At 73.2% G+C, this 55,673-nt stretch carries 53 protein-coding genes, 1 other RNA gene, 3 pseudogenes and 1 riboswitch (2 of these 58 running past the window's edge); of the genes and pseudogenes, 34 read left to right on the top strand and 23 right to left on the bottom strand.

Annotated elements, in window-relative coordinates; translation table 11 throughout:
- Window positions 1–49: the 3' portion of a hypothetical protein gene (locus AB0924_RS08440; protein ID WP_366910983.1), read on the top strand. The gene continues 545 nt to the left of window position 1, outside the view; the window shows 49 of its 594 coding nt (coding positions 546–594); its start codon lies off the left edge, out of view; it ends in the stop codon at window positions 47–49.
- 61 nt (window positions 50–110) lie between these two features.
- Window positions 111–1,388 (top strand): MFS transporter, encoded by a 1,278-nt coding sequence (locus tag AB0924_RS08435; RefSeq protein WP_366910982.1) that lies wholly within the window; start codon window positions 111–113, stop codon window positions 1,386–1,388.
- A 1-nt stretch (window position 1,389) separates the two neighbouring features.
- On the opposite strand, the gene AB0924_RS08430 is transcribed toward AB0924_RS08435, so the two are convergent.
- The gene (locus tag AB0924_RS08430; RefSeq protein WP_358927115.1) at window positions 1,390–1,626 is read right to left on the bottom strand and encodes a hypothetical protein; all 237 of its coding nucleotides are present in this window, start codon (window positions 1,624–1,626) and stop codon (window positions 1,390–1,392) included.
- Between the two features lie 58 nt (window positions 1,627–1,684).
- On the opposite strand from AB0924_RS08430, the gene map reads away from it, so the two are divergent.
- Window positions 1,685–2,542 (top strand): type I methionyl aminopeptidase, encoded by an 858-nt coding sequence (map, locus tag AB0924_RS08425; RefSeq protein WP_366910981.1) that lies wholly within the window; start codon window positions 1,685–1,687, stop codon window positions 2,540–2,542.
- Window positions 2,543–2,712: 170 nt separating this feature from the next.
- Window positions 2,713–3,360, top strand: a complete 648-nt coding sequence (locus AB0924_RS08420) for a biliverdin-producing heme oxygenase (protein ID WP_366910980.1) — start codon at window positions 2,713–2,715, stop codon at window positions 3,358–3,360.
- A 37-nt stretch (window positions 3,361–3,397) separates the two neighbouring features.
- Here AB0924_RS08420 and AB0924_RS08415 read toward each other — a convergent pair whose 3' ends face one another.
- Complete coding sequence (locus AB0924_RS08415; protein WP_358927118.1) at window positions 3,398–4,087, bottom strand: PhzF family phenazine biosynthesis protein; 690 nt, start codon at window positions 4,085–4,087, stop codon at window positions 3,398–3,400.
- A gap of 186 nt (window positions 4,088–4,273) precedes the next feature.
- Here AB0924_RS08415 and efeO point away from each other — a divergent pair, with 186 nt between their 5' ends.
- The 4 genes from efeO (at window position 4,274) to AB0924_RS08395 (ending at window position 8,676) form a co-directional block, all read left to right on the top strand.
- The gene (gene efeO, locus AB0924_RS08410; protein ID WP_366910979.1) at window positions 4,274–5,410 is read left to right on the top strand and encodes an iron uptake system protein EfeO; all 1,137 of its coding nucleotides are present in this window, start codon (window positions 4,274–4,276) and stop codon (window positions 5,408–5,410) included.
- A gap of 17 nt (window positions 5,411–5,427) precedes the next feature.
- Window positions 5,428–6,705 carry an iron uptake transporter deferrochelatase/peroxidase subunit gene (gene efeB / locus AB0924_RS08405; RefSeq protein WP_358927120.1) on the top strand — a complete coding sequence of 426 codons (1,278 nt, stop codon included), beginning with the start codon at window positions 5,428–5,430 and terminating at the stop codon, window positions 6,703–6,705.
- A 3-nt stretch (window positions 6,706–6,708) separates the two neighbouring features.
- Window positions 6,709–7,581 (top strand): iron uptake transporter permease EfeU, encoded by an 873-nt coding sequence (gene efeU, locus AB0924_RS08400; RefSeq protein ID WP_358927121.1) that lies wholly within the window; start codon window positions 6,709–6,711, stop codon window positions 7,579–7,581.
- Window positions 7,582–7,683: 102 nt separating this feature from the next.
- Entirely contained in the window at window positions 7,684–8,676 is a 993-nt protein-coding gene (locus AB0924_RS08395; protein ID WP_366910978.1) for a hypothetical protein, read from the top strand.
- Between the two features lie 34 nt (window positions 8,677–8,710).
- Here AB0924_RS08395 and AB0924_RS08390 read toward each other — a convergent pair whose 3' ends face one another.
- The 5 genes from AB0924_RS08390 to AB0924_RS08370 all read right to left on the bottom strand — a co-directional run bounded on the left by AB0924_RS08390 (window position 8,711) and on the right by AB0924_RS08370 (window position 13,739).
- Window positions 8,711–9,442, bottom strand: a complete 732-nt coding sequence (locus AB0924_RS08390; RefSeq protein ID WP_358927123.1) for a bifunctional DNA primase/polymerase — start codon at window positions 9,440–9,442, stop codon at window positions 8,711–8,713.
- A gap of 115 nt (window positions 9,443–9,557) precedes the next feature.
- Entirely contained in the window at window positions 9,558–10,172 is a 615-nt protein-coding gene (locus AB0924_RS08385) for a TetR/AcrR family transcriptional regulator (protein WP_358927124.1), read from the bottom strand.
- A 26-nt stretch (window positions 10,173–10,198) separates the two neighbouring features.
- Window positions 10,199–11,194, bottom strand: coding sequence for a small ribosomal subunit Rsm22 family protein (locus AB0924_RS08380; RefSeq protein WP_366910977.1), 996 nt, complete (start codon window positions 11,192–11,194; stop codon window positions 10,199–10,201).
- Window positions 11,195–11,319: 125 nt separating this feature from the next.
- Window positions 11,320–12,495 carry a serine hydrolase domain-containing protein gene (locus AB0924_RS08375; RefSeq protein WP_366910976.1) on the bottom strand — a complete coding sequence of 392 codons (1,176 nt, stop codon included), beginning with the start codon at window positions 12,493–12,495 and terminating at the stop codon, window positions 11,320–11,322.
- Window positions 12,447–13,739 carry a multidrug effflux MFS transporter gene (locus tag AB0924_RS08370; RefSeq protein ID WP_358927127.1) on the bottom strand — a complete coding sequence of 431 codons (1,293 nt, stop codon included), beginning with the start codon at window positions 13,737–13,739 and terminating at the stop codon, window positions 12,447–12,449. Before AB0924_RS08370 ends, AB0924_RS08375 begins: the two co-directional genes overlap by 49 nt.
- A gap of 86 nt (window positions 13,740–13,825) precedes the next feature.
- Here AB0924_RS08370 and AB0924_RS08365 point away from each other — a divergent pair, with 86 nt between their 5' ends.
- Together AB0924_RS08365 and AB0924_RS08360 are read left to right on the top strand one after the other, a co-directional pair.
- The gene (locus tag AB0924_RS08365; RefSeq protein WP_366910975.1) at window positions 13,826–14,848 is read left to right on the top strand and encodes a Gfo/Idh/MocA family oxidoreductase; all 1,023 of its coding nucleotides are present in this window, start codon (window positions 13,826–13,828) and stop codon (window positions 14,846–14,848) included.
- A gap of 104 nt (window positions 14,849–14,952) precedes the next feature.
- Window positions 14,953–15,711 (top strand): SDR family oxidoreductase, encoded by a 759-nt coding sequence (locus AB0924_RS08360; RefSeq protein WP_358927129.1) that lies wholly within the window; start codon window positions 14,953–14,955, stop codon window positions 15,709–15,711.
- Window positions 15,712–15,961: 250 nt separating this feature from the next.
- Here the strand turns inward: AB0924_RS08360 and AB0924_RS08355 are convergent, their stop codons facing one another.
- Complete coding sequence (locus AB0924_RS08355; RefSeq protein ID WP_358927130.1) at window positions 15,962–17,161, bottom strand: serine hydrolase; 1,200 nt, start codon at window positions 17,159–17,161, stop codon at window positions 15,962–15,964.
- Window positions 17,162–17,359: 198 nt separating this feature from the next.
- Here AB0924_RS08355 and AB0924_RS08350 point away from each other — a divergent pair.
- Both AB0924_RS08350 and AB0924_RS08345 read left to right on the top strand, forming a co-directional pair.
- A pseudogene (locus AB0924_RS08350) lies at window positions 17,360–17,563 on the top strand (ABC transporter permease); the annotation flags it as partial.
- Window positions 17,564–17,574: 11 nt separating this feature from the next.
- Window positions 17,575–17,721, top strand: a pseudogene (locus AB0924_RS08345) (ABC transporter ATP-binding protein); the annotation flags it as partial.
- 162 nt (window positions 17,722–17,883) lie between these two features.
- Here the strand turns inward: AB0924_RS08345 and AB0924_RS08340 are convergent.
- Entirely contained in the window at window positions 17,884–18,210 is a 327-nt protein-coding gene (locus AB0924_RS08340; protein WP_366910974.1) for a nuclear transport factor 2 family protein, read from the bottom strand.
- Between the two features lie 127 nt (window positions 18,211–18,337).
- Here AB0924_RS08340 and AB0924_RS08335 point away from each other — a divergent pair, with 127 nt between their 5' ends.
- A complete protein-coding gene (locus AB0924_RS08335; RefSeq protein ID WP_358927132.1) occupies window positions 18,338–18,883 on the top strand; it encodes a DoxX family membrane protein in 546 nt (181 codons plus the stop codon).
- A gap of 58 nt (window positions 18,884–18,941) precedes the next feature.
- Window positions 18,942–19,334 (top strand): MazG-like family protein, encoded by a 393-nt coding sequence (locus AB0924_RS08330; protein WP_366910973.1) that lies wholly within the window; start codon window positions 18,942–18,944, stop codon window positions 19,332–19,334.
- Between the two features lie 584 nt (window positions 19,335–19,918).
- Here AB0924_RS08330 and AB0924_RS08325 read toward each other — a convergent pair.
- The 4 genes from AB0924_RS08325 to AB0924_RS08310 form a co-directional block, all read right to left on the bottom strand.
- Window positions 19,919–20,650 (bottom strand): hypothetical protein, encoded by a 732-nt coding sequence (locus AB0924_RS08325; protein ID WP_358927134.1) that lies wholly within the window; start codon window positions 20,648–20,650, stop codon window positions 19,919–19,921.
- A gap of 145 nt (window positions 20,651–20,795) precedes the next feature.
- Window positions 20,796–21,200, bottom strand: an RNA gene (gene rnpB / locus AB0924_RS08320) — RNase P RNA component class A.
- 54 nt (window positions 21,201–21,254) lie between these two features.
- Window positions 21,255–21,833, bottom strand: a complete 579-nt coding sequence (locus AB0924_RS08315) for a Uma2 family endonuclease (protein ID WP_366910972.1) — start codon at window positions 21,831–21,833, stop codon at window positions 21,255–21,257.
- 149 nt (window positions 21,834–21,982) lie between these two features.
- Window positions 21,983–23,416 carry an RNB domain-containing ribonuclease gene (locus AB0924_RS08310; RefSeq protein ID WP_366910971.1) on the bottom strand — a complete coding sequence of 478 codons (1,434 nt, stop codon included), beginning with the start codon at window positions 23,414–23,416 and terminating at the stop codon, window positions 21,983–21,985.
- A gap of 73 nt (window positions 23,417–23,489) precedes the next feature.
- On the opposite strand from AB0924_RS08310, the gene yaaA reads away from it, so the two are divergent.
- A complete protein-coding gene (gene yaaA, locus AB0924_RS08305; protein WP_358927137.1) occupies window positions 23,490–24,272 on the top strand; it encodes a peroxide stress protein YaaA in 783 nt (260 codons plus the stop codon).
- Between the two features lie 120 nt (window positions 24,273–24,392).
- Window positions 24,393–25,109: a bifunctional 4-hydroxy-2-oxoglutarate aldolase/2-dehydro-3-deoxy-phosphogluconate aldolase gene (eda, locus tag AB0924_RS08300; RefSeq protein ID WP_366910970.1), complete on the top strand. Its 717-nt coding sequence runs from the start codon at window positions 24,393–24,395 to the stop codon at window positions 25,107–25,109.
- On the opposite strand, the gene AB0924_RS08295 is transcribed toward eda, so the two are convergent.
- From AB0924_RS08295 to AB0924_RS08285, 3 genes are read right to left on the bottom strand one after another with little or no spacing between them, the layout of a single operon-like run.
- Window positions 25,081–26,391: a bifunctional RNase H/acid phosphatase gene (locus tag AB0924_RS08295; protein ID WP_366910969.1), complete on the bottom strand. Its 1,311-nt coding sequence runs from the start codon at window positions 26,389–26,391 to the stop codon at window positions 25,081–25,083. The two genes, eda and AB0924_RS08295, sit on opposite strands and share 29 nt — an antisense overlap.
- Before the next feature lie 12 nt (window positions 26,392–26,403).
- The gene (locus AB0924_RS08290; protein ID WP_366910999.1) at window positions 26,404–27,147 is read right to left on the bottom strand and encodes a C4-type zinc ribbon domain-containing protein; all 744 of its coding nucleotides are present in this window, start codon (window positions 27,145–27,147) and stop codon (window positions 26,404–26,406) included.
- Window positions 27,144–28,001 carry a Nif3-like dinuclear metal center hexameric protein gene (locus AB0924_RS08285; protein ID WP_358927140.1) on the bottom strand — a complete coding sequence of 286 codons (858 nt, stop codon included), beginning with the start codon at window positions 27,999–28,001 and terminating at the stop codon, window positions 27,144–27,146. The genes AB0924_RS08290 and AB0924_RS08285 overlap by 4 nt, the downstream gene beginning before the upstream one ends.
- Before the next feature lie 186 nt (window positions 28,002–28,187).
- On the opposite strand from AB0924_RS08285, the gene AB0924_RS08280 reads away from it, so the two are divergent.
- A complete protein-coding gene (locus tag AB0924_RS08280) occupies window positions 28,188–29,387 on the top strand; it encodes a hypothetical protein (protein WP_366910968.1) in 1,200 nt (399 codons plus the stop codon).
- A gap of 390 nt (window positions 29,388–29,777) precedes the next feature.
- On the opposite strand, the gene AB0924_RS08275 is transcribed toward AB0924_RS08280, so the two are convergent.
- Window positions 29,778–30,635, bottom strand: a complete 858-nt coding sequence (locus AB0924_RS08275; RefSeq protein WP_366910967.1) for a MaoC/PaaZ C-terminal domain-containing protein — start codon at window positions 30,633–30,635, stop codon at window positions 29,778–29,780.
- 239 nt (window positions 30,636–30,874) lie between these two features.
- On the opposite strand from AB0924_RS08275, the gene AB0924_RS08270 reads away from it, so the two are divergent.
- A complete protein-coding gene (locus tag AB0924_RS08270; RefSeq protein WP_366910966.1) occupies window positions 30,875–32,152 on the top strand; it encodes a sensor histidine kinase in 1,278 nt (425 codons plus the stop codon).
- Here AB0924_RS08270 and AB0924_RS08265 read toward each other — a convergent pair.
- A complete protein-coding gene (locus AB0924_RS08265) occupies window positions 32,130–33,698 on the bottom strand; it encodes an alpha-L-arabinofuranosidase B (protein ID WP_366910965.1) in 1,569 nt (522 codons plus the stop codon). The two genes, AB0924_RS08270 and AB0924_RS08265, sit on opposite strands and share 23 nt — an antisense overlap.
- Window positions 33,699–33,942: 244 nt before the next feature.
- Here AB0924_RS08265 and AB0924_RS08260 point away from each other — a divergent pair, with 244 nt between their 5' ends.
- Window positions 33,943–34,554, top strand: a complete 612-nt coding sequence (locus AB0924_RS08260) for a response regulator transcription factor (RefSeq protein WP_366910964.1) — start codon at window positions 33,943–33,945, stop codon at window positions 34,552–34,554.
- 46 nt (window positions 34,555–34,600) lie between these two features.
- Here the strand turns inward: AB0924_RS08260 and AB0924_RS08255 are convergent.
- Window positions 34,601–34,701 (bottom strand): annotated as a pseudogene (locus tag AB0924_RS08255) (SigE family RNA polymerase sigma factor); the annotation flags it as partial.
- 275 nt (window positions 34,702–34,976) lie between these two features.
- On the opposite strand from AB0924_RS08255, the gene AB0924_RS08250 reads away from it, so the two are divergent.
- From AB0924_RS08250 to AB0924_RS08235, 4 genes are all read left to right on the top strand, one after another.
- Window positions 34,977–36,722 carry an MFS transporter gene (locus AB0924_RS08250; RefSeq protein ID WP_358927147.1) on the top strand — a complete coding sequence of 582 codons (1,746 nt, stop codon included), beginning with the start codon at window positions 34,977–34,979 and terminating at the stop codon, window positions 36,720–36,722.
- Window positions 36,723–36,931: 209 nt separating this feature from the next.
- Complete coding sequence (locus AB0924_RS08245) at window positions 36,932–37,582, top strand: class I SAM-dependent methyltransferase (protein ID WP_366910963.1); 651 nt, start codon at window positions 36,932–36,934, stop codon at window positions 37,580–37,582.
- A gap of 92 nt (window positions 37,583–37,674) precedes the next feature.
- A complete protein-coding gene (locus AB0924_RS08240) occupies window positions 37,675–38,637 on the top strand; it encodes an N-acetylmuramoyl-L-alanine amidase (protein ID WP_358927149.1) in 963 nt (320 codons plus the stop codon).
- Window positions 38,638–38,798: 161 nt separating this feature from the next.
- Window positions 38,799–39,608 carry a hypothetical protein gene (locus AB0924_RS08235; RefSeq protein ID WP_358927150.1) on the top strand — a complete coding sequence of 270 codons (810 nt, stop codon included), beginning with the start codon at window positions 38,799–38,801 and terminating at the stop codon, window positions 39,606–39,608.
- Between the two features lie 145 nt (window positions 39,609–39,753).
- Here AB0924_RS08235 and AB0924_RS08230 read toward each other — a convergent pair whose 3' ends face one another.
- The 4 genes from AB0924_RS08230 to AB0924_RS08215 all read right to left on the bottom strand — a co-directional run bounded on the left by AB0924_RS08230 (window position 39,754) and on the right by AB0924_RS08215 (window position 43,706).
- Entirely contained in the window at window positions 39,754–40,317 is a 564-nt protein-coding gene (locus AB0924_RS08230) for a hypothetical protein (RefSeq protein WP_366910962.1), read from the bottom strand.
- Window positions 40,318–40,480: 163 nt separating this feature from the next.
- On the bottom strand, window positions 40,481–41,551 hold the full coding sequence (locus tag AB0924_RS08225; RefSeq protein WP_366910961.1) for a prenyltransferase: 1,071 nt from the start codon (window positions 41,549–41,551) through the stop codon (window positions 40,481–40,483).
- Window positions 41,548–42,300, bottom strand: coding sequence for a class I SAM-dependent methyltransferase (locus AB0924_RS08220; RefSeq protein WP_358927153.1), 753 nt, complete (start codon window positions 42,298–42,300; stop codon window positions 41,548–41,550). The genes AB0924_RS08225 and AB0924_RS08220 overlap by 4 nt, the downstream gene beginning before the upstream one ends.
- Window positions 42,294–43,706, bottom strand: coding sequence for a glycosyltransferase family 4 protein (locus AB0924_RS08215; protein WP_366910960.1), 1,413 nt, complete (start codon window positions 43,704–43,706; stop codon window positions 42,294–42,296). Before AB0924_RS08215 ends, AB0924_RS08220 begins: the two co-directional genes overlap by 7 nt.
- 221 nt (window positions 43,707–43,927) lie before the next feature.
- On the opposite strand from AB0924_RS08215, the gene AB0924_RS08210 reads away from it, so the two are divergent.
- The 11 genes from AB0924_RS08210 to AB0924_RS08160 form a co-directional block, all read left to right on the top strand.
- Entirely contained in the window at window positions 43,928–44,569 is a 642-nt protein-coding gene (locus AB0924_RS08210; protein ID WP_358927155.1) for a TetR family transcriptional regulator, read from the top strand.
- 153 nt (window positions 44,570–44,722) lie between these two features.
- A riboswitch (cobalamin riboswitch) is annotated at window positions 44,723–44,796 on the top strand.
- A 134-nt stretch (window positions 44,797–44,930) separates the two neighbouring features.
- A complete protein-coding gene (locus tag AB0924_RS08205) occupies window positions 44,931–46,163 on the top strand; it encodes a prenyltransferase/squalene oxidase repeat-containing protein (protein WP_366910959.1) in 1,233 nt (410 codons plus the stop codon).
- Window positions 46,160–46,804 (top strand): SCO2322 family protein, encoded by a 645-nt coding sequence (locus AB0924_RS08200; protein ID WP_366910958.1) that lies wholly within the window; start codon window positions 46,160–46,162, stop codon window positions 46,802–46,804. The genes AB0924_RS08205 and AB0924_RS08200 overlap by 4 nt, the downstream gene beginning before the upstream one ends.
- Complete coding sequence (locus AB0924_RS08195) at window positions 46,797–48,074, top strand: energy-coupling factor transporter transmembrane component T (protein ID WP_358927158.1); 1,278 nt, start codon at window positions 46,797–46,799, stop codon at window positions 48,072–48,074. Before AB0924_RS08200 ends, AB0924_RS08195 begins: the two co-directional genes overlap by 8 nt.
- Window positions 48,071–49,804, top strand: coding sequence for an ATP-binding cassette domain-containing protein (locus tag AB0924_RS08190; RefSeq protein ID WP_366910957.1), 1,734 nt, complete (start codon window positions 48,071–48,073; stop codon window positions 49,802–49,804). Before AB0924_RS08195 ends, AB0924_RS08190 begins: the two co-directional genes overlap by 4 nt.
- A complete protein-coding gene (locus AB0924_RS08185) occupies window positions 49,801–50,652 on the top strand; it encodes an ECF transporter S component (RefSeq protein WP_358927160.1) in 852 nt (283 codons plus the stop codon). The genes AB0924_RS08190 and AB0924_RS08185 overlap by 4 nt, the downstream gene beginning before the upstream one ends.
- Before the next feature lie 333 nt (window positions 50,653–50,985).
- The gene (locus AB0924_RS08180) at window positions 50,986–51,399 is read left to right on the top strand and encodes a lytic transglycosylase domain-containing protein (protein ID WP_358927161.1); all 414 of its coding nucleotides are present in this window, start codon (window positions 50,986–50,988) and stop codon (window positions 51,397–51,399) included.
- A 195-nt stretch (window positions 51,400–51,594) separates the two neighbouring features.
- Window positions 51,595–52,281, top strand: a complete 687-nt coding sequence (locus AB0924_RS08175) for a YoaK family protein (RefSeq protein ID WP_366910956.1) — start codon at window positions 51,595–51,597, stop codon at window positions 52,279–52,281.
- A 316-nt stretch (window positions 52,282–52,597) separates the two neighbouring features.
- A complete protein-coding gene (gene proP / locus AB0924_RS08170) occupies window positions 52,598–53,971 on the top strand; it encodes a glycine betaine/L-proline transporter ProP (RefSeq protein ID WP_358927163.1) in 1,374 nt (457 codons plus the stop codon).
- A gap of 204 nt (window positions 53,972–54,175) precedes the next feature.
- Entirely contained in the window at window positions 54,176–55,297 is a 1,122-nt protein-coding gene (locus AB0924_RS08165) for a DUF2330 domain-containing protein (RefSeq protein WP_366910955.1), read from the top strand.
- 72 nt (window positions 55,298–55,369) lie between these two features.
- Window positions 55,370–55,673, top strand: partial view of an O-methyltransferase gene (locus AB0924_RS08160; RefSeq protein ID WP_358927165.1) — the 5' portion only. The gene runs 365 nt beyond the window's last position; only the first 304 of its 669 coding nucleotides appear in the window; its start codon is at window positions 55,370–55,372; the stop codon falls past the right edge of the window.

Raw genomic sequence — 55,673 nt, 5'->3', positions numbered from 1 at the left:
GTCCCGGCTGGCGGACATCCTGACGGCGCCGCCCGCCGCCCCCTGGTGAGGCGGACCGGGCCCGCGGAAAACCGGTTGCCCGCCGGTCCGGCCCGGCGCAACATGCCCGGGTGTCCAAAGCACTCCTCCCCGATCTCGCCCCCTGGAAGGCCTCCGCCGACTTCCGCAGGCTCTGGGCCTCCGGCCTGATCAGCAACTTCGGCAGCTTCCTGACGTTCGTGGCGCTCCCGGTCCAGCTCAAGGAGCTCACCGGCTCGGCGGCGGCCGTCGGCGCGATCGGCGCCGTGGAACTGGTGCCGCTGATCGTCTTCGGCCTGTACGGCGGCGCGCTCGCCGACGCCCTGGACAAGCGCCGGCTGATCGTGTGGACGGAGGCCGGCCAGGGCCTGCTCAGCGCGGCCCTGCTGGCCGACGCGCTCCTGCCGCACCCCGCCGTGTGGCCGCTCTACCTGATCGCCGCCCTCTCCTCCGCGCTCGTCTCCGTCCAGCGCCCGGCCCTGGACTCGCTGCTCCCCCGGATCGTCGCCCACGAGCACCTGCCGGCCGCCGCCTCCCTGAACTCGCTGCGCTGGACGGTCGGCGGAGTGGCCGGACCGGCGGTCGCGGGCGTGGTCGTCGCCTACGCGGGCCTGGGCTGGGCGTACGCCGCCGACCTGCTGACGTTCGCCGTGTCGCTGCTGTTCGTCGCCCGTCTCACCCCCTCCCCCGCCTCGCACGAGGCGGCGAGGCCGGACCTGCGGGCCATCGCGGAGGGTGCCCGCTACGCGTGGAGCCGCAAGGAACTCCTCGGCACCTACGCGGTCGACCTCGCGGCGATGTTCCTCGCCATGCCGCTCGCCGTACTGCCGTTCCTCGCCGACGAACTGCACGCCGAGTGGGCGCTCGGTCTGATGTACGCGGCCTTCCCGCTGGGCGCGCTGCTGGTCAGCCTGACCAGCGGCTGGACCTCACGGGTGCACCGGCACGGCCGGATGGTGGTGCTGTCGGCGGCCCTTTGGGGCCTGGCGGTCGCGGCCGCCGGAGTGGTCCACGAGGTCTGGCTTGTGCTGCTGCTCCTGACCGTCGCGGGCGGCTGCGACATGGTCAGCGGCGTCTTCCGGGGCGCGATGTGGAACCAGACGATCCCCGACGGGCTGCGCGGCCGGCTCGCCGGCATCGAGCTGCTGTCGTACTCGGTGGGCCCGCAGCTCGGGCAGGTCCGCTCCGGCGGCGTCGCGGCATGGGCGGGCGTCCGGGCGTCCGTGTGGTCGGGCGGGGTGCTGTGCGTGGGCGCGATGGGGCTGCTGGCCCTGTGCCTGCCGGGGCTGATGACCTACGACGCCCGGACCAGCGAGCACGCGGTGCGGCTGCGCGAGCAGCGGGCCGCAACCGCGTCCGCGCCGGTGTGAGTCAGTCCTCGTCGGTGTCCCGGCCGCCCGCCGAGGCGTCGTGCCAGCGGGGGTCGGTCTCCCATTCGAGGTTGCGCTCCTGCGCGATCTCCATCGCGCGCTGCGCCTCCTGCGGGCTGGCGTACGGCCCGAAGCGGTCCTTGCCCGGGCAGTCCGGGCCCTCCTCGACCTTCTTGTGCTCCAGGCAGTAGTACCACTCACCCGGCTTGCCGGCGGTGCGCTTCTTGAACAAGGCCATGGACAGCTCCTCTCGCCACGCTCATATTCCCCCATGGCCGCTGGATAGACTCGCTTGCATGTCTGGCCAGTCGCTGCTCGTACCAGGGGAGATCTCCCCCACCCGTTCGGTACCCGGAAACATCCGCCGCCCCGAGTACGTCGGCAAGCCCGCGCCGGCGCCGTACACCGGTCCGGAGGTGCAGACACCCGAGACCGTCGAGGCGATGCGCCTCGCCGGCCGCATCGCCGCGCAGGCGATGGAGGAGGCCGCGAAGCTCATCGCGCCCGGCGTCACCACCGACCGGCTGGACAAGGTCGCCCACGAGTACATGTGCGACCACGGCGCCTACCCCTCGACCCTCGGCTACCGCGGCTTCCCCAAGTCGCTGTGCACCAGCGTCAACGAGGTCATCTGCCACGGCATCCCGGACACGACGGTCCTGAACGACGGCGACATCGTCAACCTGGACGTGACCGCGTACATCGGTGGGGTGCACGGCGACAACAACGCCACCTATCTCGTCGGGGACGTGGACGAGGAGTCGCGGCTGCTGGTGGAGCGGACCCGGGAGTCCCTGAACCGCGCGATCAAGGCGGTCAGGCCGGGCCGGCAGATCAACGTCATCGGGCGGGTCATCGAGTCCTACGCCAAGCGCTTCGGCTACGGAGTGGTGCGGGACTTCACCGGGCACGGCATCAGCTCGTCGTTCCACTCCGGCCTGATCATCCCGCACTACGACAGCCCGCACGCGACGACGGTCATGCGTCCCGGCATGACCTTCACCATCGAGCCGATGCTGACGCTGGGGACGTACGAGTACGAGATGTGGGACGACGGCTGGACCGTCGTGACCAAGGACCGCAGGCGGACGGCGCAGTTCGAGCACACGCTGGTGGTGACCGAGACGGGCGCGGACATCCTGACCCTGCCCTGATCCCGGCCGCCCGGATCGCCTGGAGGCCCGCCCCCACCCGGTGAGGGCGGGCTTTCTGCCGCCCGCCCCTGCCTGCCCGCTCGCCCGCCGGTGTTTTTCCGACACCCTGTCGGTAAACTTGCCGACAGCAGGTCGGCAAACCGCCGCGTGCCCGAGTCCGGGGAGAGTCCATGGAGTCGTTCTCGACCGTCATCCGCACCGCGTCGCACCAGCAGCACGTGGCGGCGGAGACCTCGTCGTTCATGAGCGACCTGCTCGGCGGGCGGCTGGGAGTGGCCGCGTACGCGCGCTACACCGAGCAACTGTGGTTCGTCTACGAGGCACTGGAGGGCGCGGCCGGGCGGCTGGCGGCGGATCCGGTGGCCGGGCCCTTCATCCGGCCCGAGCTGCTGCGGCTGCCGGCGCTGGAGCGGGACCTGGCGCATCTGCGCGGCCCGCGCTGGCGCTCGGAGGTGTCCGCCCTGCCCGCGACCGAGGCGTACGCGGACCGGGTCCGGGAGTGCGCCGAGCGCTGGCCCGGCGGCTACGTCGCCCACCACTACACCCGCTACCTGGGCGACCTGTCCGGCGGCCAGATCATCCGGGACCGGGCGGAGCGGACCTGGGGGTTCGCGCGCAAGGGCGACGGCGTCCGCTTCTACGTCTTCGAGGACATCTCCAACCCGGCCGCGTTCAAGCGGAGTTACCGGGAACGCCTGGACGCGGTCGACGCGGACGAGCTGGAGCGGCAGCGCATCGTGTCGGAGTGCAAGCGGGCGTTCGCCCTCAACACCGCCGTCTTCCAGGCCCTGGGCGAGGAGTTCGCGCAGAGCGCGTGACGAGCGGCGCCCGGCGCCCGGCGCCCGGCGCGAACGGCTAACGCTCGAGGAAGACCCGGCCGCCGACCTCCACCCAGCCGTGCGGCTGGGGCGCGGTGAGGATCTGGGAGCCCCTGCCCTGGGTGATGTTCAGGGCCCGGCCCAGCCGCTCGGTGAGCAGCAGCGCCGCAGCCCCCGTCGCCTCGTCCTCGTCGATGCCCCCGGTGCAAGCACCGGCTCCACCGGAGCGGCTCCCGCCGCGCTCATCGATTCGACCGGGGAAGGCGCGGGCCCGGACCCGACCGGCCGCCTCGTCCTCCCAGGCCCAGGCATAAGTCCACTCGCCGGGCGGCGGCACGTCCAGGGCGTCGACCTCGGCGGCGGTGCCGTACTGGCGCAGGGTGCGCGGCGGGGCCCACTCCGCGCGGGCCTCGATCCAGCTGAACTCGCCGTCCAGCCGGACGCCCACCAGCCCGGCGGGCGTGACCAGCTCGGGCACGTCCAGCAGCCAGGCCGTGCCGACACAGGGGTGACCGGCGAAGGGCAGGCGCAGGGTGGGCGTGTAGATGTCGATCACCCCGCGCTCGGGGTCGTCCACGAACACGGTCTCGCTGAAGCCGAGTTTGGCGGCCAGCGCCTGCCGGTCGTCCCGCTCGGGCAGCACCGATCCGTCCCGGACGACGCCCAGCTCGTTGCCGTAGCCGCCGTCGGGTCCGCAGAAGACGCGGAGCACGTCGTAGTCAGTCACGAGAAGATTGAATCATCCCTTGACCTCCCCTTTACCTTGCGCTGGCGTCCCCTTTGAGACGCCGAGATCAAGCCGTGTCTGTGATCTTTCCGTGAGAGCCGAATCACGACCCGGGTGTGTATCGCTGAGGTAAGCCTCAGCTATGTTAGGTCAGCCTCACCACACCAGAGCCGCCTTGGAGCCTGCATGCGAGCCGCCCGACTGACCGTCACCGCCGCCACCGCCGTGGCCGCTCTGACCGCCCTCTCGGCCTGCACCGCGAAGAGCGATGCCAAGGACGGCAAGGCCATCGAGGTCACCGCCGCCGACTCCAAGTGCGACACCTCGGCCAAGTCCGTGCCGGCCGGCCAGGTCACGCTGAAGATAGAGAACAAGGGCTCCAAGGCCACCGAGGTGGAGATCGTCTTCCCGGACGACCGGATCGTCTCCGAGAAGGAGAACATCGGCCCGGGCACCAAGTACACGCTGACCGCCGAGGTCAAGGCGGGCGCGTACGAGATCGCCTGCCGCCCCGGCATGAAGGGCCACGGCGTCCGGCAGAAGCTCACCGTCACCGGCGGCGGCAAGACGGCCGAGCGCGATCCCAGGCTGGACAAGGCGGTCGCCGACTACCGGCAGTACGCGCAGGACCAGGCCGACGAGACGCTGCCGCGCGTGGAGACCTTCGTCAAGGCGGTCAAGGCCGGCGACGTGGCGGCCGCCAAGAAGGCGTACCCGCTCTCCCGCCTCGGCTGGGAGCGCACCGAGCCGGTCGCCGAGTCCTTCGGCGACATCGACCCGAAGGTCGACGTCCGCGAGGACGGACTGGAGGAGGGCCAGAAGTGGACCGGCTGGCACCGGCTGGAGAAGGCCCTGTGGAAGGACGGGAAGATCGGCGCCGAGGAGAAGACCCTCGCCGGTCAGCTCGTCACCGACCTCGAGGACTGGCAGAACCGGGTCGGCAAGGCGGAGATCACCCCGTCCTCCATGGCCAACGGCGCCAAGGAGCTGCTGGACGAGGTCGCGACCGGCAAGGTCACCGGTGAGGAGGACCGCTACGCCCACACCGACCTGGTCGACTTCAAGGGCAACGTCGAGGGCGCGCAGAAGGCCTACGAGCTGCTGAAGCCGGTCGCCGCCAAGAACGACCCGGCGCTGGCCAAGGAGCTGGACAAGCAGTTCACGGCGCTGAACGCCGTGCTCGACAAGTACCGCTCCGACAAGAACTCCTACGAGTTCACCGCCTACGACAAGGTCACCGGGGAGCAGCGCAAGGAGCTGTCGGACGCGGTGAACGCGCTCGCCGAGCCGCTGTCCAAGCTCGCCGCCGCCGTCGTGAAGTGAGCAGGGGGGACAAGGCGATGACCGAGACCCAGGAGACCGGACGGACCCAGGAGCCCCGCGACGGCAGTCCGTCGCGCCGGGCGCTGATCGGCTGGGGAGGTGCCGGGCTGGCGCTCGGGGCCGCCGCGGCCGGCGGCGGGATGGCGATGGCCAAGGTGGGCGACGACATCGACCCCGCCTCGGCCGAGGCGGGCGGGGCGGTGCGGTTCCACGGCACCCACCAGGCCGGCATCGCCACCCCCGTGCAGGACCGGCTGCACTTCGCCGCGTTCGACGTGAAGACCGACGACCGCGACGCGTTCGTACAGCTGCTGAAGGACTGGACGGACGCGGCCCGGCGGATGACCTCCGGGAAGACCGTCGGCGAGGGCGCCTACGGCGGGCTCGCCGAGGCGCCGCCGGACGACACCGGCGAGGCCCTCGGACTCAAGCCGTCCCGGCTGACGCTGACCATCGGGTTCGGGCCGTCGTTCTTCGACAGGTTCGGCCTCCACGACCGGCGGCCGGCCGCCCTGGTCGATCTGCCCGCCTTCCCCGGCGACAACCTGGACAAGACCCGCAGCGGCGGCGACCTGTGCATCCAGGCCTGCGCGGACGACCCGCAGGTCGCCGTGCACGCCATCCGCAACCTGGCCAGGATCGGCTTCGGCAAGGTCGCCATCCGCTGGTCCCAGCTCGGCTTCGGCAAGACCTCGTCGACCACCCCGGGCGCCCAGACCCCGCGCAACCTCTTCGGGTTCAAGGACGGCACCCGCAACATCGCCGGAACCGAGAGCGATCGCCTGAAGAAGTTCGTGTGGGCCGGCGACGGGGACGGGCCGGACTGGATGACGGGCGGGTCCTACCTGGTCGCCCGGCGCATCCGCATGAACGTGGAGACCTGGGACCGGACCTCGCTGCAGGAGCAGGAGGACGTCTTCGGCCGCGACAAGCGCGAGGGCGCCCCGGTCGGCAAGGCCAAGGAGCACGACGAGCCGTTCCTGAAGGCGATGAAGCCGGACTCGCACGTGCGGCTCGCGCACCCCGACTCCAACGACGGCATCACCATCCTGCGCCGCGGCTACTCCTTCACGGACGGCACCGACGGCCTCGGGCGCCTCGACGCCGGCCTGTTCTTCCTCGCCTACCAGCGGGACGTGCGCAAGGGGTTCATCCCGCTGCAGCGCAGGCTGTCCGCGCAGGACGCGCTCAACGAGTACATCCAGCACGTGGGTTCGGCGGTCTTCGCGGTTCCCCCGGGCGTCCGGGACACCGGCGACTGGTGGGGCCGCTCGCTGTTCCAGAAGGAGGCGTAGCCCGTGTTCTCCAACTACCTGATCGGTCTGCGCGAGGGCCTGGAGGCATCGCTCGTCGTCTGCATCCTGATCGCCTACCTGGTCAAGACCGGCCGCAGGGACGCCCTGAAGCCGATCTGGATGGGCATCGGCATCGCCGTCGCCATCGCGATGGGCTTCGGCTGCGCCCTGGAGTTCGGCTCGCAGGAGATGACGTTCCAGGCGCAGGAGGCGCTCGGCGGCACACTGTCCGTCGTCGCCGTCGTCCTGGTGACCTGGATGGTGTTCTGGATGCGGCGCACCGCCCGGCACCTGAAGTCGGAGCTGCACGGCAAGCTGGACGCGGCCCTCGCGATGGGCACGGGCGCGCTGGTCGCCACCGCGTTCCTGGCCGTCGGCCGGGAGGGCCTGGAGACCGCCCTGTTCGTGTGGGCCTCGGTGCACGCGGCGAGCGACGGCACCCCGCGCCCGCTGATCGGCGTGGCACTGGGCCTGGCCACGGCCGTCCTGCTGGGCTGGCTGTTCTACCGGGGCGCCCTGAAGATCAACCTGGCCAAGTTCTTCACCTGGACCGGCGGCATGCTGGTCGTGGTCGCGGCGGGCGTGCTGGCGTACGGCTTCCACGACCTGCAGGAGGCGAGCTGGATCCCGGGCATCAACCACCTGGCCTTCGACATCAGCGGCACGATCCCGCCGGACAGCTGGTACGGCACCCTCCTCAAGGGCGTGCTCAACTTCCAGCCGGACCCCACGGTCGTCCAGCTCACGGTGTGGGCCCTCTACCTGGTGCCGACGCTGACCGTCTTCCTGCTCACCCCCGAGTTCCGCGCCCGGCTGCGCGGCAGCGGGCGGGGCACGGCGGCTCCCGCCGGAGGCAAGGTCCCGGCGTCCGAGTGACCGGCCCGGGCAACGGGACGGCACAGTACGGGAACCGGCCGTCCGCGCGCCTTCCCGTCCCGGTAGGGTTCGCCTCCGGGAAGGGGAGGGTGAAGGCACCTCATGAGCAGGGATCGCAGTCGTCGCGGGCTTCGCAGGCGTGACCGGAACGCACTCATAGCGGCCTCGCTGACCGCTTTGTCGCTGACGGCGAGCGGATGCGTGGTGGTGCACGGGGAGCGCGAGGTGCTCCCGGCCGCCGGCCGCGCCGAGGCCGCCAAGGCGCTACGGCAGTTCACGGACGCCTACAACAGGGCCGACAAGGCCTACGACCGCTCCCTGGACGCGAAGTACGTCACCGGCGCCCTCGCCGACATCGACGGCGCCCGGCTGAAGGCCGGGCACGCCAACAGCCCGTCGGGCAACGCGAACCACTCGCCGCTGGAGCTGACGGACGCGAAGTTCACGATCCCGAAGAAGGCCGGCTGGCCGCGCTGGTTCGTCGCGGACGCCAAGGGCAACAAGGGCGGCAACGCCCGCTGGCTGCTGGTGTTCACCCGGGACGGCCTCGGTGAGCCGTGGCAGGTGGCGTATCTGACGCTGGTGGCGCAGGGAGACGTACCGGAGTTCAAGAAGGACGCGGACGGCTATGCCGAGGCCGTGCCGGCCGGCTCCGGAGGTCTCGCCGTGCCGCCCGCCGAGCTGAGCAAGGGCTACGCGAGCCAGTTCAAGAGCGGCGGGAACACCTTCGCGGACGGCCCGTACACCAGCACCCTGCGCGCGAACCGCGAGAAACTGGCGAAGCGGCCCGGCCTGGTCCGGCAGTTCATCGACGAGCCGCTGACCAGCGGCGACTACGCGCCGCTCGCGCTGCGCACGGCGGACGGCGGGGCGCTGGTGTTCTTCACCACGCACCACTACGAGAAGCAGACCGCCGCCGCGGGCACGTCGGTGCCCACCCCGAACCGGGATGTGCAGGCCCTGACCAAGGGCGAGATCAAGCAGTCGCTGACGCTGGAGATCATCGCCAACGAGGCCGCCCTCGACCCGGTGGGCAGCGGCCGGGTGTCGGTGCTGGGGCGGGTCCAGGGGCTGACGGCGGCGCAGGGCGAGTAGCCCGCGCCCGGGCCCGGCGAGGGCCCGGCCCGGTTCAGTGCCGCAGGGGCCAGGCGGTGCCCGCGGGGTCGCCGGTGTGGCGGGCGCAGGCGTCGGTCAGCGTCTCCAGCAGGGTCAGCGGGTCGGGCAGCGGGTGCTCCGGGCCGCGCAGCCAGCGCAGCCCCCGCTCCCCGTCGCCACCGGGCAGCCGGGCGGGCGGTACGAGGACGTAGGAGCCGCGGCAGTGCCAGCGCAGGCCCGGATGCTCGTCCATGGTCTCGGGGTGGCAGTCCAGCTCGCAGGGCCACCACTCGTCCTCGTCCTCGGGGGTGCCCCGGGTGAGGGTGAAGAACATCATGCGGCCGTCGTCGCTCTCGGCGACCGGCCCGACCTCCACACCGGCGTCGAGCAGTCGCTCCAGCGCCTCCCGGCCGGCCTCCAGGGGGACGTCCAGGACGTCGTGCACCATGCCGGTGGCGGTGATGAAGTTGGCCTGCGGCTGGTGCCGGGCCCAGCGCTCGATCTGGGCGCGGTCGGTGGTGGACTGGGTCTGCCAGGCGAACGACACCGGGTGCCGGGCCGGGGTGGGACAGCCGACGCGGTCGCAGGAACAGCCGTAGCCGGTCCCGGGGTGCGCGGCGGGCGCCAGTGGCAGGCCCGCGGCGGCGGCGTCGAGCAGCAGGGCCTCACGGCCGCCGGGGTCGGCGGTCTCCTTCGGGCGGCGTCCGCGCAGCCACTGGGAGAGTTTGCCCTGCCGGCCGCTACGGCCGCCGAACGTCGCGCTCATCTGTCCCCTTGCCTCGCCTGGTGCGGACAGCATGCCTCATCGTCCCATCTTCCTGCGCTTCGGGGTGTCACCGGGGCCATCCGGAGAAACCGGACGAGACGCGCCTCACAGGAGGTCAGCGCGGGGCCAGGCCGTGCAGGGCGTAGTCGACCAGGGTGTCCGTGTAGTCGTAGGAGATCGGGCCGGTGCGCTGGAGCCAGCGCTGGGCCAGCGGGGAGACGAAGAGCTCCAGGGCGATGCGCGGGTCGAGGTCGGCGCGCACCGCGCCGGTGTCCTGCGCCGAGCGCAGCCGGTCCACGTAGAGCTGGAGCTGGGGCCGCAGGAGCTTGTCGACGAACTCGCGGCCGAGCTGCTCGTCGACCAGGCCCTCGGCGGCCAGTGCGCGGGCGGGCGTCTCGAAGCGCGGGTCGAGCAGTTCGTCCACCGTGGCCCGCAGCACCGTCTTCAGGTCGGCGGCGAGGTCGCCGGTGTCGGGGAGGGTGTACGGCTGCTGTCCCGCCGCCCGGGCCGCCTGCTCCCCGAGGTCCAGGAACGCCTCCAGCAGCACGTCCGCCTTCGACGTCCACCAGCGGTAGATGGTCTGCTTGCCGACGCCGGCGCGGGCGGCGATGCCCTCGACGGTGGTCCTGCGGTAGCCGGTCTCGCCGACCAGGGCGAGGGCGGCGGCGTAGATCGCCCGGCGGGACTTCTCACTGCGCCGGGTGGCGTCGGGGGCGGGCTTCTTGACCATGGGCTGACGCTAACAAGCCCGGCGGGCTACCCGGGCGGGTCCTGCGGCGGCCAGGGGTCGCCCCAGTCGGCGTCCCGGGCCGCCCGGTACAGACCGCCGTGGCGCTTGGTGACGGTCGTACGGCTCAGCCGCTCCTCCGCCTCGCACAGGTCCAGCAGCACCTGCCCCTTGCGGATCTGGGGGCGCCGGACCACCCGGTTCGGGGCCGGCTCGGCGGGCAGCCGGGTGGCGGCCACGTAGCTGAACTTCTCGTCCTCGTACGGCAGGGAGCCGCCCTTGACCTGCCGGTGCAGCGAGGAGCGGCTGACCCGGGCGGAGAAGTGGCACCAGTCCGTGCCGGGGACGATGGGGCAGGCGGCGCTGTGCGGGCAGGGCGCGGCCACCCGGAATCCGGCGCGGACGAGGCGGTCGCGGGCCTCGATGACGCGCTCGTAACCCGCGGGCGTACCGGCCTCCACGATCACGACGGCCCGCGCGGCGGCCGCGGCGGCGTCCACGAGGGCGGCGCGGTCGGCCTCGGCGAGTTCGTTGAGGACGTACGACACGGTGACGAGATCGGTGGGGTCGAGGGTGAGCGCCGCGCCGATCCGGGCGCGTTCCCAGCGGGCGTCGCGCAGGGCCGGGTTGGCGGCGGCGATCTCCCGGCCGAGGGCGAGCGCGGGTTCGGCCCAGTCGAGCACGGTCACCGGCCGGGTCCCGTCCCAGGTGGCGGTCACCGCCCAGGTCGCCGCTCCGGTGCCGCCGCCGACGTCCACATGGCTGCCGGGTGCCCAGCCGGGCACGGCGTCCGCGAACGCCTCCAGCGCCGAGCGGACCGCCTCGAAGGTGGCGGGCATCCGGTAGGCGGCGTACGCGGCCACGTCGGCGCGGTCGCGCAGGATCGGGGCGTGGGTGGGGGTGTCGCCCCGGTAGCTGGCGATCAGCCGCTCCACGGCCCCGGCGGCCTGCCTGGGCGGAAGCCCGTCGAGCAGCGCGGTGACGGAGGCGCGGAGGGCGTCGGCTGGGGAGACTGGGGCGTTCACCCCGCGATTCTCTCAGCTGCCCGGCGGGGGTCGGTCCCGGTGGGAGCGGTGACGCCGCGGTGCCCGGCGAGCCCACACCCGCGGCGCCCGGGCGGACGCGGCGGCGGCGCTGGGGTGCTTGCCGCTCACGCCCCGCGGACGGCCCGGGACAGGAGGGTCGCCATGGTCGCTCTCGGTCTGCTGTCCGGCAGGCGTCTGCGGGGGTGGACCGTGTTCGCCAGCAGGACCAGGAAGGTGTCCGTGGCGGGGTCCAGGACCAGGGAGGTTCCGGTGAAGCCGGTGTGGCCCGCCGCTCCCCGGCCCGCGAGCTCGCCCATGAACCACGGCTGGTCCACGGCGAAACCCAGGCCGGGCGGGGTCAGCAGGAGCTCCGTGAAGTCGGGGCCGAGGATGCGGGCGGGGCCGTACGCGCCGCCCCCCAGCATGGCCCGGCAGAACACCGCGAGGTCCGGCGCGGTGGAGAACAGGCCCGCGTGGCCCGCCACCCCGCCGAGCGCCCAGGCGTTCTCGTCGTGCACCGCGCCCCGCAGCATCCCCCGGTCCGCCTTGGCCCACGGCAGCCGCTGGTCCTCGGTGGCCGCCGCGCCGGGGCACGGTCCGAAGCCGGTCGCCGTCATCCCGAGCGGGCGGGTGATGCCGTCCTCGATCAGTACGTCCAGACGCCGGCCGGTGATCCGCTCCAGGACGAACTGGAGCAGGATCATGTTCAGGTCCGAGTAGAGGTAGGTGCCGGGTGCCGCGGCCGGCGCCTCGGCCCGCAGCATCGCCAGCCGGGCGTCCGCGTCGGGGCGGTCGTACAGTGGGAGTTCGGGCCGCAGTCCAGAGGTGTGGGTGAGCAACTGCCGCACGGTGATGCCGTGTTCGGCGGCGGCGGTGAACTCGGGCAGGTAGGCGCCGACCCGGGCGTCCATGCCGAGGGTGCCGCGCTCGATCTGCTGCACGGCGGCGACGGACGTGAACAGCTTGGTGAGGGAGGCCAAGTCGAAGGGGGTGCCGAGGCCGGCCGGGACCCGTTCGGCGGCCGGCAGTTCGACACCGGTGCCGGACTCGGCGTCGTAGGAGGCGTAGCGCACCGCCCAGCCGGCGGCCTCGGCGACGGCGACCACCGGCCCGCGTCCGGCCAGCACGACGGCACCGGCCGCCCAGGGGCGCACTCCGGCGGTCAGGGCGTGCACCTCGTCGGCCAGGTGCCCGAGTTCCGTGGGGTCGAGCCCGGCTCGTTCGGGTGTACCGGGGCGCAGTCTCGGCGTGCTCAGTTCTGGTCTCCCTCCGGCCCCGTACGTGCCCTCCACGGACGGCACAGTCCCACGAAGCAGGCCACCGCGACCAACGCACCCGCCAGTTGGACGACCGCCATGGGCACGGCGGTGTGCTCCCCGGCGACGCCGACCAGGGGGGAGGCGACCGCGCCGATCAGGAAGGAGGAGGTGCCGAGCAGCGCGGAGGCGGATCCCGCGGCGTGCCGGGTGCGCAGCAGGGCGAGGGACTGGGCGTTGGGCAGGGTGATGCCCATCGCCGACATCAGCACGAAGAGCGCGGCGGCGACCGGGACCAGGCCCACCTCGCCGAAGGCCCCGGCGGACATCAGCAGCAGGGCGGCCGCCGCGAGCACGGTCACCGCCAGGCCGACGGCGAGCACCTTCTCCAGGGCGACCCGGCCGACCAGCAGCTTGCCGTTGATCTGCCCGGTGATCATCAGCCCGACCGAGTTGAGGCCGAAGAGCAGACTGAAGGTCTGCGGGGAGGCGCCGTAGATCTCCTGCACGACGAACGGCGAGGCGCTGACGTAGGCGAACAGCGAGGCGAAGGCGAAGCCGCCGGCCAGCAGGTAGCCGCTGAACGGCGCGTCGGCGAGCAGGCCGCGCATCGCGCGCAGCGCCTCCCCCACTCCGCCCTGGTGCCGGCGGGCGGGCGGCAGGGTCTCGGGCAGCCGCGCCCAGACCAGGGCGGTGAGTGCGGCGCCGGCCACGGTGAGGACGACGAACACGCCCCGCCAGTCCGTCACCCGCAGGATCTGGCCGCCGATCAGCGGCGCCACGATCGGGGCGACCCCGGAGACCAGCATCAGGCTGGAGAAGAAGCGGGCCATGGCCAGGCCGTCGTAGAGGTCGCGTACGACGGCCCGGGCGATGACGATCCCGGCCGAGCCGGCGAGGCCCTGTGCCAGCCGGAGTCCCACCAGGGTCTCGACGTTGGGCGCGAGCGCGCACAGGGCGGTGGCGACGAGGTAGACGGCGAGGCCGCCCAGGAGCGGCCGGCGGCGCCCCCAGCGGTCGCTCATCGGCCCCACGACCAGTTGCCCGAGGGCCATGCCGGCCAGGCAGGCGGTGAGGGTGAGCTGGACGGTGGCGGCGGGGGCGTGCAGCGTGCGGGTGACCTCCGGCAGCGAGGGGAGGTACATGTCCATCGCCAGCGGAGTGGTCGCGGTGAGGCCGCCGAGGAGGAGCACGAGGAGCAGGCCGGCGGGCGCGGTTCCGGTCGCGGGCCGGGCGGTACCGGCCGAACGCGCCGTTTCCGGTGCCGATGCCGCGGTGTCCTCCCGCATGCGCGCCTCCCTCTCGTGCAGTTGCGGCACCTATGCTCTCAGCTCGTACACACTGCCGAGGTACACATGAGCGAGGGCGGGGCGGGATGGGGCAGCGGAGCGTGCGGTGGGGGATCCTGGCGACGGGCGGGATCGCGGCCGCCTTCGCGGCGGATCTGGTGGATCTGCCGGACGCGGAGATCGTGGCCGTGGCCTCGCGCAGGCGGGAGCCGGCCGAGGCGTTCGCCGAGCGGTTCGGGGTGACCCGGGCCTACGGCGACTGGGAGTCGCTGGCCGCGGACCCGGACATCGATGTCGTGTACGTCGCCACCCCGCACGCGGCGCACCGGGCCGCGGCCGGGCTGTGCCTGACGGCCGGGCGCAACGTGCTGTGCGAGAAGGCGTTCACGCTCAACGCCCGCGAGGCCGGGGAGCTGGTGGCGCTGGCCAAGGAGCACGACCGCTTCCTGATGGAGGCGATGTGGATGTACTGCAACCCGCTGGTGCGGCGGCTGAAGGCGCTGGTGGACGACGGGGCGATCGGTGAAGTCCGCACCGTGCAGGCCGACTTCGGTCTCGCGGGCCCGTTCCCGGCGGCGCACCGGCTGCGGGATCCGGAGCTCGGGGGCGGGTCGCTGCTGGACCTCGGGGTGTATCCGGTGTCGTTCGCGCAGTTGCTGCTCGGCGAGCCGGACGCCGTCGCCGCGAGCGCGGTGCTCTCGGCGGAGGGCGTCGACCTCCAGACCGGCGCCCTGCTCTCCTGGGAGAGCGGCGCGCTGGCCTCGCTGCACTGCTCCATCGCCGGGGGTACCGGGACCACCGCCTCGGTCACCGGCTCCCTCGGCCGGATCGACATCCCCACCGGGTTCTTCCACCCCGAGCGTTTCGTGCTGCACCGGGACGGCCGCGACTCCGAGGAGTTCACCGCGGACCCGGCCGACGGGCCGCGCACCAGCCTGCGGCACGAGGCGGCCGAGGTGATGCGGGCTTTGCGGGCGGGTGAGCGGGAGTCGCCGCTGGTGCCGCTGGACGGCAGCCTCGCCGTGATGCGCACGCTGGACGCGATCCGGGAGCGGACCGGCGTGCGGTACCCCGGGGAGGCCGTGACCGCGGCCGCGGCCGCCGGTTAGGACCTGCCTGCTTCCGCCCGATCCTGCCCGGCTGCCGCACGGCTCCAACCGTATGGCGGACAGCCGATTCCGCATGGCGGACCCGCCGCCTACGCTGCGGAGCCATGACTGACAGGGAATCGAAGATCGCGGTGGTGACCGGCGCCGGTTCCGGCATCGGGCGGGCCGTCGCCGTGGAACTGCTGCGCGCCGGCTGGTCGGTGGTCCTGGCCGGCCGGCACACGGAGACGCTCGAGGAGACGGCCGCGCGGGCGGCGGGGGGCCCGTGGCTCGCGGTGCGCACCGACGTGTCCCGGCCCGAGGACGTGGAAGCGCTCTTCACGGCGACCGTCGAACGGTTCGGCCGGGTGGACCTGCTGTTCAACAACGCGGGCACCTTCGGACCCGGCGGGGTGCCGGTCGAGGACCTGCCCTACGAGGCCTGGCGGCACGTGGTGGACACCAACCTCAACGGGGCGTTCCTGTGCGCGCAGGCGGCGTACCGGCGGATGAAGGAGCAGGACCCGCGGGGCGGCCGGATCATCAACAACGGCTCCGTGTCCGCCCACACGCCCCGGCCGATGTCGGTCGCCTACACCGCGACCAAGCACGCCCTGACCGGCCTGACCAAGTCGCTGTCGCTGGACGGGCGGCCGTACCGCATCGCCGTGGGCCAGATCGACATCGGCAACGCGGCCACCGAGATGACGGCCCGGATGGAGACCGGCGCGCTGCAGGCCGACGGGCGGACCGCTCCCGAGCCGGTCATGGACGTGGCGGACGTGGCGCACACCGTGCGGCACATGGCCGAGCTGCCGCTGGAGGCGAACGTGCAGTTCGCGACCGTGCTGGCGACCGCCATGCCCTACATCGGGCGCGGCTGAGGCCGGTTGGGCCACCGCAATTCGAACATCCGCGGTATTGCGGCCGATCGGCCGCATATGGTCAACTTTTCTCCACAAGAGCTTCACACTTGGAGCGCGGGGGTTCCGTAGCCATACCGAGGGGGGAGACGGCAGCCGTTCCACCGGCCGCAGGTCGGGGGTGGGCCCCGCGGGCGACCGCGGGGTGCGCACCGGCCGGCGGAACGGCTGCCGCGGACCGCTTTCCACGACTCCGCCGGCTTCTTGTGGTTCAGACCCGGTGGCGTCCGCCGGATCCGCTCTCCGGCCGTGCCTCGCCACCGGCCGCCGCCCCGCCCCGGGTCAGCCGCCGGCGCAGCGCCCACGCCCCCGCGCCCAGCAGGGCCGCGGAGCCGGCGGCGCCCTCCAGCAGCCGCCACGACGAGGGGTGCCCTGACGCCGCCCCGGGGGCGCCCGCCGCCTGTGCCGCCTTCCGGGCCGTGCCCGGCGCGGGACTCGCGCTCGCCCCGCCCGCGCTGAGCGGTTCGACCAGCGCGCCCACCGCCTGTGCCGAACTCCCGTGCTTGAAGCCCCAGTCGAGCAGCGCGGCGGTCTGCTCGTAGACCGCGTTGCCGCCGACGTGGGGGTGCATCACGGTGACCAGCAGGGTGCGGCCGCCCCGGGTGGCCGCACCGGTGAAGGTGTTCCCGGCGTGGCTGGTGTAGCCGTTCTTCACGCCGATCAGGCCCTCGTACACCTCGAGGCCCCATGCCCCGGTGAGCAGACGGTCGGTGTTCTGGATCTGGAAGGTCTTCTTGCCGCCCGCCGGGAAGTCGGCGGTCCGGGTGCCGCAGTAGCCCCGGAAGTCGGCGTCCTTCAGGCCGTGCCGGGCGAACAGCGTGAGGTCGTACGCCGAGGAGAGCTGCCCCTTGTGGTCGAAGCCGTCGGGGCTGACCACCCGGGTGTCCAGGGCCTGCAGGTCCTCCGCCCTGGCCTGCATCTCGGCGACCGTCTTCGCCATGCCGCCGTTCATGTGCGACAGCACGTGCACCGCGTCGTTGCCGGAGCGCAGGAACACCCCCTGCCACAACTGCTCGACGGTGTACGTGATGCCGGGCTTGATGCCGACCAGGCTGGAGCCGGCCGGGACGTCGGCCAGGTCCTCGTCGGTGACCTTGTACCGCTCGGTGCGGTCGAACTTCCTCAGCACGGTGTCCGCGAAGAGCATCTTCAGCGTGGACGCGGGGGCGAGGCGCCGGTGCGCGTTGAACGAGGCGAGCACCTCACCGCTCTCGCCGTCGGCGACGAGCCACGCGCGGGCGTCGAGCTTCCTGGGCAGCCCTGAGGCGCCGCGTACCTGGACTCCGCCACGCGCCAGCCGCTCACCGCCCACGACGGTGGTGGCGGCGGCCGGGGCGGCCGCGGACAGGGGAAGGGCGGCGGCCGTCAGCCCGAGGGCGGCACGCCGGCTGAGCCGGGAACAATCACGCACCCCGGGACCGTACACCGCCTCGAACAGGGGTTTGTCCGCAGGAGCCGGGGAAGCGTCGGAATTTGCCCTCCCATGAGAATCCGGTGAGTCACCCGCCTTCTCAGCCCTTGCACATCCTTTACCCAGGCCCTCTCAAAGGTTCCTCCCTAGCTTGTGGCCGCGCCCACAGCGGGCGCCAAGAACCTTTCGAGGAACGGGATGTTTGGCATCTATCTCAAGCGCGAGCTGAGCCGCCGCAAGAAGGCCGCTCTGGTGATCGCGATGGGTCTGGCGCTCGGTATCGCGCTGGTCATCACCGTCAGCTCGGTGTCGGCCGGTATGACGCAGGCTCAGGACAAGGTCCTGAAATCGCTGTACGGCCTCGGCACCGACATGACGGTCACCAAGGCGCGTTCGGCTCCCAAGGCGGGCAGCACGACTCCTCCATAGCCCGTCGCGCCCCGCGCCTGGCCACCATCGAGGCGGGCCGGATCACGCTGGCGGAACAGGGGACAGCGGTGCGGCGGGACGCCGCGCAACAGCAGTACGCACAGCAACGGTTCGGCGGATACGGCCACTGACCGGCCGTCGATCCGCCGGGCCGGCCCGAAGGACCGCTCGTCACCCCGGCAGCCGGCCGGCCTCGGCCGGCTCCGTGACGGCGAGCGGCCCTCGGGCGTGCACCCGCACATGCGCACGCGTACGGACGGGCCCCGCCGAGGCGGCTCGTACCCTCGCGCCGGCTACGCCTGCCCGGTCTCGAACCGCGAGATCCGCCCGTCGTCCCCGACGGTGAAGGTCCACCGGGTGCGCATCTCGCCCCAGGTGTCGTTGCGGTAGCGGGCGAGGAGCGTGTGGCCGCCGTTGGACTCGTTGTCGACCTCCATGTGGCCGTGGGAGGAGAAGATCTCCCGGTCGATCCAGTCGGCGACGTCGCGGTCCGAGCCGTCGTCGGCCATCGTCGCGTCGGGCGCGAGGAGGGACAGGAAGCTGTCGCGGTCGTGGGCGTTGACGGCGTGGACGAACGCCCGGACCGCCGGATCGCGCAGCTTGGCTGGCTGAATGGTCATGGCGTCAGGCTCACACCGGTCCCCCGCCGCCGCCACCCGAACGCCATCCAGGGCGCGCCCGGTGGGGTGAGGGGTGCGACGGTGGGAACGCGGAGGGGGACCTGTCGCCTGCTGATGGAGAGTCACCGTGACCTGTTACGACCGACGCGACGTGGGCCTGCTGCTGCTCCGGCTGGGAACCGGCGGGGTACTGGCCGCGCACGGCGCGCAGAAGCTGTTCGGCTGGTTCGGCGGGCACGGCCTGGAAGGCACCGGCCAGTTCATGGAGTCCGTCGGCTACGCGCCGGGCAAGGCGAGCGCGACGGCGGCGGGCCTGGCCGAGGCCGGCGGCGGCACCCTGCTGGCGCTGGGCCTGGCGACCCCGGCGGCGGGCGCGGCGGCGGCCGGCGCGATGGCCGGGGCGTCGGCGGTGCACATGCCCAACGGTTTCTTCGCCCAGGAGGGCGGCTACGAGCACGCGGCGTCCCTGGGCCTGGCCGCGGCCGGAATCGCCATCACCGGCCCCGGCCGCCTCTCCCTCGACCACGCCTTCCACCACGTCTTCGACCGCGGCTGGATGGTGCCGGTGGCCCTGGGCGTGACGGCGGCGGCGACGGCCGTGGTGGTGGGCGCCCGGAACCGGCGGCTGCGGCAGCAGAAGGAAGGCGAGCAGGAGGCTCTGTTCGAGGAGTAGGAGCCCTTTCGAGCAGTAGCGGAGCAGCGCCGCGCGGCGGCATGGCAGTCTGCGCGGCATGACCCATCAGGACACCGCCGACACCGCCGACACCGCCGACACCGCCGACACCACCGGCTCCGCCGGTCCCACCCCCGGCCTCTGGCCGGCCGTGGACGAACTCTGGGCCCGTCTGGAGGCCACCCGCGTGCACCCGGGCCCGGAGGGCGTACTGCTGCGCATCCTCAAACTCTCCGAGGAGGTCGGCGAGGTGGCCGAGGCCGTCATCGGCGCGACCGGCCAGAACCCCCGCAAGGGCGTCACCCACACGTGGGACGACGTCCAGTCGGAACTCTGCGACGTGGCCATCACCGCCCTGGTCGCCCTGCGCACCCTGACGCCGGAGGCGCGGGAGGTCTTCGAGCGGCACCTGACGCGCGTGCGTGAGCGGCCACTGGAGCCGTCGGCGTGAACCGAACGGCTGCCCGCGCGGCGCGGACGGCTCCGGAGGATCGTCCGGCGACGACGACCGGGACCGGAACTGCCCGCACACCCGCTGGTGCTGACGCAGTGCACGACCCGCCCGGCGGAGCCGGGACGTGGCGGAGCCCGGGAGTCGTATCCAGCTCCCGGGCCCCTGGGGATGCCACCCAATTGCGCACGCCGGCGGCGTTTAAGAGGACGGATCAGTCATCATGCGGTCGTGTTCTTCCTTTGAACTACCGCACCGCGTAAAAGGTGCAGGCGAGATTCGAACTCGCATCCGACGGCGTTCGTCCGGCCCCGTTCGATCCGGCGATCGGCGGCGATGCTGAGACTGGAGCGAGAGTCTGAGATTGACCGCGGCTGCCTCTGCCATGTTGGGCTACCCCGGCCCGTTGGTGCCGCTGTGCCGGGGGGAGGACTCGAACCTCCACTGTCACCGCGTGTTTCAGGCTGAACTTCAGTGTCAGCTTGCGCTCATCGCGCGAACCGGTCCTCAGTCCGGCCCGCGCCCTTCGCGCACCCCCGCGCTCGCACGCGGGGGCGATCATGGATGCTACTCGTCGGCCGGTGTCAGCCGAACAGGTAGCCGAACACGGCGTCGCCGACCCGCTGGTCGGTGACCTCGGTGCCGTTGGCCTCCTCACGGGCGAACTTCACCGCCTGCTGGAGCTTCTCCACCCGCTCCAGCAGCTCGTTCACCCGTCGCGCCGGGAGCGCTCCGGAGAACTTCACGGTCGTCCAGTACCCGATGGGCACGTCCTCGTAGTACACCTCGACCTGCGCCGGGTGCTTCTCGGTCGCCTCCGCCTTGACGTGGTTGCGCGGGACCTTCTTCGTCCGGATCGTGCGGACCGGGTCCGTCTTCCACCAGTCCGTCGACGGGTCGTGGGACCAGGACTCGGCGGCGTCGAGGGTGGGGAGCTTGCGGACGAACGTGTGCAGGTCGGTGAGCTGCTTCTCCAGGAAGAGCAGGTAGCTGACCGGGACGTCGGCGACGACGGTGCGGCCGTCGACCGTGACGTCCGCGCGGGCCGCGCAGTTCGCCCAGTCCTTGGTGGCGGTCACGTCGAAGAGCCGGGTGAGCGACGCGGACATCTCCCGCAGCACGTCCTCGCCCTGCACCTGCACGCGCGTGGACTCGGGCGGAAGCTGCTCGCCCTCCTCGTCCTTCGGCTGGTACGTGCGCGAGATGCCGGCCAGCAGAGCCGGCTTCTGCACCTTGTGGTGCGCGGCGGTGATGTCCTGGAGCGTCTTGCTCTTGACACCCTTCTCGACAGCGATGATCTGGTTCAGTTTCGCCACTTCGGCTCCCCCTTCGAACAGGCAGGAACGTATCGCAGCGGCTCGAACAGGCGCACTCCCTTTATCGCCCCGGCCCGCGGGGTGCCGCCGCGCGGCCGCGCTCGGGAGATGTTCGTGGGTTGCAGGCCGCGCCGGGCGGTAGGGGCAGACGAGTCGGGCTGTACGCCGGGTTCTGTTCCCCGGGGTCCTCGCGGGCCCCGGGGCGACGGCCATCCATCTAGGACCGGTGTTGCCACCGGCCTCGTGCGGTCTACCCGCGGACTCGGGCGGGCAGCCCTCAAACGTCCGCGCAGAGCGCGTGTTACCGCGCTCCTTTTGACCTTGCTCCAGGTGGGGTTTACCTAGCTGCCCAGGTCACCCTGGGCACTGGTGGTCTCTTACACCACCGTTTCACCCTTACCGAGGGCCGAAGCCCCCGGCGGTCTGCTTTCTGTGGCACTGTCCCGCGGGTCACCCCGGGTGGCCGTTAGCCACCACCCTGCCCTGTGGAGCCCGGACGTTCCTCGGGAAGCCCCTCGTGGGAACTTCACGCGGCCGCCCGCCCGACTCGTCTGCCGTGCCGACCATGGTACCGGGCGCGCGGGGCGTCCGATTCCGCCGCCGGTCAGATGAAGTCCGCGGTGTCCAGCTCGAAGGCGAACGGCTCCGGCAGCGACAGCGGGTCACCGAAGGAACGCCGGACCCGCCGCAGGTGGTCCTCGTTCTCCGGCTCGCTGAACAGCGTCACCATGCCGGTCTCGCGGTCGACGAGCAGATAGGCCGGGATGCCCGCGCGGGCGTAGCAGCGGCGTTTGGTCTCCCGGTCGGCCTCCGGCTTGCTGGACGTCACCTCAAGGACCATGGCGACGCCGTCGCAGGGCATCCAGGAGTCGGCACTCCCGAAGAGATCGAGACTCAAGGCGCCGAATGTGACGTCCGGGATGACGTGATTCTTCGGGCAGGCGCCCCCGCTCTTCAGCTTGAGCCCCTTGTTCCCGGAGAAGTCCATGTCGATCCGTGATCGTTTGATCACTTGCCGCACGATCCGGCTGATGTACTTCTCGTGCTCCCCGTCCGGCGGCGGTGTCACGACGATCTCCCCCTCGATCAGTTCGGCTCGGAAGCCCTCCGGGGTGTCGAGGGACAGGAAGATGTCCAGCAGGCCTTCGGCCGGCGTGGTGGGCTCGTGTGCCACGGCGGTCATGTCACGCCCCTCCTTGGGTCGGTCGCCAGAGTGGGACATCCCAGGATCACCTGTCCGAGAGATCGGGAACCGTTCCCTCGATCGTGGCACAGCAGCGGGGCCCTCGTCAGGCGCTGGGCCGTTCGCCCGGCGAGCCCGCGCCGAATGGCTCAGGCGGGAGTGAAGAGAACCTTCGCCGTTCCCGGGTCCGCCCGGGTGAGGCGGACCCGGAGCCGCTCGCCGAGGGGCAGGTGGCCGCCCTCGACGCGGCCGATGACGGCCGGGGACTCCAGCTGCACGGTGCCGATGTCCGGGTGGTGGTCGGCGAGGTCGACCACGAAGCCCTCGAAGACGTCTCCGACGCGGTCCTTGAGCAGGGCCGCCTCGACGAGGTCGACGCACTCGCGCTCGACCGTGGCCGCTCGGTGGATGCCCTCGGCCATCCGCCCGGGCAGGGCGTCGAGTGCGGTGCGCACCCAGGCGGGCGGGGTCTCCCCGGCGACGGCCGCGAGGCAGAGTTCCGAGGCGTAGCGGTCGGCGAGGCGGCGCAGCGGGGCCGTGCAGTGGGCGTAGGGGGCGGCGACGGCGGCGTGGGTGGTGATCGGGGGCAGGACGCCGTCCTGGAACACCGTGTAGCCGGCGCCGCGCAGCAGGGTGGTGCACTCCTGGAGGAAGGCCGCGTGGCGCGGTTCGTGCGGGTCGAGGGTGCGCAGCAGGGCCGCGTAGGAGACGTGGTGCGGCCAGTCGATGCGCAGGGCGGTGGCCGTGCGGCGCAGCCGGGCCACGGCGCCGTCGGGTGCTGCGGGCACGGTGCGCAGGATGCCGGTGCCGGTCGCGAGCATCAGGTCGGCGGCGGCCATTCCGGCCAGCAGGGAGAGCTGGGCGTTCCAGCCCTCGGCGGGCAGCGGGGCGCGGTAGGAGAGCTGGTAGGTGTGGTCCCGCTCGGTGATCTCCTGCTCGGGGACGTCGAGGGAGATGCCGCCGCGCTCGGTCTCCAGCCGCTGCCTGGCCCGGCCGATCTCCTTGAGCAGCGCCACCGGCTCCTCCGCGGTGCCGCCGTCGATCTGCCGCTGGACGCCCGCGTGGTCGAGCTTGGCGCGGCTGCGGACCAGGGCCCGGTGCACGTCGACGGTGACGATGCGGCCCTCCGCGTCCAGGTCGACCGTCCACAGCACGGCCGGCCGGGTCCGGTCGGGCAGCAGGCTCGCGGCGCCCTCGCTGAGCACGGCGGGGTGCAGCGGGACCCGCCCGTCGGGGAAGTAGAGGGTGTTCACCCGCCGGTGGGTCTCCGCGTCCAGCCCGCCGCCGGGTACGGCGAAGGCGGCGACGTCGGCGATGGCGTACCTGACCCGGTAGCCGGTGCCCTGCCGGGACAGGTGCATCGCCTGGTCGAGGTCGGTGGAGGTGGCCGGGTCGAGGGTGAAGAAGGGCAGCTCGGTGGCGTCGTGCGCGGGCAGTACGGGGTTCTTCGCCGCACGCTCGGCCTCCTCCCGCACCTCGGGCGGGAAGTCCTCCGGGACGCCGAGTTCGGCGCGGAGCGCGGCGAGGGCGGCCCGCAGCGGGGCCTCGGGGGCGCCGGTCAGCCGGATCTTGCGGCGGGGCATGTGTCGAGCGTAGGGCGAGGGGGCGTGCGCAGCACCCCGTACGCTGGCGCTGAACCGATGAGAAGGAGTACGCGTGCTTGTCCTGCTGCCGCCCTCGGAAGGAAAGGCGTCCTCGGGCCGTGGCGCTCCGCTGAAGCCGGAGTCGCTGTCCCTGCCGGGGCTGGCCGAGGCGCGGGAGGCGGTGCTGGCGGAACTGGTCGAGCTGTGCGCCGCCGACGAGGAGAAGGCACGCGAGGTGCTCGGGCTCAGCGAGGGGCTGCGCGGCGAGGTGGCGAAGAACGCCGGGCTGCGCACGGCCGGGGCCCGGCCCGCCGGGGAGATCTACACCGGTGTGCTGTACGACGCCCTGGACCTGGCCTCGCTGGACGCGGCGGCGAAGAAGCGGGCGGCGCGCTCGCTGCTGGTCTTCTCGGGGCTGTGGGGCGCGGTGCGCGTGACGGACCGCATCCCCTCCTACCGCTGCTCGATGGGCGTGAAGCTGCCGGGGCTCGGCGCGCTGGCGGGGCACTGGCGGGCGCCGATGGCCGGGGTGCTGCCCGAGGCGGCGGGCCGGGGCCTGGTGCTCGACCTGCGCTCGGCCGCGTACGCGGCGGCCTGGAAGCCCAAGGGTGAGGTCGCCGGGCGGACCGCGACCGTGCGAGTGCTGCACGCGCCGACCCGGAAGGTCGTCAGCCACTTCAACAAGGCCACGAAGGGCCGGATCGTACGGAGCCTGCTGTCGGCCGGGACCGCTCCGAAGGACCCCGCCGAGCTGGTGGTGGCGCTGCGGGACCTCGGTTACGCGGTGGAGGCGCAGGCGCCGGGCACGGCGGGGAAGCCATGGGCGCTGGACGTGCTGGTGGAGGAGGTCCACTGAGCACGGCCGTCCACTGAGCACTGCCGCTTGAGCACCGCCGCTTGAGCACGGCCGTCGCCTGCCGTTGCAGCATGCGCAACGCCCATTGCGGAGGATGCGGCTCCTGGGCACGATGAGGTCATGACCTCACCGCTGCCCTCCGGTTCGGCTGCCTCCGTACTGGATCTCGCGCCCGTCGTGCCGGTCCTGGTGGTGTCGGACGTGTCCGACGCCGTCCCGCTGGCGCGCGCGCTGGTGGCCGGGGGGCTGCCCGCCATCGAGGTGACGCTGCGGACGCCCGCCGCGCTGGACGCCATCCGGGCGATCGCCGGTGCCGTGCCGGACGCGGTGGTCGGGGCGGGTACGGTCCTCACCCCGGAGCAGGTGGACGACTGCGTGGCGGCCGGGGCCCGGTTCCTGGTGAGTCCGGGGTGGACGGACGCGCTGCTGGAGGCGATGCGCGGGTCCGGGGTGCCGTTCCTGCCCGGGGTGTCCACCACATCGGAGGTCGTGGCGCTGCTGGAACGCGGGGTGCGGGAGATGAAGTTCTTCCCGGCGCAGGCCGCGGGCGGCACGGCCTATCTCAGGTCGCTGGCAGGGCCGTTGCCGCAGGCCCGCTTCTGCCCGACGGGCGGGATCGGTCCCGCGACCGCGCCCGAGTATCTGTCCCTGCCCAACGTCGGCTGCGTGGGCGGCAGTTGGATGGTCCCGGCGGATGCGATGGCCGCCGGGGACTGGGGGCGGATCGAGGAACTGGCGCGGGGCGCGGCGGGGCTCGGGGACGCGGGCCTCGGTCAGGGCCTCTCGTCCGGATCAGGCCCGGACAGGCTCAGGCACGCAGATGGGACGTGTCGTTGAACAGCCGTACGCTCGCGTTGCCGTCCGCGTAGTACGCCACCGCGGACAGGGACGCGGCGGAGAGTTCCATGCGGAACAGGGACTTCGGCGGGGCGCCCAGGGCGAGCCGGACCAGGGTCTTGATCGGCGTGACGTGGGTGACCAGCAGGACCGTGCGGCCGGCGTGGGCCGCGACCAGCTTGTCCCGGGTGGCCGCGACGCGGGTGGCCGTCTCCGCGAAGCTCTCGCCGCCGCCGGTGGGGTGGGCCTCCGGGTCGGCGAGCCAGGCGTTGAGGTCGTCCGGGTGGCGCTCGCGGACCTCGCCGAAGGTGAGCCCCTCCCAGGCGCCGAAGTGCGTCTCCCTGAGCCCCTCGTCGACCGTCACGTCCAGGCCGAGGCGGGCGGCGACGATGCGGGCGGTCTCCTGGGTGCGGGCGAGGGGTGAGGCGACGACGGCCTGGATGGTGCCGCGCCTCGCCAGTGCGGCGGCCGCCCGCTGGGCCTGTTCCCGGCCCGCGTCGGAGAGGGAGGGGTCGGTGCCGCCGCTGCCGGAGAAACGCTTCTGGGGGGTGAGGGGGGTTTCGCCGTGGCGGAGGAGGACGAAGGTGGCGGGGGCGCCCAGGTCGGGGGCGGCGCTCCAGCCGGGTGCCTGCGACCGCTCGGCGACGCCGGAGGGCTGGGGTGCGGTGGGGCTGGGGGGCTGCTCCCCCACTCCCGGCTTCGCGCGAGCGGCATGATCGCCCGCGGCCGCGGCGTCGTCGTCACCGGGCGCGGCCACGCCGGTCACGCCCGCACCCGAGGCCAGGGCCGCGGCCGCCCGTGTCTCCGCCGTGGCCGTCGCCTCGCGAACGGCTTCGGCCTCGATGTCGTCGCCGGTCGCGGACCACTGTTCGCCTCGTGCGCCCGCGTCCATGGCCTCGTTGGCGAGCCGGTCGGCGTGGGTGTTCCGGGCACGGGGGATCCACTCGTAGGTGACCTGACCGGGCGGGAAGACGCTGTTCGCCTCCGCCGCCAGGGGCTTCATGCCGGGGTGCTTGATCTTCCAGCGGCCCGACATCTGCTCGACGACCAGCTTGGAGTCCATCCGGACGTGCACCCGGGCGGTGGGGTCCAGGGCGTGGGCGGTGCGGAGGCCGGCGAGGAGGCCCCGGTACTCGGCGACGTTGTTCGTGGCGACGCCGAGGTACTCGGCCGCCTCGGCCAGGGTCTCCCCCGTGACCGCGTCGCTCACCACGGCGCCGTAGCCCGCGGGCCCCGGGTTGCCCCGTGACCCGCCGTCCGCCTCGACGATGAACTCCCGCACCGCGCCGGCTCCTTACAGGCCCGACTCGGCGGTGCGCACCAGGATCCGGCGGCAGTTCTCGCAGCGGACCACCGTGTCCGGCGCCGCCGAGCGGATCTCGTTCAGTTCGGTGATCGCCAGCTCCTGGCGGCAGCCCTGGCAGGTGCGGGCGTACAGCTTGGCCGCGCCGATGCCGCCCTGCTGACCGCGCAGCTTGTCGTACAGCTTGAGCAGGTCGGCGGGGACGGAGCCGGCGACGACCTCGCGCTCCTTGGTGACCGAGGCTGCCTCGCCGTCGATCTCCTCGAACGCGGCGTCCCGGCGGGCGGTGGCGTCGTCGATCTTCGACTGGACGGAGCCGACCCGCTCGGTCAGCTCGGCGACCCGCTCCTGCGCGGACTCGCGGCGCTCCATGACCTCCAGTACGACGTCCTCCAGGTCGCCCTGCCGCTTGGCGAGGGAGGCGATCTCGTGCTGGAGGTTGGACAGGTCCCTGGGCGAGGTGACCGCGCCGGAGTCCAGGCGCTGCTGGTCGCGGGCGGCGCGCTGGCGCACCTGGTCCACGTCCTGCTCGGCCTTGGTCTGCTCGCGGGCGGTGTCGCTCTCCTCGGTCTGCGCGGCCACCAGCAGGTCGCGCAGCTGCGTGAGGTCCTTGTTCAGCGACTCGATCTCGGCGTGCTCGGGCAGCGACTTCCGCTTGTGCGCGAGCTGCTGCAGGCGGACGTCGAGGGCCTGGACGTCGAGGAGTCGGATCTGGTCGGCGGGCGCGGCGTTCAGTTGGGGGCTCCCAATTGGTTAGTGGTGACGGTGGACGCCGCGTGGGCGGTCCAGGGGTCGGTGACCGTCCTGGAGACATGGACCCTGAGGTCCCAGCCGTGACGGTCGGAGATCTCGTCGAGCTGGGCTGCGGCCAGCTCGCACCAGGGCCACTCGGTGGCCCAGTGCGCCGCGTCGAGCAGCGCGAGAGGACTTCGGGCGACGGCCTCGGAGGCCGGGTGGTGGCGCAGGTCCGCGGTGAGGAAGGCGTCCACGCCGGCCGCGCGGACCTGGTCGAACAGGCTGTCGCCGGAACCGCCGCTGACGGCGATGGTGCGGACGACGGCCTCGGGGTCGCCGGCCACCCGGATGCCCTGCGCGGTGGCGGGCAGCCGCTCGGCGACCCGGGCGGCCAGCTCGCGCACGGTGAGCGGGTGGTCGAGTTCGCAGACCCGGCCCAGGCCCCGGCAGCCCGCCGGGTCGGTCGGGTCCGGCACGAGGGGGCGTACGACCCGCAGGTCGAGCGCGCCGGCCAGCGCGTCGGAGACACCGGGATCGGCGGTGTCGGCGTTGGTGTGGGCCACGTGCAGCGCGATGTCGTTCTTGATCAGTGTGTGCACGACGCGGCCCTTGAAGGTGGACGCCGCGACCGTGGTCGTCCCGCGCAGGTAGAGCGGGTGGTGGGTGACCAGCAGGTCGGCGCCGAGCTTCACCGCCTCGTCGACGATCTCCCGCACGGGGTCGACGGCGAACAGGACCCGGGTGACCTCCTGGTCGGGGTCGCCCACCACCGTGCCGACCGCGTCCCAGGACTCGGCCCGCTCGGCAGGCCACAGGGTCTCCAGCGCGGCGATGACTTCAGACAGACGGGGCACGGGGAAAAGGCTACCTGGCCGTTCTGTGCGGATGCACCGCGTCCGCCTCTGCCGGACGGCTCAGCACAGGCGCCGCCGCAACCTCAGCTGAATCGCTTCTGCGCCACCCGTATGTGTGAAGCCGCCGTCCACCGCTCCCCCGCCCGTGCGTACAAAACTAGCTTCGTCGCCGGAGGTGACCGAACGATGACGGCCTGTGCGATCGAACCCCCTTCGACCGACCGGTCCGGCGCGGGCGACGGCGCGCCGGGGACGGGGTGTGCCATCACGGCGGACGGCGCGTACGCCGCCCGTCTCGCGCCGGACGGTGACTCCTGGTTCCCGGAGCGCTGGACGCTGGACGGCCCGGAGCCGTACGCGGTGCCGCTGCCCGGCCACCAGCCGGAGGAGCCCGGCACGCAGGTGCAGCCGATGGGCGACGGGCGGGTGCTGATCCACCGGCTGGTGGAGGGGCACCGGCACACGTTCTGCCTGCTGTACCCGACCGGGCCGGGCACCGGTGAGCTGCCGCTGGGCGCGGTGGAGTGCCCGGAGCCCAGCACCCGGCTCACGCTGCTGCCCCCGGCGCCGGGCGGCGCGCGGGCCTACGCCCTGGCCGTCGGCGCCGGGGCCACGGCGGTGTGGCTGGTGGCGGGCGGCACGTCCGGGCCCGAGCCGCTGGCCGAGGTCCCCGGGCGCTGCTCGGGCGGGGTCTGGCTGGACGGCACCGGGCGGCTGCTCGCCCTGGACCGGGAGCTGGACGGGCGCACCAAGACGGTGGTGGTGGACCTGGGGCGCGGCGGCGAGGTCTCGCCGCTGCTGCAGATCGCGGACGGCAGCGACGACCGGCTGTTGCTGGCCGATCCGGACAGCGGGCTGCTGCTGATCTCCTCGGACGCGCCCTCCCCCGGGCAGGAACGATTGGGCTGGGGGGTCCTGGGCAGCACGCTGCCGGTCCGCTTCCCGGAGTGCCTGCGTGTGCCGGACTGCTCGGTGACGCCGTTCGCGATCCAGCCGGGGCAGGTGCTGATGCCGGAGAACTGCGCGGTGGCGCTGCGCGTGGAGGGGCCGTTCGGCGGCTGGGTCGGCACCTGGCGGCCGGCCGAGCGGAGGGTCTGCCATCTGCCCGCGCCGCAGGGGTGGTTGACCGGGTGCGGGCTGTGGACGCGGGACGGGGCACTGCGGCTGCCGTTCGCCACGGGGGAGGTCCCGTGCGGCGTGGCGGAGCTGACGGCGCCCTGGAGGGAGGCGGGGGCGGCGGGGCCGGGGGATCCGGTCCGGGACGGCACGGCCGGCGAGGCGCCCGAGGTGCCCCGGCGGACGCCGGTACCGGATCCCCCGGAACCGGTGGCGGTCCGTCCGGTGCCTCTGCGCGAGGCACCTCTTGGACGTCTTGTAACGAAGTAGTGCCCGTCGGCGCGCCCGCCTGGATCCGGCCGGAGGTGGGTTGGTTACACTCGCCCGGCTGTAAAAGATCATGTTGACGGGGTGAATTCTTCCTATGAGCGACACCAGCACGACGCAGCCGCTGTCTGCCGACTCTCAGGACGCGGACGGCCATGGCCGCCACCGGGGCCCGGTCGCGGCCCAGGACGGTGACACGGCTCCGCGTGGGCGTCACCGCAAGCCGGCCGGGGAGACCGCCGAGGCGGCTGCCTGACGGCAAGGGGTGAGGAGGGGCTTCCCGTCGTACGACGGGAAGCCCCTCCTTCGTTTCCCGTCGTTCCTCGTCGTTCGTCGTGGTTCGTCGTGGTTCGTCGTCGTTCGTCGTCGTTCGTCGTCGTTCGTCGTCGTTTCTCAGGAGTGGTCGACGACGGTGTCGGCGAGGACGGGTGCCTCGTCCCGGTCGAGGGCGCTCACGGTCACCCGGACGGTGCCCTCCCCGCGCCACATGCGGATCCGCAGGGTCTCCCCGGGGAAGACCACTCCCGCGAACCGGGTGGCGTAGGACCGTACCCGGCTCGTCTCGCCGCCGAGCAGCGTGTCGACGACCGCCTTGAGGGTCATGCCGTAGGTGCACAGGCCGTGCAGGATGGGCCGTTCGAACCCGGCGGCCCCGGCGAACCCGGGGTCGGCGTGCAGCGGGTTCCAGTCGCCGGAGAGGCGGTAGAGGAGGGCCTGGTCCTCGCGGACCGGCCGGTCGACGGTCCGGTCGGGCTCGCCCTCGGGCGGGCCGGGGCGGGCGGAGGGGCCGCGGTCGCCGCCCCAGCCGCCCTCACCGCGCAGGAAGATCCGCGCGTCGCCGGTCCACAGCGGGCCGTCGGCGTCGGCGACGTCGGTGCGCAGCACGAGAAGGGCCGCGTCGCCCTTGTCGTACAGGCCGGTGACACGGGAGGTGGCGGTGGCGGTGCCCCGCACCGGGACGGGGCGGTGGACCGTGAGCGACTGGCCGCCGTGCAGGACGCGGGCCAGGTCGGCCTCGATGCCCGGCGTGGACAGGCCGCTGATCACTCCCGGCGGACCGCCGCCCGCGACGGTGGCGAAGCTCGGCAGGACGTGCAGCCGGGACTCCAGGGTGTAGCGCAGCTCGCCGGGGTCGGTGGCGGGAACGCCGGCGCCGATGCCCAGGTGGTAGAGCTGGACGTCCTTCGCGGTCCAGGTGATCTCGCCGGAACGGGGCTCGGCCGCGAGGACCTTGGCGGCGTCGATGGGCATGGGACTCCTGAGCTGAGATCGGCCGGCCGAAGCGCAACGCGTTCCGGTGCGGCGCCCTCTGTATAGCCGAGCGCTCATGGGTTGGGAAGGCCGCCGCTGCCGCGCCGGGCCGGCACCCGTGACATTTGTCCTGCCGGAGTCCGTACGCGCGGACCTGCCGTGAGCGGGCGCCCGGTTCGTACGCTGGCCGTCGTACCGCCGCCGCTGTGCGGTGACCATTCGATCGGGGGACGAGAGACATGTCGTGGTGGGCACGGACAAGAGGCGGGCTGCGGGAACTGCGCGAGGCGCGGTCCCGCCGGCGGGCGGACATCAAGCGCTCCCGGGCCGCGCGGCGGGCGGCCCGGAAGAACGGCGGGGACGCGGCCGCCGACCACCCGGGGCCGCCTCCCACCGGCTTCTCCCTGCTGCCCTGGCTGCTGATGGGTCTGGGGTCCTTCTCCAACCTGCTCCAGGGCGAGGCCCCGAACCCGTGGATCGGCGGCCTGGGCCTGCTCACCTTCAACTCCCTGTACATCTACGTCACCTTCCGCTCCTTCGACCGGGACAGGCGCCGGGCGCCCTCCACCCGGGTGGCGCTGCTGCTGATGGGTCTGCTGACCACGGCCCTGGGGCTCGGGTACGGCGGGAGCTGGCTGATGTTCTTCCCGCTGCTCGGGCTCGCGACCGGTGCCACCCTGCGCGGTCCGTGGCTGGGCCGCGTCGGCCTGCTCCTCACGCTCTGCGCGGGCGCCGTCTCCGCCGTCCGCGGCGGCTGGTCGGACGCCACGAACATCGCCTACGCGACCTTCCTGTCCAGCATGGTGACCGCCGCGATCCTCGGCCTGTCCGAGGCCGTGCGGGAACTGCGCGCCGCCCGGGAGGAACTGGCCCGGCGGGCGGTGGAGAAGGAACGGCTGCGCTTCTCCCGCGATCTGCACGACCTGCTCGGCCACACCCTGTCGGTGATCGTGGTGAAGTCCGAGGCTGCCCGGCGGCTGGCCCCCCGCGACATGGACGCGGCGCTCGGCCAGATCGGCGACATCGAGTCGGTGGGCCGGCAGGCCCTCACCGAGATCCGGGAGGCGGTGACCGGCTACCGCGAGGGCAGCCTGGCCACCGAGCTGGCCCGGGCCCGCTCGGCGCTGTCCGCGGCGAGCGTGGAGCCGGTGGTGCGCCGGTCCGGGACCCCGCTCACCCCGGCGGCCGAGGCACTGCTCGGCTGGGTGGTGCGCGAAGCGGTCACCAACGTCGTCCGGCACAGCGACGCCACCCGCTGTGAGATGACCATCGACAGCACCGTCGAGCAGGTGCGGCTCACCGTCACCGACAACGGCACCGGTGGGGCCGCACCCCGCGCCGCGGAGGGCATCGGCGGCACCGGGCTGGCGGGTCTGACCGAGCGCCTCGCGGCGGCGGGCGGCTGTCTCACGGCCGGCCCGTCGCCGCGCGGCGGCTTCACGGTCACCGCCGAACTCCCGGTGGAGCCGGCCGAGCCGGCTGCCGTGGGGGCGGCTACGGCGCCCAGGGAGAGCTGACCGCCCAGCTCACGTCGTCGCTCCACGAGGTGCTGCTGTCCCAGGCGTTGGAACCGCCGTTGCTCGCTATGTAGACGGTGTGGTCGTAGTGGCGCAGGTACCGCGTCGGGTAGTTGTACGAGGCGAACGAGGTGCCCTTGCCGCTCCTGCCGGTCTGCGGACAGAAGGTGGCGTCGGCCCGGAACTGGGCGGTGCCGTCCATGGGCTGTCGCTGGAGCCGGTAGTCGAAGTGGCGCAGGAAGTCACCGGGGTAGTTCCGCGACTCGAGGGAGACGCAGGAGGCGTCGGCCAGTCCCCGGCGCACGATCCAGGTCGCGTCGCTCCTGTCTAGGGCGGAACTGGCGGACGTCACCGCCGAGATGACCGCGGTGTCGTGCCGGTGGCGGACGTACTCGGTGGTGCAGCAGGAGGTGGTCGCGCGCAGCGAGATCTCGGAACCGGGTGTCAGGGTCCCGGTGCTGCCGGTCGGGCCGCCGTAACCGGCGGAGACGATGCCGGCCTGGACGGCGTTGTCGGCGGCGTCCGTCGGGACGCCGGAGGTCATCACGCCCTCGAAGAAGGAGCCGATGGAGCCGTTGCTGTTGTCGCCGCCGGTGCCGAGGACGATCGCGCCCTCCTGGTGCATCGGGGAGTAGCCGCCGGCGGTGGGCTCACCGCCGGAATAGGTGGTCGTGAGTCCGCCGGATTGCGCGTTGCCGTATTTCAGCGCGAAATGGTTCTGCCCGTTGTTCTTCAGCAGCGCGGTCACGAACGGCATGGGTCCGGTGCCGGTGTTCGAGGTGTTCCTGCTGTACCCGGCGTCCGACTGGAAGAGCCCGTTCTCCAGGTCGGCCTGCACCCAGGGGCCCTGTCCGTAGCAGGGCGCGAACCAGCACTCGGTGCCGAAGTTGATGGCGTCCATGTGGCCGTTGCCGGTGTCCATGTTGTTGGTCTCGGCGTTGCCGTAGTCGAAGCAGCAGCGGTTGTTGACGTGGGTGCCGGAGGTCACCATGTACATCCCCTCGGCCTGCCCGTTCACGGCCACGCCCGAGGTGGAGTTGTCCCGGTAGCCCATGCCGGCGGAGATCTCCAGGCCGTAGACCTGGTGGCCACCGACCGTCACCGGAAGGGCGTCCGCGGGCGCCCCCACGTCGGCCGCGCCGGCTCCGCCCGCGCCCTCGATCGTGAGGTCGTTGTGGCGCGGGGACTGGTCGTAGATCTCGGTGATGACGCAGGTGGTGCCGGAGCAGAAGGAGTCCTGGGCGGCCGCGTCGGCGTATCCGCCGGCGGACAGCGGGCCGATGCCGGTCTTCGCTCCGTCCCTGGCGCGCTGCACCTGGTACAGCGGGCCGTTGTACGAGGAGTACAGGGCGCGCACGAGGCTGTGCGCGGCGACGCAGGGCGTGCCGGCGGCGCCGTAGACGTCGCAGGGCAGCGAACTCGCGGCGGCGGCGGGCGGGGCGCCGGTGCCGAACAGCAGCGCGGCGAGGCCGGCGCAGACCGCGAGGACGGACAGGGCGGCGCTGCTCGGCCGCCGCGGGCGGGAGCGCGGAGGGGTGGGGGACACGGGTGCACCTCGGTCGGTCGTGGGGGCAGTCGGATTTCCGTACCTGGTGAGCGGTGGTGCGTGAACGGCTGGTCGGTATACCGGACACCGTTCGACCGAAATACCGAACCAATTCAGCCGTCGAAATACCGAACAATTACCGGAAATGCAGAGGCGATTGTTTGCGCATTACTGAGGGGTCGTCAACCCCTTCGGTACCGAACGAGGGGGAGTCCTTATGGACGGCTCTGGCTACCCTTGGCCCGTGAACGACATCCGAGTCCTGCTCGCCGAGGACCAGGGCATGATGCGCGGGGCCCTCGCCCTGCTGCTCGGCATGGAGGACGACATCGAGGTGGTCGCCCAGGTGTCGACCGGCGACGCGATCGTGGCGGCGGCGCTGCTGCACCGGCCGGACGTGGCCCTGCTGGACATCGAACTCCCCGGCATCAGCGGCCTGGACGCGGCGGCCGTGCTGCGGGAGGAGGTGCCCGGCTGCCGGGTGCTGATCCTGACCACCTTCGGCCGGCCCGGCTATCTGCGCCGGGCCATGGAGGCCGGGGCGGCCGGCTTCCTCGTCAAGGACGGACCGGTGGAGGAGCTGGCCGCAGCGGTCCGGCGGGTGCTCGGCGGAGAGACCGTGGTCGATCCGGCGCTGGCCGCGGCCGCGCTCAGCGCCGGGCCGAATCCGCTGACGGCCCGTGAGTGCGAGGTGCTGAAGGCGTCGGTGGACGGGGCGACGGTGGCCGACATCGCCGGCCGGCTCCATCTGTCCGAGTCCACCGTCCGCAACTACCTGTCCTCGGCGATCGGCAAGACCGGCACCCGCAACCGCGCGGAGGCGGTCCGGGAGGCCCGGCAGCAGGGGTGGCTGTGAGCGGGGCCTCGTCGGCGCCGAGCCACTTCGCCACCTCCGCGTCCTTGTAAGCCCGCTCGAGCGTCGACTGGACCGGTCCTCGGCGGCGTGCTGCTCCCCCGTGAGGAGATACGCCGTTCGCATCAGCCGCGGCCGGCGGCCGGTCATGAAGCTCCGGAACTCCTCGTTCCGAGCCTGCTTCCGTTCCCCCGTGAACACCTCCTGGATGTCAAAAGGAGTCCACGGGCGGCCCGGATCGTTGCCTGCCCGGGCAGGATTCCCGGAAAACGCCGGCCCGCTCCCCCGAGGGCGCCGCAGCCGCTGACGGAGGGTCAGAAACCCATGGGTGGGTCAAGGATTCGTTAGGGGCCCGAAGCAACGGAATAGTTGCCCGTGCATACGAGGTTTACCCGGCACTCATGTCACCCGGGAGGCCGAACTCAATGACGCACACGACGACCGACCAGCCCGGCCGGAGGGCGAGCGGGGCCGTGGTCCCGGTGCTCGCCTTCGCGGGCATCGTGGTCGCGGTGATGCAGACCCTGCTGGTGCCGGTCATCAAGGACCTGCCGCAACTGCTGGCGACCGCCCCCAGCAACGCCACCTGGGTCCTCACCTCGACCCTGCTGTCCGGCGCCGTGGCCACCCCGATCATGGGCCGGCTCGGCGACCTCTACGGCAAGCGCCGCATGCTGGTCCTCAGCCTCGCCGTGATGGTGGCGGGCGCCCTGGTGAGCGCGCTCACCAGCACCCTGCTCACCATGATCGTCGGCCGTACCCTGCAGGGCTTCGCCATGGGCGCGATCCCGCTCGGCATCGGCCTGATGCGGGACATGCTGCCGCGCGAGCGGCTCGGCTCGGCCATGGCCCTGATGAGCTCCTCGATCGGCGTCGGCGGCGGCCTCGCCCTGCCCGCCGCCGCCCTGGTCGCCCAGCACACCGACTGGCACGCCCTGTTCTACGGCGCGGCCGGGCTCGGCGCGCTCGCCATCGCCCTCACCCTGCTCGTCGTGCCCGAGTCCCCGATGCGCGCCAAGGGCTCCTTCGACCTGCTCGGCGCGCTCGGCCTGTCCGCCGGCCTGGTACTGCTCCTGCTGCCCGTCACCAAGGGCAGCGACTGGGGCTGGTCGTCCGGTACGACACTCGGCCTGTTCGGCGCCTCCCTCGCGGTGTTCCTGCTGTGGGGCCTGTACGAACTGCGCGTCCAGGCGCCCCTGGTCGACCTGCGCACCACCGCCCGCCGCGAGGTGCTGCTCACCAACCTGGCCTCGATCATGGTCGGCGTCAGCTTCTACGTCGTCTCGCTGGTCCTGCCCCAGCTCCTCCAGCTGCCCAGCGCCACCGGCTACGGCCTCGGCCGGTCCATGGTGGTCGCGGGTCTGTGCGTGGCCCCGCTGGGCCTGACGATGATGTTCACGGCGCCGGTCTACGCCCGCCTGTCGGCCCGCTACGGCCCCCGGACCACCCTCATCATCGGCCTGCTGATCATCGGCATCGGCTACGGCGGCGGCCTCGGCCTGATGGACGCCGCCTGGCAGACGATCATCACCTCGGTCGTCCTCGGCGCCGGCATCGGCCTCGCCTACTCCTCCCTGCCCGCGCTGATCATCGGCGCGGTCCCGGCCTCGGAGACCGGCGCCGCGAACGGGCTCAACACCCTGATGCGCTCCATCGGCACCTCCGTCTCCAGCGCCGTCATCGGCATGGTGCTGGCCAACACGGCGAACGACGTGGGCGGCGTCGCGATCCCCACCATGCACGGCTTCCGCGTCTCCTTCCTCATCGCCACGGCCGCCGTCGCGGTGGGCCTGCTGCTCGCGGTGTTCCTGCCCCGGGCGCCGCGCCCGGCCCAGCACACCCAGCTGCGTGCCAGCAGCGAGGAGGAGGCCGGCATCCGGCACGCCGAGGAGGTCCTGCGCGGCTTCCGCGGCCGGGTGCTGGACGCCGCCGGCACCCCGGTCGCCCGCGCCAAGGTCACCCTGATCGACCGCCGGGGCCGCCAGGCCGGGGCCACCCTTTCCGGGGAGGACGGCTCCTACGCCCTCGCGGTCCCCGCCGAGGGACCGTACGTCCTGGCCGCCAAGGCCGCCGGGCACGGGCCGCTGGCCTCGGCCGCGACGCACGCCGGCGACGACCGCCCGGTCGACCTGGACCTGCCCCTGCCGGGCGGGGCGGCGGCCGGCGCCTGACCCGGGTGTCCGGCCCGGACGCCGGGAGGTCCGGACGCCCGGGAGGCCGGGTCTCCCGACAGGCCCCGGGCGCCTGAGAGGCACGCCATACCCACCCCCTGTCGCCGCCCGGCAGGGGGTGCGGCAGCATGGGGCGCCCGGCGCCCGGAAGACCCCATGACCAGGTGGACCGGGTACGACCGCACCGCGTACGACCGAGAGGAATCCCCATGCCCGCGGCACCCAAGCCCAAGATCCTGGCCGCGTTCGAGGCGGCGAAGGGGTTCATGCCCGCGGACGAGGGGCTGGCGCTGTACGCGGCCGCGGCCGAGGCAGGGCGGCTCGGGCTGCCGCTGCTGGAGGTCGGCACCTACTGCGGGCGGTCCACCGTCCTGCTCGCGGACGCGGCCCGCGAGGCCGGCGTCACCGCGCTGACCGTGGACCACCACCGGGGCAGCGAGGAGCAGCAGCCGGGCTGGGACTACCACGACCCGGAGACCGTCGACCCCGAGCTCGGCCTGATGGACACGCTCCCCGCCTTCCGCCGCACCCTGCACCGGGCGGGCCTGGAGGAGCACGTGGTCGCCCTCGTCGGCCGCTCCCCGCAGATCGCCGCGATCTGGAACTCCCCGCTCGGCCTCGTCTTCGTCGACGGCGGCCACACCGACGAGCACGCCACCGCCGACTACGAGGGCTGGGCGCCGCATGTCGCCGAGGGCGGGCTCCTCGTCATCCACGACGTCTTCCCGCACCCCGAGGACGAGTTCACCGGACAGGCGCCGTACCGGGTCTACCTGCGGGCCCTGGAATCGGGCGCGTTCACCGAGACCGCCGTGACCGGGTCGCTGCGCGTGCTGCGGCGGACCGGCCCGGGTATCTGACCCCGGCGCGGTCACCGGCGGTCCCCGGGGCGTTCGCCCGTTGGGACCCCACGGCCGGGTGGACGCCCCGCACGGCGGTTAGGGTGGCAGGCGTGTCGTACGTAGGACCGGACTTCGATCCCCCGCAGCCGCGCCGGCCCCGGCGCGGACCGCTGACCGTCGCGCTCGCCGCCCTGGTGCCCGGGGCACTGCTCGGCTGGCTCGTGTACGAGACGGCGGGCGGTTCGGGCGGGGCCTCCGGCGGCGCGGGCTCCGCCCCGCCCGCCGCCTCCTCCGCCCCCGCGTCCGCTCCGTCGGCCGCGCCCTCGCGAACCGGCGACTCCGCCCACGACGCCAAGGACCCTGGCCCGGCGGGCAGTTCGGCCCCCGCCGCTTCCGGCACGCTCAACGGCAAGGTCGTCGTCATCGACCCGGGCCACAACCCCGGCAACTTCCAGCACCCCTCCGAGATCAACCGCCAGGTGGACATCGGCACGAACCGCAAGGAGTGCGACACCACCGGCACCTCCACCAACTCGGGTTACCCGGAAGCCCGGTTCACGCTGGACGTCGCACACCGGCTGCGCGCACTGCTGGAACGGCAGGGCGCCACCGTGAGACTGACGCACGACGGCGACTCCCCGCCCTGGGGCCCGTGTGTCGACGAACGTGCCCGCATCGGCAACACGGCGCGTGCCGACGCGGCCGTCTCCATCCACGCCGACGGCTCGGCGCAGGGCAACCGCGGCTTCCACGTCATCCTGCCCGCGTCCGTGCACGCGGGCGGTGCCGACACCCGCCCCATCGCCGGCCCCTCCAAGGACCTGGGCATCCGCATCGCGGGCCGCTATCTGCGGCTCACCGGCGAGCCGCCCTCCAACTACGTCGGCGACGGCACCGGTCTCGTCACGCGGAAGGACCTGGGCGGTCTCAATCTGTCAACGGTTCCCAAGGTGTTCATCGAGTGCGGCAACATGCGCGATACCAAGGACGCGGCGCTGCTGACCAGCGGCGCCTGGCGGCAGAAGGCGGCGCAGGGGATCTCTGAGGGAATCGTGAGTTTCCTGCGCGGGTAGCGATCGGCAGGTCCATCCGGGCGGACAGCGTGATCGTGCGGACGATAGTGTCGTCCCTACGATGAGGGGCCACCCCTGCGCTTCACACCGGAGTCCGGAAGCGACTTGGTGACGGCGACGCCTCCTCCGACGACGAGACGACCTACGAAGGACCTGCTGAAGTGAATATCCGCTCCCTCACTCGAGGCGACGGCGTGGTGATCGGAGCAGCGGTGTTGCTGTTCATCGCGTCGTTCCTCGACACGTTCGACAAGTCCGGCAGTGACACCCCGAACGCCTGGGACAACCTCGGCCTGGTGATGAGCATGTACGTCGGCGGCATCGCCGGCGCGGTCCTGATCGTCGTCGCGCGGGCGCTCCCGCAGCCGCGCAAGGTCATCGGCCTCGACCTCGGTCAGGTCGGCGTCGCACTGACGATCTTCGCCGCGTGGACCTCGTTCTGGACCATCATCGACCCGCTGGGCGCGTTCAGCGACAGCTTCGGCGGCCTGGACGTCGGCGCGGGCTCCGGCCTCGTCCTCGGCCTCATCGCCGCTCTGCTGCTGGCCGCCGCCGCCATCGCCACTCCCCTCGTCCCCGCCCTGCAGGCCGCGCTGGTCCCGGCTCCCAAGCCGGCCTCCCCGCAGCCCTACGGCGCCCAGCCGCCCGGTGGTTACGGCTACCCCGGCGCCCAGCCGCAGCCGGGTCAGCCCTACGGTGCCCAGCCGCAGCCGGGCCAGCCGTACGGCCAGGCCCCCGCTCCGGCGGCCCCGGCGCCGCAGCCGGCCGGCGGGGACTTCTCGCCGTTCTGGTTCGCCGTGCCGGCGGCCCGCCCGCTGTTCGCCGAGGACGGCAGCGCGGCGCCGATCGCCGAACTGGCGCCCGGCACCTGGTACCTCGCCGTCGAGCAGCGCGGTGCCGCGCTGGTGGCGCAGACCCAGGACGGCCGCCGCGGCGTTCTGCAGGACACCTCGGGGATCCAGCGCGGCTGAGCCGCCGCCCGTACCCGAGCGCACGGCCCCTCGCCCTTCCGGGCGGGGGGCCGTCGCCGTACAGCCCTCTCCTGAACATCTTTTGACGTACGGTCAGGTAACCGATGCTGCGGCGGAGTCGGGACACCGCCGGGCGCATGCCGTCCTAGGAACCGTTCTTGACCTCGGACAGGGACGGCACCTTGTTCTTGACCTCGGCGCCCGCGTCCTTCCCGGCGTCCTTCACCTTGTTGATGACGTCGTTGAAGTCGTTGACCGCCGAGCCATCGCCCTTGCGGAGCTTGGCGGGCAGGCTCTTCAGCGACTCGATGCCCGCCGTGATGGGGGCGATCGCCTTGGAGAGGGTCGGATCACCCTTGGCGTTGCGCGCGGCCGCCTTCAGGCGGTTGTACGCGAACGCGCCGGCGAGACCCGCCTTGACGAGGGTCAGCTTGCGGCCGTGCGCACCCTTCTTGAACTTGCCCGCCTTGTACGGCTTGTAGATCCACTGGTAGACGGCTCCGGCCGCCAGGCCCGCGTTCGCCACGAACCGGGTCTTGGCGAACTTCTGCTTCTCGGCGGAGGTGCTGGGGCTGGGCTCGGCCGCCGCGACGGCGGCCGTCGGGTTGCGCTGCGAGGTGTCGTGGCCGGAGGCGTAGGCCGTGGAGCCGGCGAGCAGGGCGCAGCAGAGGGTGAGGGCCACGGCGATGTGGCGTATCGGTACGGGCACGGTGTCCTCCCGTGGAGGTGTCGCGTCTGGTCCGTGTGCTCCGTGGAGCCGTGTGACCTCACGCACCTCATCCGAAACATGGGCATATTTCGCAACATGCGCATACCTCGGTCCGGTTCGGCACGCCGGGTAGCCGGTCGTCGACCCAACGTGCCGTCGCCCGTCAGTCGCAGCAGTCGGGATCGAGCCCGGACGGCAGGTACTCCCCGCCGAAGACGGCGCAGGTGGCGTCGTGGCCGCCCAGCGCGGCGACGGCCAGTAGCAGCGAACCCGCCGTCCAGGTGGTGAGTTCGCGGGGCCATATGGCGTCGTCGTCGAAGACGTAGCCCGTCCAGTACAGGCCACTCTCCGCGTCCCGCAGGTGCTGCACCGACTGCAGGATCTCCAGCGCGCGGTCGGACTCGCCCGTCGCCCACAGGGCCAGCGCGAGTTCGCAGGACTCGCCGCCGGTCACCCAGGGGTTGGGGACGACGCAGCGCACCCCCAGACCCGGGACGACGAAGCGGTCCCAGTCCGCCTCGATCCGCTCCTTGGCCTCGGTTCCGGTGAGCGCGCCGCCGAGGACCGGGTAGTACCAGTCCATCGAGTAGCGGTCCTTGTCGAGGAAGCGCTCGGGGTGCCGGCGGATGGCGTGGCGCAGCGCTCCGGCCGCCAGCTCCCAGTCCGGCTGCGGCTCCTCGCGCTGCTCGGCGATGGCGAGGGCGCAGCGCAGCGCGTGGTGCACGGAGGAGCTGCCGGTGAGCAGGGCGTCCGCCGTGGGGGTGCCGTCGTCGTCGCGGCGCCAGCCGATCTGGCCGCCGGACTGCTGCAGCCGCAGCACCCACTCGACCGCCGCGTACACGGTGGGCCACATGCGGTCCAGGAACGTGTCGTCGCCGGTGGACAGGTAGTGGTGCCAGACTCCTACGGCTATGTAGGCGACGAAGTTGGACTCGCGGCCGCGGTCGGTGACGTCGTCGTGGGCGCCGTCGGCGTACGCCGCGTACCAGGAGCCGTCCTCGTTCTGGTGGGCGGCGAGCCAGTCGTACGCCCGCTCGGCGGCCTCGTGCTCGCCGGCCGCGTCCAGGGCCATGGCGGCCTCGGCGTGGTCCCACGGGTCGAGGTGGTGCCCGCGGAACCAGGGGATCGCGCCGTCCTCCCGCTGTACGGCGAGGATGCCGCTCACGGTCGCGGCGGCCTGCTCGGCGGTGAGGACCCCGGGCAGGACGAGGTGTTCTGTCCGGGGGGTGGTCACTTGGCGGCCGCCTCGGAGGTCTCGTCCACCCGCGGGAGGTGGGGCTTGGTGGCGTAGACGACGAAGCTCTTGCCGATGACCGGGTTCAGCGCCTGCTCGGCGATCCGGGTGGCGAGCGGCTTCTTCATGATGTCCCAGACGAGCAGCTTGTGGTACGCCCGCACCGGCAGCGCCTTGTCGTTGTCCACGCCGAACGCGCACTTCAGCCACCAGTAGGGCGAGTGCAGGGCGTGCGCGTGGTGGCTGCCGTACGGCCGCAGGCCGGATTCGCGGACCTTGCCCAGCAGCTCGTCGGCCTTGTAGATGCGGATGTGGCCGCCCTCGACCTCGTGGTAGGCGTCGGACAGCGCCCAGCAGACCTTCTCGGGGCCGTAGCGGGGCACGGTGATGGCGATGCGGCCGCCGGGCCGGAGCACGCGCACCATCTCGGCGAGGACGCCCTTGTCGTCGGGGATGTGCTCCATCACCTCGGAGATGATGACGACGTCGAAGGACTCGTCGGGGAAGGGCAGCGCGAGGGCGTCGCCCTCCATGGCGGTGGCGGTGGCGCCGGCCGGCGCCTCACCGGCCTCCTTCATGGCCGCGAACCACTTGGCGACCTCGCGGATCTCCTCGGCGTTCTGGTCCAGGGCCACGACCTGCGCGCCGCGCCGGTAGCACTCGAAGGCGTGCCGGCCGGCCCCGCAGCCGAGGTCCAGGACACGGTCGCCGGGGGCGAGCGGGAACCGGGAGAAGTCGACGGTCAGCACGTGGCCCTGCTTTCGCGGTCGGAGGTTGCGCGGTCGGAGGCGAGTGGTTCTCGGAGGACGGCGGCGGGCGGGGTGCCGGGCCGGTCCTGGACGCCCGTGCGGCCGCCGTGGCCGGCGATGGCCTCCCGGTAGCGGGCCACCGTTCCCTCGGCGGCCCGGGCCCAGGTGAAGCGGCTCAGCACCCGCTCGCGGCCGGCGCGGCCGAGGCGCTCGCGCAGCGCGGGGTCGCCCAGCAGCCGGACCAGCCCGACGGCGAGGGCCCCCGCGTCACCGGGCGGCACGGCGAGGCAGGTCTCGCCGTCGCGTCCGGCGACCTCGGGGATGGCGCCGCCGGTGGTGGCGACCAGGGGGGTGCCGGTGGCCATGGCCTCGGCGGCGGGCAGCGAGAAGCCCTCGTACAGCGAGGGCACGCAGGCGACCTCGGCCGAGCGGATCAGGTCGACCAGTTCGGCGTCGGAGATGCCCTTGACGAACTCGACGGCGTCTTCGAGGCCGTAGCGCTCGATCGCCTGGGCGACGGGGCCCTCCGTGGGGCGCTTGCCGACGACGACGAGGTGGGCGGCCGGGTGCTCGGTGCGCACCTTGGCGAGGGCCTCCACCAGGAAGACCAGGCCCTTGAGGGGGACGTCGGCGCTGGAGGTGGTGACGATCCGGCCGGGCACCTCGGCGACGGCGGGATTCGGCGCGAAGAGGTCGGTGTCGGCGCCGATGTGGACCACGTGGACGCGGTCGTCGCGGACGCCGAGGTGGTCCACGATCTCCTGGCGGGAACTGCCGGAGACGGTGAGCACCGAGGGCAGGCGGCGGGCGACGCGCTTCTGCATCCGGGTGAAGGCGTACCAGCGGCGCACGGACAGCCGGCGCTGCCGGCTCTCGGCCGCGTCCAGCTCCAGCTGCCGGTCGACGGTGATGGGGTGGTGGATCGTGGTGACCAGGGGGGCGCCGATGTCGCCGAGCAGGCCGTAGCCGAGCGTCTGGTTGTCGTGGACGACGTCGAACTCGCCGCGGCGGGCGCGCAGATGGCGCCGGGCGCGCAGGGAGAACGTGAGCGGCTCGGGGAAGCCGCCGGTCCACATCGTGGCGACCTCGAGGGCGTCGATCCAGTCCCGGTACTCGCCCCGCCCGGGGGTCCGGAAGGGATCGGGCTGGCGGTAGAGGTCGAGGCTGGGCAGCTCGGTGAGGCTCAGGCCGTCGTATCCCTCGTCGAGCACCGGATAGGGCTGGGCGCCGATGACCTCGACGCGGTGGCCGAGGCGGGCCAGCTCGCGGGAGAGGTGCCGGACGTAGACGCCCTGGCCGCCGCAGAACGGGTTCCCCTTGTAGGTGAGGAGCGCGATGCGCAGCGCTCGTCCTCCGTCTGCTGCGAGCTCCGGTCGGGGCCCCGCCTGACTGGCCTCAACGGTCACTCCGGGTCCCCTTCTCCCTGCACTTTCCCGCGACACTATGACGGGACGCTAATCTAGAACAAGTTTCAGACTTGATCGTTCAAGAGGCTCTGAATCTACCGGCAGGTAGGGGCCCTGACAGCAGTGGATCAGGTGATTCACGCCACGGCGCGAACCTCCCGCCATGCTGGATGATCACGTGCCCTACAGATGTCCTCACCGACTGTCACGGAGCGGGACCCATGCCTGCGGAATCCAAGCTGGAAGCCGGGAGTGTCCGGCCCCCCACGGCACCGCTGACCGAGCGGCAGGAGGCCCGCCGCCGCCGGATCCTGCACGCGAGTGCCCAACTGGCGAGCCGGGGCGGTTTCGACGCCGTGCAGATGCGGGAGGTCGCGGAGTCCTCGCAGGTCGCCCTCGGCACCCTGTACCGGTACTTCCCGTCGAAGGTGCATCTGCTGGTCGCCACGATGCAGGATCAGTTGGAGCACATGCACGGCACCCTCCGCAAGAAGCCGCCGGCGGGTGACTCGCCGGCGGACCGGGTCGCGGAGACCCTGATGCGGGCGTTCCGGGCCCTGCAGCGCGAGCCGCAACTGGCGGACGCGATGGTCCGCGCCTTCACCTTCGCCGACCGCAGCGTCTCCCCCGAGGTCGACCAGGTCTCCCGGCAGACCACGGCGATCATCCTCGACGCGATGGGCCTGGACCACCCGACGCCGCAACAGCTCTCGGCGGTCCGCGTCATAGAGCACACCTGGCACTCGGCCCTGATCACCTGGCTCTCGGGCCGCGCCTCCATCGCCCAGGTGAAGGTCGACATCGAAACGGTGTGCCGGCTGATGGACCTGCCGGATCCGGAGGCCGGCCCGAGGGCGCGTTGAGGGCGGCCGCCGGGACGGGCGCTGCGGCACGGGCGTCGAATCCCTCCCGGTCCAGCCGTGGCCCCGGTCACCGGGCCCGTGTGCTCACAGCCACTCAACAGCCCCCGCGGGGCTGCCGGTAAAGTGGCGGCGTCGTCATCACACCCGTACGGGGGGAAGCCGGTGCAATTCCGGCGCTGACCCGCAACCGTGAGCCGTTCGTCCACCCGACGGTGAGCCGGAACGCCTCGTACGGGACGTTGACCGGCTCACGTGTGCGGCGACCCGCCGCGCACGGCACCGTCGAGGTTTACGGAGCCGAGCCGCCCGGGGTGTTTCCCGTGCGCTGCCGGTTCCCCCGCAGGAGAGGCAGTCGCCGACCATGAACGTCCGCCGCAGTGCCGCGGCTCTCGCCGCCATAGGCGTGCTGGCCGCCGCCGCGCCCGCCACGGCCGCCGACACGTCCCCCTCCGCTTCGCCCAAGGTGGCGGTCCCGTCCGGGCTGTTCGGCAAGTCCGACCCGACGTACGACGGCGTGTGGCGCCAGTCCCTGGCCCTGCTCGCCCAGCGCACCCTCGGCTACCGGCCCGCCGCCTCGGCCGTCGACTGGCTGGTGGGACAGCAGTGCGCCAAGGGCGGTTTCGCCGCGTTCCGGGCGGACACGGCCAAGCCCTGCGAGGGCAAGGGCGGCGCCCAGCCCGACACCAACAGCACGGCCGCCGCCGTCCAGGCCCTGCAGGCGCTCGGCGGACACGGCGCCGAGATACGCAAGGCCCTGGTCTGGCTGAAGAACGCGCAGAACGAGGACGGCGGCTGGGGCTACACGCCGGGCAGCCCGAGCGACACCAACTCCACCTCCGTCGTCATCGGCGCCTTCGCCGGAGCCGATGAGGACCCCGGCAAGCTCCGCGCCGGCAAGGGCACCCCGTACGACCTGCTGAGCGCACGGGCGCTCGCCTGCGACGAGGACGGCGGCGGCGCCCTCGCCTACCAGCCGGACAAGAAGGGGCGCCTGGTCGCCAACGCGGACGCCACGGCGGCCGGTGTGCTGGGCGCCCTCGGCAAGGGGTTCGTCAACGGGCCCGGCAAGGCCCGCGACAAGGCTCCCGTCTGCTCGTCCTCCGGCAGGGCCACCGAGACCCGGGTGGCGGACAACGCCGCCGCGTATCTCACCCACGCCGTCGCCGGGTCCGGCCACCTCAAGTCGGCGCTGCCCGGCGCCGAGGACCAGCCCGACTACGGCAACACCGCGGACACGGTCGTCGCGCTCGCGGCGGACGGCTGGAACACGCAGGCGAAGAAGCCGTACGGCTGGCTGGAGAAGAACGCGGCCGGCTGGGCCCGGCAGAGCGGCCCGGCCGCCTACGCCCAGCTCATCCTCGCCGCGCACGCGCTCGGCGCCGACGCACGGCACTTCGGCGGCACCGACCTGGTGCGGTCGCTCAACGCCACCGGCCCTGCGCCGCGCGGGACCGCCGCCCACACCGAGGAGTCCGGCAAGCGGGCCGAGACCGACTCGAACACCGGTGTCTGGTGGATCGTCGGCGTCGGCCTCGTGGCCGGCATCGGCATCGGCTTCCTGCTCAGCGGCCGCCGGAAGAAGCAGCAGCCGTGACCGCCGTCCGCCGTGCCGCCGCCCTGCTCCTCGCCGCGTTCGTCGTCCTGGCCGGCGCGGCGCAGGCTCAGGCCGCCGGGTACCGCTACTGGTCGTTCTGGGAGCGGACCGGCGGACACTGGTCGTACGCCACCGAGGGCCCCTCGACCGCCCGTCCCGACGACGGCGCCGTCCAGGGCCTGCGCTTCGCGGTGAGCGAGGACTCGCAGGACGCGACCCGGCCGCGCGGCACGGCGGACTTCGCCACGATCTGCGCCGGCACGCCCGCGAAGGCGGGCACGAAGCGGGTGGCCCTCGTCATCGACTTCGGCACGCCGGCGGACGCCCCCTCCGGCGAGACCCCGCCCGAACGCCGCACGGCCTGCGCCCGGGTCTCCCCCGACGCGACGACGGCCGAGGCGCTGGCCTCGGCCGCCAGGCCCCTGCGCTACGACAGCAACGCCCTGCTGTGCGCGATCGCCGGATATCCGCACAAGGGGTGCGGGGAGCAGGTGTCCGCGGAGGAGAAGCCGGCGAAGGCCGCGCAGAAGCCCGAGCCGGACGGCGGCCCCTCGCTGGGACTGCCGATCGGTGCCGGCGTGGTCGCGGTGCTGGCCGGGGTGGCGGTGTGGCAGTCCCGGCGGCGGCGCGGGAATGCGTAGCCGTGGCGGCGCCGCCACCGCGGCCACCGCGCGGGCGGGCGGTCGTACCGCCGCGGCCGCGGAAGGCCGTGCCACCGCGGCCGTGGACAGCGGCCCCGCCGCCACCGCGGGCGGCCGTACCGCCGGGGCGGGGACGCCGGGCGCGGTCGCGCCCAAGGAGCGCGGGCGAGCGGGATCCGCTCCCGTCCGGCCCCGGCACGGCCGCGCACCGCTGCACCCCGGCGCCTGGTGGCTGTGGTCCCTCGGCCTCGGCACCGCCGCCACCCGCACCACCAACCCCCTGCTCCTTGCCCTGCTGACAGCCGCGACCGGCTATGTGGTGGCGACCCACCGCTCCCCCTCACCCTGGTCCCGCTCCTACGCCGCCTTCGCCAAGCTCGCCGTCGCCGTGCTCCTCATCCGCCTCGCGTTCACCGTCGCCCTCGGCTCCCCCATCCCCGGCACCCATGTGCTGGTCACGCTCCCCGAGATCCCGCTCCCGCACTGGGCCCAGGGCATCCGGCTCGGCGGCCGGGTCACCGCGGAGGCGCTGCTCTTCGCCGGCTACAACGGCCTGAAGCTGGCCACCTTGCTCATCTGCGTCGGTGCCGCCAACGCCCTCGCCAGCCCGGCCCGGCTGCTGAAGTCCCTGCCCGGCGCGCTGTACGAGGTGGGCGTGGCCGTGGTCGTCGCGCTCACCTTCGCGCCCCACCTCATCGCCGACGTCCAGCGGCTGCGCGCCGCCCGCCGGCTGCGCGGCCGTCCGGACCGGGGCGTTCGGGGCCTGCTGCAGGTCGGACTGCCGGTGCTGGAGGGCGCGTTGGAGCGCTCGGTCGCGCTGGCCGCCGCGATGGACGCCCGCGGCTACGGCCGTACCGCCGAGGTCCCGGCCCGCGTACGCCGTACGACGACCGCGCTCACCCTGGGCGGGCTGCTCGGCGTGTGCGCGGGAACGTACGGGCTGCTGACGGCGGAGGGCGGCACATACGGGGTGCCGGTGCTGTGCGCGGGGGTCGCCGCCGCGCTGGCCGGCCTGCGCCTGGGCGGCCGCCGCTCCCCGCGCACCCGGTACCGGCCGGATCCGTGGGGGGTGCGGGCGTGGCTGGTCGCGGGCTCGGGGGCCGCAGTCGCCGCGCTGCTCACGCTCGCCGCGGTACGCGATCCGGACGCGCTGCATCCCGGAGTGGTCCCGCTGGTGGCGCCCGCCCTCCCGCTGTGGCCGGCCGCGGCCGTACTGCTCGCGCTGCTGCCCGCCTTCGTCGTACCCGAGCCCGTCGAGGAGCCGTCGTGATCCGCTTCGAGGATGTCAGCGTCACGTACGAGGGCGCGGGCGAACCGACCGTCCAGGGTGTGGACTTCGAGGTGCCCGAGGGCGAACTCGTGCTGCTCGTGGGCCCGTCCGGGGTCGGCAAGTCGACCGTGCTGAGCGCGGTCAGCGGGCTGGTGCCGCACTTCACCGGCGGCACCCTGCGCGGACGCGTCACCGTGGCCGGCCGGGACACCCGCACCCACCGGCCGCGCGAACTCGCCGACGTGGTCGGCACGGTGGGCCAGGATCCGCTCGCGCACTTCGTGACGGACACGGTGGAGGAGGAACTCGCCTACGGCATGGAGTCGTTGGGGCTCGCTCCGGAGGTGATGCGCCGCCGGGTGGAGGAGACGCTGGACCTGCTGGGACTCGCCGACCTGCGCGACCGCCCGATCGCCACGCTCTCGGGCGGGCAGCGGCAGCGGGTCGCGATCGGCTCGGTCCTCACCCCGCACCCCCGGGTCCTGGTCCTCGACGAGCCGACCTCGGCGCTCGATCCGGCCGCGGCGGAGGAGGTGCTGGCCGTGCTGCAGCGTCTGGTCCACGACCTCGGTACGACGGTGCTGCTGGCCGAGCACCGGCTGGAGCGGGTGATCCAGTACGCCGACCGGGTCGTCCTGCTGCCCGCCCCCGGCGCCGCCCCGCGCCACGGCGAGCCGGCCGAGGTGATGGCCGTGTCCCCGGTGTACCCGCCGGTGGTGGGCCTGGGCCGGCTGGCGGGCTGGTCGCCGCTGCCGCTGACGGTACGGGACGCCCGCCGCCGCGCCTCCTCCCTGCGCGACCGCCTCGGCGGACCCCGGCGGCCCGCCGACGGGGAACCGCCGCACACCGAAGCCGCCCCGCCCGGGCCGGGCGCCCCCGCTCACCGCCCCGCGCCCGAAGCACCCCCCGCCCTCCCCTCCCCCCGGCGCCGCCTCTTCCGGCGGAACTCCGCGCCCCTCGCCTCGCCCACCGCCGCCCCGCAGGTCGCCGAGGTGCGGGGCCTGGGGGTCCGGCGGGGGCCGGTCACCGCGCTGCGGCACGTCGATCTGGGCGTGGCCGGTGGTGAGACGGTCGCGCTGATGGGGCGCAACGGTGCCGGGAAGTCCACCCTGCTCGGTTCCCTGGTCGGTCTGGTGGAGCCCACCGCCGGCTCGGTGCGCGTGGGCGGGGCCGTCCCGCACCGGACCGCGCCCCGGGAACTCGTCCGCCGGGTCGGTCTGGTCCCGCAGGAGCCGCGGGACCTGCTGTACGCGGACACGGTGGCAGCCGAGTGCACGGCCGCCGACCGGGACGCGGGCGCCGAGCCGGGCACCTGCCGGGCGCTGGTGTCCGGGCTGCTGCCCGGCATCACCGACGGCACCCACCCCCGGGACCTGTCCGAGGGCCAGCGGCTGGCGCTCGCCCTGGCGGTCGTGCTGACCGCCCGCCCTCCCCTGCTCCTGCTGGACGAGCCGACGCGCGGCCTGGACTACGCGGCCAAGGCCCGGCTGGTCGCCGTGCTGCGCGAGCTGGCCGCCGAGGGACACGCCATCGTCCTCGCCACGCACGACGTGGAACTGGCGGCGGAGATCGCACACCGGGTGGTGCTGCTCGCCGACGGCGAGGTGATCGCCGACGGCCCCACGGCGGAGATCGTGGTCTCGTCGCCGTCCTTCGCCCCGCAGGTGACCAAGATCCTCGCCCCGCAGCGATGGCTGACGGTGGCCGAGGTCCGGGAGGCCCTCGCATGACCCCCGCTCCCGCTCCCCGCCCGGTCCCCGCCGCCCGTCCGGTCCGGGCCGTGCGCCTCGGTCCGCGCTCCCTCGCCGCGCTCGGCCTGGTCAGCGCGGTCGGCGTGGTGGCGTTCTTCTGGCCCTTCCTCGCGCCGCCCGCCTCGCGGCTCGGCGCGCACGCCGAGGACGCGCCCTGGCTGTTCGCCGGTCTGCTGCTGCTGATGATCGCGGTCGTGGCGGCGACTATCTCCGAGTCCGGCCTCGGGCCCAAGGCGGTCGCGATGCTGGGTGTGCTGGCCGCGACGGGCGCGGCCCTGCGCCCGGTGGGCGCGGGGACGGCGGGGATCGAGCCGATGTTCTTCCTGATGGTGCTCAGCGGCCGGGTGCTCGGTCCCGGCTTCGGTTTCGTCCTCGGCTCGGTGACGATGTTCGCCTCCGCGCTGCTCACCGGCGGGGTCGGGCCCTGGCTGCCGTTCCAGATGCTGGCGATGGGCTGGTTCACCATGGGCGCCGGGCTCCTGCCGGGGCAGGGCCGGCTGCGCGGCCGGGCCGAACTGCTGCTGCTGGCCGCCTACGGCTTCTGCGCCGCCTTCGCCTACGGCACGGTCATGAACCTGGCCGGCTGGCCCTTCATGGGCTCCGGCACCTCGAACATCGCCTTCGACGCGCATGCCTCGGTCGCCGCCAACCTGGCCCGGTTCGCCGCCTACTGCCTGGCCACCTCGCTCGGCTGGGACCTGGGCCGGGCGCTGTGCACGGTCGTGCTGACCCTCGCGCTCGGTCCGGTGCTGCTGCGGGCGCTGCGCCGGGCCACACGGCGCGCCGCCTTCGAGACCGCGGTCACGTTCGACGCTCCCGCTGGGTGAGGACGCGTGTCCGGGCCGTCAGGAAGCCGGTGAAGCACCCCACATGACGCAGGTCACCTACGATCCGGGGCCGTAGTCCCGTTTGCCCGATACATCCCTTCATGCACCCCTCCTGACCTGCGCTTTGAGACGCGGGCCACACGAACGCGACACCTGGCCATTCCGGCCGCAACTAGTAAAAGGGGTCATTGCGGACACCCCTCGTGTCTGTTTCTCTGAGCGACGTCGCCAGGCGCCACAGCCCGAAAGGGCCGGTGCGCCGACGTACGCGGCCCCCGCCCGTCGGGTGGCTCCGGACGGGCGATCCCCCGTCCCCGACGCAAGAGGTTCTCCGTGCCCGTCTCCTTCATCCGCCGCATCGCCTCCCCGAAGAAGGCCCTCACGACCGTCGCCCTGGCCGCCGCCACCGCCGGTATGGCGATGTCCGCGGCGCCCGCCCAGGCCGCCACCGACTCGGCCTCCTCCGCGCAGACGATCGCGCACAAGATGATCCCGGACGCCACGCAGTACGACGCCTTCAGCAAGATCGTCGAGCACGAGAGCGGCTGGAACCCCAGCGCCGTCAACAGCTCCTCCGGCGCCTACGGCCTGGTGCAGGCCCTGCCCGGTTCGAAGATGGCCTCCGCCGGCTCCGACTGGAAGACCAACCCGGCCACCCAGATCAAGTGGGGCCTGGACTACATGAACTCCCGCTACGGCAGCCCGGCCGAGGCCTGGAGCTTCTGGCAGGCCAACGGCTGGTACTGAGCCACCCGCGCTTCCGCACCCGCACCGCACCCGCACCGCCCCCGCACCCGCACCGCCCCCGCACCCCCGCCCCGCCCGGCGAGGGTGCGCGCGCATGTCCGCGCGTTGCGCGGCGCCTCCCGGAGGGCGCCCGGCGGCCGGGTGACCATGGTGGGCCCGACATCCGCCCTGCCCGTCCGGCCGACCGGAGGAAGCATGACCACGCCGTCACCGCCCGCGCCGGAGCCGGAGACGCGGGGGGTGCGGCTGGTGACCGTGCTGCTGGCGCTGACCGTGGTGAGCGGCCTGATCGACGCGGTGAGCTATCTGGGCCTGGGCCGGGTGTTCACGGCCAACATGACGGGCAACGTGGTGGTCCTGGGCTTCGCGGCCGCGGGCGCCCCCGGTTTCTCGGTCCCGCTCACCGCGACCTCCCTGGGCTGCTTCCTGCTGGGCGCGGTGGCCGGCGGCCGGGCGGCGGCCCGTTTCGACGGCGGCTCCCGGCGCGGGTGGGCCCGCCGGATCCTGGCGACGGAGGCGGCGCTGCTCGGCGGGTCGGCCGCGGTCGCCTTCGCCTGGCCGGACACGACCGGCACCCGGTACGCCCTGATCGCCCTGACCGCCTTCGCGCTGGGCATGCGCAACGCGACCGTCCGCAAGCTGGGCATTCCCGACCTCACCACCACGGTCCTGACGATGACCCTGACCGGCCTGGCCTCCGAGTCCCGCCTCGGCGACGCCACCGGCCACCGCTCCCCGCGCCGCACGGCGGCGGTGGTCGCCATGGTCGCGGGCGCCTGCCTGGGCGCCTGGCTGGTCCTCCACCAGGGTCTGGGCGTCCCCCTGCTGATCGCGGCGGCGATCTCGGGGGTGCTGGCGGTGGTGGCGTCGGGGCGGGAGTGAGCACTCCCGGAACCGACAGGAGGACATACCTAAGCGAATCCGCGCATAACCCTCGCTCTTGCCTACGTCGCGAAAGCGCGAGTGGGCTTCGGTTGCCCCGATCGGGCGCGAGAAGGATCACATGGCCGGGCCGGCATGACCCGACTCGATCGGGCAGGAGTACCTGCACACAGGCCCTTTAGCTGCAGTATGCATCGACTCGCGTACATGACGTAAGCAGGCCAAGTCCGCCTATCGTCGCTTTTCGGCCTGCTGTCCGACACCGTCGTCGCCCGGGCCCTGTCCCTGTCCCCGTCGAAAGGTAGGCGAGCCCGTTTTGGCGACCGTCACCGCAGTCACCCCGCATCTGAAGAGCCCGCGGGCCGCGAAGGCCCACGCCGACGTCACCGTCACCGACTCCGCCATGGTGAAGCGCGCCGTGAAGGCGGCCGCGCTCGGCAACGCCATGGAATGGTTCGACTTCGGTGTCTACAGCTACATCGCGGTCACCCTGGGCAAGGTCTTCTTCCCGTCGGGCAACCCGACCGCACAGCTGCTCTCGACGTTCGGCGCCTTCGCCGCGGCGTTCCTGGTCCGCCCGCTGGGCGGCATGGTCTTCGGTCCGCTGGGCGACCGCGTGGGCCGCCAGAAGGTCCTCGCCCTCACCATGATCATGATGGCGGTGGGCACGTTCGCGATCGGCCTGATCCCGTCCTACGCCTCGATCGGCGTGGGCGCGCCGCTGCTGCTCCTGGCCGCCCGCCTGGTGCAGGGCTTCTCCACCGGCGGCGAGTACGCCGGCGCCTCGACGTTCATCGCCGAGTACGCGCCGGACAAGAAGCGCGGCTTCTTCGGAAGCTGGCTGGAGTTCGGCACGCTGGCCGGCTACATCGGCGGCGCGGGCCTCGTCACCCTCATGACGGCCCTGCTGTCCACGCACGACCTGCTGACCTGGGGCTGGCGCATCCCGTTCCTGATCGCGGGCCCGATGGGCATCATCGGCCTGTACCTGCGGATGCGCCTGGAGGAGACCCCTGCGTTCGCGGCCGAGGTCGAGAAGGCGGAGGCGTCCCGGCCCAAGGTGCCGCTGCGCGAGATGGTCGCGGGCCAGTGGAAGGCGCTGCTGCTGTGCATGGGCCTGGTGCTGGTCTTCAACGTCACCGACTACATGCTGCTGTCGTACATGCCGAGCTACCTGACCAGTGAGCTGAAGTACGACGAGACGCACGGGCTGCTGGTCGTGCTCGGCGTGATGGCCCTGATGATGATCGTCCAGCCGTTCGCCGGTGCCCTGACCGACCGCGTCGGCCGCCGCCCGGTGATCGCCGCGGGCTGCGCGGGCTTCCTGCTGCTGTCCGTCCCGGCGGTGCTGCTGATCCGCCAGGGCAGCCTCGTCGCCGTGGCCCTGGGCATGGGCGCGCTGGGCCTGCTGCTGGTCTGCTTCACCGCCGCCATGCCGGCCGCGCTGCCCGCGCTCTTCCCGACCCGGGTCCGCTACGGCTCCCTGTCGATCGGCTTCAACGTGTCGGTGTCGCTGTTCGGCGGTACGACCCCGCTGGTGGTCACGGCCCTGATCGGCGCCACCGGGAACATGATGATGCCCGCGTACTACATGATGGCCGCGGCCGTCGTGGGCGGGTTCGCCGTCTGGCGCATGTCCGAGTCGGCGGGCCGCCCGCTGCCGGGCTCGGCCCCCTCGGTGGAGCGGTAGCCGTCAGTCACCTTCGACCGGCCCCCGGAGCGCGAGCGCCCGGGGGCCGCTCGCGTCCGGGGGCGCTGGACCACGGACGCCCGTCGGGCGAGCGGGGGCGGCGGCCCGGTACGGCGCCGGCGAGCCCGCGCGGCGGACCGGCGCGGCCGCTGCTCCGGGCCGCGTCCCGGAACCGCTTCCCCCGCCGGCCCCGTCTGTAGCCGCGTGAAACGTGCCCGCGTACTGACGCTGCTGCTGGCCCTGCTGGGCGTCCAGCTCGGCTGGCTGCTCGCCCCCGCCTACGCCTGCGGCTGCGGGGCCATGGTCCCGGACCCGGCGCGGCGGATCGCCGTCGCCGGCGAGCAGTCGGTGCTGCGCTGGGACGGCCGCCGGGAGCAGATCGTCATGCGCCTGACGGTCACCGGCGACGCCGGGCACGCCGCCTGGATCATGCCGGTGCCCCACCGGGCGGCCGTCCGGCTGGGCGACCCGGCCGTCTTCGAGCAGCTGGCCCGGGCCGTCGCCCCGGTGCACCGCACCCGGTACCACTTCTGGCCGGCCAACGGCGACTGGCCGTTCGACGGCGGTGACGGCGTCGCCGACGCCACGCCCCCCGGAGCCGGGGCGGGCGTCGGTGTCGTCGGCCGGCAGCGGCTCGGCCCCTTCGACGTGGCCCGGCTGACCGCCACCGACCCGGCCGCCCTCGGCATCTGGCTGCACGACCACGGCTTCGCCTTCCCGGGACGCCTGAAGACCGCCCTTCAGCCGTACGTCGACCGCCACTGGGAGTACGTGGCCGTACGGCTCGCCCCCCGGACCGCGCGGACCGCCCTGCACGGCGCCCTCGACCCCCTGCACCTCACGTTCGCCGCGGACCGGCCGGTCTATCCCATGCGGCTGTCCCGGCCGGCCCGCACCCCGCAGTCCCTCGGCCTCTACGTGCTCGCCGCGCACCGGATGGAGCCGCGCACGGCGATCGGCGGCGCGCCGCCCCGCGTGGTCTTCGCCGGCCGCCTCGGCAGGCCGGCCGGCGCGCTGGGCAGGCTCGCCGCCGGAACGCCGTACCTGACGGCCCTCGACCAGCGGTTCCCCGATCCCGCCCGGATCTCCGGCGACCACGAACTGCGCCGCGCGGCCGCCGACACCCCCGTCCAGCAGGTGTTCTACGAGGACCGGCTGCGCGAGGTGGCCGGCGTCCCGGCGTGGCTGCTGACCGTGGGCGGCGGGCTGCTGACGGCCCTCGCGGTCACCGCGCTGCTCGCCGTACGCCACGCCCGGCGGCCGGTGACCGCCCCGCCGCCGGTACGGCCACCGCCGCCGCTCCCCCCGTCCGCGCCCGTCGGCTGAGACGATGCAGGGGAAGGCCCAAGGAGCCCCGGGTACAGACCCGGGCGGACACTCGGGAAAGGCAGCAGACGCATGAGCTCGCAGCTCTGGGACGACGTCGACTTCTACTTCAGCAGCCATCTCGCACCGGAGGACGATGCGCTCCAGGCGGCCCTGCGCGACAGCGAGGTCGCCGGGCTGCCGCACATCAGCGTGACGGCCACCCAGGGCAAGTTCCTCCAGCTGCTCGCGGAGATCCAGGGCGCCCGGACCGTCCTGGAGATCGGCACGCTCGGCGGTTACAGCACCATCTGGCTGGCCCGCGCCCTGCCGGCGGACGGCAGACTGGTCTCGCTGGAGTACAGCGCCAAGCACGCCGAGGTGGCGACCCGCAACA

Origin of the sequence: Streptomyces sp. NPDC047869, from assembly GCF_040704065.1 — a bacterium.
GTDB lineage: Bacteria > Actinomycetota > Actinomycetes > Streptomycetales > Streptomycetaceae > Streptomyces.
The sequence above is the reverse complement of the archived record's forward strand: the minus strand, read 5'-3'. Positions and strand labels throughout refer to the sequence as shown.

What these genes read in the sequence shown, in the direction of transcription:
- AB0924_RS08430 (WP_358927115.1), bottom strand. Translation starts at nt 1,626, where the DNA reads ATGGCCTTGTTCAAGAAGCGCACCGCCGGCAAGCCGGGTGAGTGGTAC.
- map (WP_366910981.1), top strand. Translation starts at nt 1,685, where the DNA reads ATGTCTGGCCAGTCGCTGCTCGTACCAGGGGAGATCTCCCCCACCCGT.
- AB0924_RS08420 (WP_366910980.1), top strand. Translation starts at nt 2,713, where the DNA reads ATGGAGTCGTTCTCGACCGTCATCCGCACCGCGTCGCACCAGCAGCAC.
- efeO (WP_366910979.1), top strand. Translation starts at nt 4,274, where the DNA reads ATGCGAGCCGCCCGACTGACCGTCACCGCCGCCACCGCCGTGGCCGCT.
- efeB (WP_358927120.1), top strand. Translation starts at nt 5,428, where the DNA reads ATGACCGAGACCCAGGAGACCGGACGGACCCAGGAGCCCCGCGACGGC.
- AB0924_RS08395 (WP_366910978.1), top strand. Translation starts at nt 7,684, where the DNA reads ATGAGCAGGGATCGCAGTCGTCGCGGGCTTCGCAGGCGTGACCGGAAC.
- AB0924_RS08390 (WP_358927123.1), bottom strand. Translation starts at nt 9,442, where the DNA reads ATGAGCGCGACGTTCGGCGGCCGTAGCGGCCGGCAGGGCAAACTCTCC.
- AB0924_RS08385 (WP_358927124.1), bottom strand. Translation starts at nt 10,172, where the DNA reads ATGGTCAAGAAGCCCGCCCCCGACGCCACCCGGCGCAGTGAGAAGTCC.
- AB0924_RS08370 (WP_358927127.1), bottom strand. Translation starts at nt 13,739, where the DNA reads ATGCGGGAGGACACCGCGGCATCGGCACCGGAAACGGCGCGTTCGGCC.
- AB0924_RS08365 (WP_366910975.1), top strand. Translation starts at nt 13,826, where the DNA reads ATGGGGCAGCGGAGCGTGCGGTGGGGGATCCTGGCGACGGGCGGGATC.
- AB0924_RS08360 (WP_358927129.1), top strand. Translation starts at nt 14,953, where the DNA reads ATGACTGACAGGGAATCGAAGATCGCGGTGGTGACCGGCGCCGGTTCC.
- AB0924_RS08340 (WP_366910974.1), bottom strand. Translation starts at nt 18,210, where the DNA reads ATGACCATTCAGCCAGCCAAGCTGCGCGATCCGGCGGTCCGGGCGTTC.
- AB0924_RS08330 (WP_366910973.1), top strand. Translation starts at nt 18,942, where the DNA reads ATGACCCATCAGGACACCGCCGACACCGCCGACACCGCCGACACCGCC.
- AB0924_RS08315 (WP_366910972.1), bottom strand. Translation starts at nt 21,833, where the DNA reads ATGACCGCCGTGGCACACGAGCCCACCACGCCGGCCGAAGGCCTGCTG.
- AB0924_RS08310 (WP_366910971.1), bottom strand. Translation starts at nt 23,416, where the DNA reads ATGCCCCGCCGCAAGATCCGGCTGACCGGCGCCCCCGAGGCCCCGCTG.
- eda (WP_366910970.1), top strand. Translation starts at nt 24,393, where the DNA reads ATGACCTCACCGCTGCCCTCCGGTTCGGCTGCCTCCGTACTGGATCTC.
- AB0924_RS08280 (WP_366910968.1), top strand. Translation starts at nt 28,188, where the DNA reads ATGACGGCCTGTGCGATCGAACCCCCTTCGACCGACCGGTCCGGCGCG.
- AB0924_RS08275 (WP_366910967.1), bottom strand. Translation starts at nt 30,635, where the DNA reads ATGCCCATCGACGCCGCCAAGGTCCTCGCGGCCGAGCCCCGTTCCGGC.
- AB0924_RS08270 (WP_366910966.1), top strand. Translation starts at nt 30,875, where the DNA reads ATGTCGTGGTGGGCACGGACAAGAGGCGGGCTGCGGGAACTGCGCGAG.
- AB0924_RS08250 (WP_358927147.1), top strand. Translation starts at nt 34,977, where the DNA reads ATGACGCACACGACGACCGACCAGCCCGGCCGGAGGGCGAGCGGGGCC.
- AB0924_RS08245 (WP_366910963.1), top strand. Translation starts at nt 36,932, where the DNA reads ATGCCCGCGGCACCCAAGCCCAAGATCCTGGCCGCGTTCGAGGCGGCG.
- AB0924_RS08210 (WP_358927155.1), top strand. Translation starts at nt 43,928, where the DNA reads ATGCCTGCGGAATCCAAGCTGGAAGCCGGGAGTGTCCGGCCCCCCACG.
- AB0924_RS08205 (WP_366910959.1), top strand. Translation starts at nt 44,931, where the DNA reads ATGAACGTCCGCCGCAGTGCCGCGGCTCTCGCCGCCATAGGCGTGCTG.
- AB0924_RS08195 (WP_358927158.1), top strand. Translation starts at nt 46,797, where the DNA reads ATGCGTAGCCGTGGCGGCGCCGCCACCGCGGCCACCGCGCGGGCGGGC.
- AB0924_RS08185 (WP_358927160.1), top strand. Translation starts at nt 49,801, where the DNA reads ATGACCCCCGCTCCCGCTCCCCGCCCGGTCCCCGCCGCCCGTCCGGTC.
- AB0924_RS08175 (WP_366910956.1), top strand. Translation starts at nt 51,595, where the DNA reads ATGACCACGCCGTCACCGCCCGCGCCGGAGCCGGAGACGCGGGGGGTG.